This is a genomic window from Streptococcus oricebi (assembly GCF_017883985.1).
GTDB lineage: Bacteria > Bacillota > Bacilli > Lactobacillales > Streptococcaceae > Streptococcus > Streptococcus oricebi.
In genome coordinates, this window is the sequence record NZ_PRDG01000005.1 from 1 (window position 1) to 57,671 (window position 57,671).

Consider the following 57,671-nt stretch of genomic DNA (forward strand, 5'->3'; position numbering starts at 1 on the left):
GTCTTGGCTACAAAACAGCTTTAGAGGCACTTTTAGATGAGGTTGAATAAAAGTTGCACTTTTTCTTGCAATTTATCAATTAGAAAGTCCTAGTTTTTCTAACCAGTAAAAAAGTTGGGTTATTGATATAGAAAAGAGAAGCTTGCGGGCTTCTCTTTTTCTGTTGCTTTGGGGAATTAACAAGCTTGCTTCCCTTGCTTGTCGTCTCTTCACTTTTTTCTGCTTTGGGATTTAGAGTATATTTATATCTGTTTTTTAAAAACAAAAAAGTTTGGCCTTGGCCAAACTTGGTAAAGTATTTTTCAATCAATTTAACGGGGGCTGATGCCTAGGAAGATTCGGCCAAAGCGGCTGATGCGGGTGATTTTCCAGGCGGGTGACCAGGTTACCTTGACGGAGACGGATTCAATTCCCTCGATTTCCTTGAGTGATTGAACCACCTCAATTGGTAGGCTTTCAGCACAGTCGCAGGCTGTATCGGTAAAGGTCATGACGACCTGGCAGTGGCCGAGCTCATCTAGATTGATTTCATAAATCAAGCCGAGATTGTAAATGTCTAGCTCAACATCAGGATCACAGATTTTTTCTAACCTTTCGACCAACTGGTCAGACAGGGCAGCGGCGCGGTCATTGATTTTGATATCGTCTCTCATAAGCTTTCCTTTCCCTCCATTTGTTGACTTTATTTTCTCACAATGTGAAACTTTTTTCAAGTTTTTTTGGGCTCTGAAAACGCATTTTTAGGGGGAAAGCTGGGAAATACCGGCTAGCCCTCCTAAAATTCCTCGACTTATGGTAAAATAATACTAAACCAAGAAGCCGAGGATAGAAATATGAAGTTACAAAAACCTAAAGGAACCCAAGATATCCTACCTCAAGACTCTGCTAAATGGCAGTATGTGGAACAGCTGGCGCGTGATACGTTTAAGAAGTACCGCTACCAGGAAATTCGTACACCGATTTTTGAGCATTATGAGGTGATTAGCCGTTCGGTGGGAGATACGACAGATATTGTCAGCAAGGAAATGTACGATTTCTATGATAAGGGAGATCGGCACATTACCCTAAGACCAGAAGGGACAGCCCCAGTAGTGCGCTCCTATGTCGAAAATAAGTTTTTCGCCCCAGAGGTGCAAAAGCCAGTCAAGCTCTACTATATGGGCTCTATGTTTCGCTATGAGCGGCCTCAAGCAGGACGCTTGCGGGAATTTCACCAGCTGGGCGTAGAATGCTTTGGCTCAAGTAATCCAGCAGTGGATGTAGAAGTCATGGCCATGGCCCACCATCTCTTCAAGGAGCTGGGCATTCAAAATGTGACCCTGCACCTCAATAGTTTGGGCAATAGCTCCAGTCGGGCAGCCTATCGTCAGGCCCTGATTGATTATTTGACGCCCCTGCGGGACAGCCTGTCTAAGGACAGCCAACGTCGCCTGGAAGAAAATCCTCTACGGGTCCTAGATAGTAAGGAGCCCGAGGACAAGGTTGCGGTGGAGAATGCGCCGTCTATTTTGGACTATTTGGATGAGGAGAGCCAGGACCACTTTGACCAGGTGAAGGAGCTCCTGGAAAGTCTGGGGATTCCTTATATCATCAATACCAACATGGTCCGTGGGCTGGACTACTATAACCATACGATTTTTGAGTTTATCACAGATGTGGCGGGCAATGATTTAACCATTTGTGCGGGTGGTCGCTACGATAGCCTAGTTGAATATTTTGGTGGTCCTGATACTCCTAGCTTTGGTTTTGGGCTGGGTCTTGAACGCCTACTTCTAATCCTTGAAAAACAAGGAATCAGCCTGCCTCTTACAGAGGAACTGGATGTTTATCTAGCTGTTCTGGGTTCAGAGGCCAATGGCCGAGCTTTGGAGCTCATCCAAGCCCTACGTCATCAAGGTTTCACTGCCGAGCGAGACTATCTTAATCGTAAGATTAAGGCCCAATTTAAGGCCGCTGATAGCTTTAAGGCTAGGACCATTATTACCCTGGGGGAAAGTGAAATAAAGGCCGGACAAGTTCAGGTCAAAAACAACCAGAATCGCCAAGAAATCACAGTCAGTCTAGAGGAGATTGAAAAAGATTTTGCCCAAGTATTAAAAAATTTAGAAGCTTAAGTTTCTTTTAAGCTAAGGAGATTATACTAATAGTATCAGATGAGATATCTGATACTCCTAAATAACTTTTCTTTTTCATAATAATCTCCCTATAAAAGTCACCAAATCGGGTGGCTTTTTTTATGCTTGACAGGGGCCCACTTTCCTTTTATAATGAACTTGATTTAGAAAGAGGGATTCATGAAAAAAAATATTCTTTTGGCTGTCATCCAGGCCTTGCTTGTGTTTATCATTATCGGCAGTCTAACCTACTTTATCAAGGGGCATTTCTTTTATAAATACCTGTCACTGATTTTTGGTCTACTAGCCGGTGCTCTACGTTTCTTTACGGCTTCCCTGCTAGATAGCTTTCTGCCCAAAAATAAAAAATTTTAAACGGCCAAGATTTTTCTTGCGCCGTTTTTTTGTAATGAGAGAGGTGGTATAATGGAACATTTAGGACCAGTATTTAAAAAATTAAGAGAAGCACGACATATCTCGCTGGCAGAAGCGGTTGGTGACGAGTTTTCTCCGTCCATGCTTTCTAGATTTGAAAATGAGCAAAGTGAGCTTTCTGCCCAAAAACTGTTTGTTGCTTTGGAAAATACCCATACGGAAGTCAGTGAATATCTCTATCTCGTCAGAGGAGCTGAGCAGAGTAAGGCCGAAAAGTTGCAGGAAAAAATCCACGATTTAGAAGTAAAACAAGATTATGAAGGCTTGCAGAAATTATACTCTTTAGAATTAGCAGAATTCCATAAGCAGCACAAGAGTTTTCAGATGGTCAATGCCTTAACGATTAAAGCGCATTTGAAAGCTATCAGAGAAGAGACGAAGTTGACCGTAGAAGAGGAAGAATTTCTTTATAATTATCTCTTTGACACGGAAATATGGGGGAGGTATGAACTGACGCTCTTTTCCGTTTGCTCCACGCCTTTATCACCCGAACTTTTCACTAGATATACACGGGAAATGTTGCATAAAACGGATTTTCTCAATCTTTTGAGTCAAAATAAAACAATAGTCAAAACAATGCTCCTCAATGGTTTCTTGCTCTGTATAGAGGAAAGGGATTTTGTCAATGCCGCTTATTTGGATAAGCAAATTCAAGACAATTTTTATCAAGAAAATGAGACCTATCATCGGATTATCTACATGTGGGCCAAAGGTTTTCTGGCTTATAAGCAGGACCAAAAAGAAAAAGGTTTAAAACAAATGGAAAAAGCTGTTTCCATTTTGGAAGCCTTGGATTGCAAACAAGCTGTAAGTTATTATAGAGATAATATGAATCATTTGATAAAGGAGGACTCTTATTGAGACATCAATAAGAGTTTTTTGAATATATTCAACAAAATCTTGCTAGGAAGAAATGTCCTTTATAATATTTTTAATAAATATAAGGAGGCAAACATGAAACTAGCATTTAGAAATAGATTATATGGTTTTCTAACCCTATCGCGTTTACTAAATTCTATGGGCTCATCGCTCTACAATATTATCTTTGTTATTTACGCTGCCAATATGTTCCAGTCAAAATTACTGATTGGCATTGCTAATATCACCATGGTAGTTCCGACCGTATTTACAGTCTGGGTCGGCATGCGAGCGGACAAAAGCAAGCAGAAGAGCAAGTGGCTGATTGCCACAGGATTTATCCAAGCCTTGCTGTTTGCTGCTATGGCGTTCTTTATCAACCAAGCAAGTTTGCTGGTATTTTCTACGGTTTGTTTACTAAATATTATTAGCGATGTCTTGTCGGATTTTGCTAATGGACTTCGCCTACCAATTATTCAAAAAAATATTGCCCAGGCAGATTTGATGGAGGCCTACTCTTTTAGCCAATTTCTAACCTATATCTGTAACTTAGCTGGCCAAGCCCTCGGAGTCTGGTTACTCACCATTTCGGCCAATAATTTCGCTATGGTGGCTCTGATCAATGCCTTATCTTTCCTGCTCTCTTCGCTTGTCTTGCTCTTTATTAAAAAAGACCTGACTTATGAGAAGGTTGTTCATGAGAAGGAGGAAAAGCAAACCTTGCGAGCACGATTTAGTCTCATGTTTGACAATATCAGGAACATTTTTCACCAGTCAGGGACGCCCAATTTTATTCAGCTTCTACTTGCTATTCTCTTTTTGAATGCACTTGGTGGCTCTATTGCAGCGGTCTATAATATTTTCTTAATCGACCAAGCCTTGCTTGGATTGACTTATAGTCAGTCTCTGCTTTTAGTTGAGGTCATTTTGGTAGGCGGTATTTTACTGGGCAGTTTGACTCCGCATGATTATTTTTCTAAAAAATCTTTGAGCAGTCTGGTAAGGATGAACGCCCTGATTTTTAGCCTAGTTGGCCTCTTTAATCTTTTATCTTTTCCTCCTCTACTAGGTATTTTTATCCTTGCTTTTGCTAGCTATTTGACGGGCAAGGTCAATCCCAAAATCAATTCGATGCTCTTGGCTAATCTTCCTTCCCATGTGTTGGCACAGACTAGCAATTTTCTCTCCCTACTGTTCACCCTGTCTCTTCCTGTCGGGACAGCCTTTTTCAGCTTAGTTGCTAGCTGGAATATGTCGGTCACTTGGCTTATCTTTTTCTTACTTGCCACACTAAGCCTACTCTTAACAAGCCAGTCCAAGGACTAGCTTTCCCCTTCTGACAGATCCTTTTATTGGCTGGAATATTTAGTCAAATTTTCCCTCGGCTGGGCATTCTTTTGGGCTCTTTTATGGTAAAATAGTAGAAGAATTAAAAGTTTGGAGAAAAGAGATGAAACGTTCTATCTATGCTGGGCGTGTTCGGAGTGAACATGTCGGTCAAGAACTGACCTTGAAGGGCTGGATTGCCCGTAGGCGGGACTTGGGTGGTCTGATTTTCCTAGATTTACGGGATCGAGAAGGGATTATGCAGTTGGTCATCAATCCTGAAGTAGTCAGTTCTGAGTTGATGCAGGAAGCAGAAAGTCTAAGGACAGAGTATGTGGTAGAGGTGACTGGTCGAGTTGAGGCGCGTGAGCAAGCCAATCCCAAGCTAGCGACTGGTCAGGTGGAACTTCAAGTTAGGGAGCTGGTCATTTTAAACAAGGCCAAGACAACGCCTTTTGAGATTAAGGATGGGATTGAAATCAATGATGATACGCGTCTGCGCTATCGCTATCTAGATTTGCGGCGGCCAGAGATGCTAGAAAATCTGAGGTTGAGAGCCAAGGTGACCCACAGCATTCGTAACTATTTGGACGACTTGGAATTTCTGGATGTGGAAACGCCATTTTTGAGCAAGTCAACGCCTGAAGGGGCGCGTGACTACTTAGTTCCTAGTCGGATTAGTCAGGGTCATTTCTATGCCCTGCCTCAGAGTCCCCAGATTACCAAGCAGCTTTTGATGAATGCTGGTTTTGACCGCTACTATCAAATCGTTAAGTGCTTCCGCGATGAGGACTTGCGGGGGGATCGCCAGCCTGAATTTACCCAGGTGGATCTAGAGACTTCCTTTCTCGATGAGGAGGAAATTCAGACGATTACCGAAGGGCTATTAGCCAAGGTTATGAAAGAAGTCAAGGGACTAGATTTGAGCCTGCCCTTGCCTAGGATGTCCTATGACCAGGCCATGAATGTCTATGGTTCAGACAAGCCAGATACCCGCTTTGAGATGCTGCTCCAGGACTTGACAGACCTTGTCAAGGGCAGTGACTTCAAAGTATTCGCTCAAGCACCTGCGGTAAAAGCGATTGTGGTCAAAAATGCGGCAGATAAGTACTCCCGCAAGGATATTGATAAGTTGACAGAGCAAGCCAAGCAACATGGAGCCAAAGGTCTGGCCTGGCTTAAGTTTAATGAGGGGCAGTTGGCTGGACCTGTTGCCAAGTTCTTGACAGACCTGTCAAGTAAGTTGACAGAAGCTTTACAGCTAGAAAATAATGATTTAGTCCTCTTTGTGGCAGATAGCTTAGAGGTGGCAAACAATACTTTGGGAGCCCTAAGAAATCGTTTGGCCAAGGACTTGGATCTAATTGATAAGAATCAATTTAACTTCCTCTGGGTGGTGGACTGGCCGATGTTTGAATGGTCAGATGAGGAAGGTCGCTATATGAGTGCCCACCACCCCTTCACACTACCCCAAAAGAACTCAAGTCACGAGCTAGAGGGAGATTTGAGCAAGGTAAGGGCCTGTGCTTATGATATTGTTCTCAATGGCTATGAGCTGGGTGGTGGTAGTTTACGGATCAATGAGCGAAAGCTCCAGGAGCGAATGTTTGCGGCCCTTGGTTTTAGTCAAGCAGAGGCCGAGCAAGAGTTTGGTTTCCTGCTAGAGGCTATGGATTATGGTTTTCCACCCCATGGTGGCCTGGCCCTGGGCTTGGACCGTTTAGTGATGCTTCTGGCAGGCCAAGACAATATCCGAGAAGTCATTGCCTTTCCTAAGAATAACAAGGCCAGTGATCCCATGACCCAGGCTCCGAGCCCAGTGGCCGATAAACAGTTGGCCGAGCTCAGTCTACAAGTGGAAGAATATGAAAAAGACTAGATTATATCGACGATTCCGTTATTTTTTACACAAGTTTGCCCGCAATTTTAAATTGCTGGCGGTAGTTAAGAGCATTTCCAGGGAGAAGTATGATGAGAAGATTTCTGCCTCTATTGTCTATGGTTTCTTATCGGCAGTGGCAGTCAATTTCTTCTTCCAACCTGGTCATGTCTACTCGAGTGGGGCGACGGGTCTGGCCCAGATTTTGACGGCGCTAAGTCGCAGTATTATCGGTCTGGCCCTTCCGGTCTCAGTGACCTTTTACCTAATCAATGTACCCCTGATGATTTTGGCCTGGTATCAGATTGGCCATAAATTCACCATTTTCACCTTTATTACTGTCTCGATGAGCTCGCTCTTTATCCAGCTCTTGCCAGAGGTGACCCTGACCAAGGACCCGATTATCAATGCTCTCTTTGGTGGGGTCGTGATGGGAATGGGGATTGGCTATGCCCTGAAGAATAATATTTCCAGTGGTGGGACCGACATTGTCAGCCTGACCATTCGGAAAAAAACAGGCCGCAATGTGGGTAATATCTCCCTCTTAGTCAATGGGACGATTATGGTTATTGCTGGCCTGACCTTTGGTTGGACCTATGCCCTTTACTCGATGATTACTATCTTTGTCTCCAGTCGGGTGACCGATGCGGTCTTTACCAAGCAAAAGCGGATGCAGGCCATGATTATCACCAGTAAGCCCGATCAGGTTATCGACAAGATTCACCATAAGCTCCACCGGGGGGCAACCATGATTTCCAGTGTTGAGGGGACCTATAATCATGAAAGGAAAACGATTTTGATTACGGTCATCACTCGAGCGGAGTTTAATGATTTTAAATTCATCATGAAAAAAACAGATCCCCAGGCCTTTGTTTCGGTGGCTGAGGATGTGCATATTATCGGGCGCTTTGTCGAAGAGGACAGGTGATTCGCTTATCTCAAACAAGAACTCCGTCAAACCTTAGGGTCTGGCGGAGTTTTATCTTTATTTAGGAAGATGCTTTTGCCCAACTAAAATGCAGACGAGAAGCGGATGTCTAGCTAACTAGGTTTCTGGGGGCTAGTCTAGTCAGCCTTGAGGAGGATAAACTGTTGGGGCGGAACCTTATAGCTTGCAGCAGGTCTTTCCAAGGGTTGCTTGAGGCTGATGGCTGGGTAGCTGATGTAGAGGGCTTCGGCCTCCTCATTCTGATAAACCTGCTCTTGGTCGCCAAAATTGATTAGAATCCGAATCTTTTCAGTGCCCTGCTTAATTTGATAGTCGAGGACCTGATCATTTAGCCAGGTCAACTGGCAACTTTCAAGAATAGCCGAGCGACTTTCAAGGCTCAAGAGCGGATGGGCCTTTCTAAAGGCAATTAGTTGGCGGAAGAAGTCGATGTCTTTTTTATGCTCCAGGCTAGCCTGCCAGTCTAGTTGATTGATGGTATCGGGCAGGTTGTAACTATTGTCAATCAGATTTTTACTGCGGAAGAACTCCTGGCCACTGTGGATAAAGGGAACTCCCTGGGCCAGCAAGACCAAATGGAGGGCCAGGCGGGAGCCTGCCAAGCGCTGGCTGGGACTAATCTGGGGATTTTCCAGTTTCAGATAGTCAAAGACGGTTGCATTGTCATGGCATTCTGTATAATTGATGGCCTGCTGGGGCTCCAGGAAATGGCTGGCTCCTTTCAGGCCTAGATTGGCAGTCAAGACATTTTCTAAGAGTTGGAAATTATTGTCAGCCTGGATAGCCCGACCGCCTGCAATGGTTTCCTTGATACTATTGCGGAAATGATCGCTAAAGAAGCCATAGGCTGCTAGCTGATTGGCGTTGAATTGGTGGGCCAGCTCTTCTCTGGCTAGGCCTGTCGCCATATCCCAGCCCTCTCCATAGAGGTAGACATTGGGATAGAGGGCCTTTAGCTCGCTAGCCACTTCCAGCATGGTCTCCTTATCGAGAATGCCCATCAAATCAAAGCGAAAACCATCAAAGCCATAGAGGGTCAGCCACTGCTTGAGGGAATGCTTGATGTAGCGGCGGACCATGCGGCGTTCGCTAGCTACATCGTTGCCGCAGAAGGTCCCATTGGTCTTTTCCCCATTCTCCTGATAGCGATAGAAGTAGCCGGGGAGAATCTTTTCAAAGGCAAAAGAGTCCGCTTCGTAGACATGGTTATAGACGACATCCATAATCAGGCTGAGGTCGGCCTGGTGGTAGCGGGCCACCATTTCCTGCAATTCTAAAATGCGGCAGTAGGGGTCGTGGGGATTGCTGGCAAAGCTTCCGTCTGGGATATTGTACTGGACAGGGTCATATCCCCAATTATAGACCTCTTGGGGTTTGACTTCATCTACGCTGCCAAAGTCATAGAGGGGCATGATTTGGACGTGGCTAATGCCTAGGCTTTTCAGGTAGGCAAAGCCCAGTTTTTCGCCCTGGACTTGGGGAGACTCAGTCATGGCCAGAAACTTGCCTGGGTGTTGAAAGCCGGCCTCTTTTTGCATGGAAAAGTCCCGAATGCTTAGTTCATAGATAAAGGCCTTGCTTGGTGAGAGCTGACTTTGGGCCCGCCCGATTTGGTCAGGACTAAGGAGCTTTCTAGGGTCAATCACAAAGCTGGCGCCGGAATTAGCTGTTGAGGCGAGGGCGTAGGGGTCGTGGACCTCCTGCCAATCTCCGTTGACCTTGTGGAGGTAGGTGTAACGGTAGCCCTCCAAATCGCCAGCCACTTCCAGAGACCAGACTCCTCTTTGGGGTCCTTGCAGAGGGTAGACCATTTCTTTTTGGTCGGGGGCTTGGAGGCGCAAGAGGACCTGCTCGGAAATGGGAGCCCAGAGTTTAAAACGGGTGGCCTCAGGCTTGTATTGGTTGCCTAAATCATCGCCTGCATAGTCAAAATAAGCGTCAAAACTGGGCTGACGCACCAATTTTCCAAATAAGAGCCGGCACCTATTGCGGTCCTGGTCCAAGACCTGGTAAGACTGGGTCCAGTCAAACTTTTGCGGACAGGTCAAGGAATAGACGAGCTGCTGGTCCTTTTTTTCTATTTTTTTGATGGTCAGAGGCAGACTGACTTCTTGATTTTCTAAGACAAAATCAAGGTCTGAATCGGCCTCTTTCTGGTCTAGATAGAGATGAATAAGATTTTCATCATCGAGATAGGCTTGAAATCTGCGTAAAGCCATGGCAATCCTTTCTATTATCGCTCAATCAGGCGATGGGGAATAAGTTGTCGGTAGCAAATCTGGCGGTTTTCCTTGTAGTCATTGATGATTTGTAAAATGGTGGTAAAGGAGGTGCGCCCCAACTCCAGACTATTGATATCGACATAGGCTGCTAGTTTGAGCTTGGGGTTAATCGAGTCAAAGGACAGGGTCGGGATGGCTAGTTGCTTTTCTGCCAGATAGTCGCAGACTCCTTCGGCCAGTAGGCTATCTGTGGTGATGACTGCATCAATCTGGGGATTGTGCTTAAGGAGGCGCTTGATAAATTGGTAGCCCTTCTCTTCCAAAAATTCGCTGGCAAAGGCGGTATTTTGTGGGTCGTGGCTGAGTTGGTAGTCGCTCAGGGCCTTTTGGTAGCCCTTGTAGCGATCCTGGGTCACGTAAAGTTTCTTGCTTCCGCCGATAAAGGCGATGTGTTGGCAACCTTGTTTGATAAAATATTGGGTGGCATCAAAACCAGCCTGAATATTATCGTTATCCACTAAGGGAGTGAAGGGAGAGAGGGACTTGCCCAGGATTAAAAAGGGGAATTGTTCCTCTGTGACTAGCTGGATTAGGGGATCATTTTCTTGGGAATAAAGAAAGATGAGACCGTCTACTCTCTTACCCAAGACCATCTGAGAAATGGCTTCCAGCCGTTCTTTTTGGTCTTTGCCAGTTGCGATTTGAATAGCGTAGTGGTGTTCGGCAGCAATCTGGGCAATGCCACGAAAGACCGAAGGAAAGAAGGGGTTTTGATAGAAGGCATCGGAGTCATCGGGTAATACCAGGCCGATAACTTGGCTATAACTGCTGACCAGGCTACGGGCATTGAGATTGGGATGGTAGTTGAGCTCCTTCATGGCCTTGCGGACCCTCTTTTTGGTCTCCTCACTAATAGTCTTTTTATTTTGAATAACCCGAGTGACGGTAGAGGGAGAAACCTTGGCTAATTTGGCAACATCTTTAATAGTAACACGCATGCTAACCTCCTAGTTATCTGAATCCTGAAAATGGGTCTGATAAAAGACTAGGACCAGATACAGGACAAAGAGAATATTTTGAATGGTAATCATAGTGGGCAGGGCCTGACCAAAGAGTCCGCAGATGAGACTGATGATGCTTGCAAGGCCTAGGCAGTTGAGGGTGAAGTTGTAGCACTCCTTGATTGTCCTAAAGGCAAAGAGTCGAGATTTCTTGGTCAGATAGAGAAAGAAGCTGGCTCCGACCGTTAAGATAAGGAAGTTGAGGGTAAAGAGACCGGCAGAAATCAGAAGGATAAAGAGGTTGATAATAATCCGGTTTTCCTGAAACCAAGCCTGGGAAATGGCTTTGCTAAGACTGGCCTTATCCTTTAAATCAGCCTGCTTAATCTGACGGTAGTAAATCCTGGCCAGCTCTTTTTTTTGCTTGCTGATCAGGAGTTGGTTTGGTCCAAAAGTCAGGGTCAAGTCCTGACCTAGACTTTGAGAATCCTGGCCCAGAAGGACTTGTCCTGCCTGATTTTTGTGGATAGGATTTTGGCCGTTATAACTGAGCTGCCCTTCTTTTATTTGAATATTCTCCCTTATATCCTGCATGACCTGCCCATCTAAGGGCTCATAAACCTTATCGATAAAGGTTTCCAAGGGATAGCTGGTCCTGCTTGCGTTTTGCAGGGCTACTGGAATCAAGGAGAGGGAAATCAAGAACAGACTGGTAAAGATGATTTGAAACCAGGTCAGGACTTTCCGGTTTTTAAAGCTGGCCTTGAAAGGGAAAATGCTGGAGAAATAAGAAAAAGGATAGGGTAACATAGGTCTCTCTTTTCTATTTTGTAAACGTTTGCTTCTATTATACCTTATTTTTGAAAATTGTGCATACGTTTGCATGCCTAAATGGACTAGAAAATTAGTCTTTTATAACCTCCCATTTCAACCTGCCTTGCCCGCTTTTTTGCACACTTTATGGGGCTGGCTATCAGTTTGTTGTTTTTTTGCTCTGGTCTAGCCTTGCTAGCTTAAAGGTACCCGAAATCTGGCTTGCTTTCCTCTTTTAGCCTAGTTAGAGGGTAGCAAAAAGCGGGACCAGCTAGTCTTGTGAGAAAGACCTGCTAGCTCCGCTCTTTCAGATTTTATCCCTTGTCTCCACCACTGGTTAGACCAGATACAAAGTTCTTTTGCAGGAAGAAGAAAAGGATACAGATGGGGAGGGCAGTTAGGACCGCCCCTGCTGCAAAGTAGGCAATTTGTAGGTTTTTCAAGTCACTTACAAAGGTTCTAAGACCGACAGCAACGGTATAAACCTCTTTTTCCCTGAGCAGGAAACTAGAGAGGATATAGTCTCCGAAAGGTCCCATAAAGGCCCAGAGGGCTTGAACGGCCACCATGGGTCTTACTAAAGGAAGGACAATCTGCCAGAAACGTCTGAAGTGTCCCGCCCCGTCAAGCTTGGCCGACTCATCAAGTGACATGGGTACGGTATCAAAGTAACCCTTCATGAGCCAAGCATTCATTGGGATTCCTCCACCGACATATAGGAGGATGAGGAACCAATTTTGGTTGAGAGCGTTGAGCATGAGGGCCATAACGAAGAAGGCAGTAAGGGCAGCGATAGTCGGTACCATTTGAATAATAAGGAAGAAGACCAGACTTTGCTTACGAGCCAGGAAGTTATAGCGACTGTAGGCATAACCAGCCAGAACAACGATGCTGGTTTGGATAATCATGGTCAAGAAGGCCACAATCAAGGTGTTGACATACCAAGTCCCGTAGAGGGTTTCGGTAAAAAGTTTGACAAAGTTGTCCAGACTAAAGTTGACATTCATATCCAGCTTGAAGGCGACCACATTTCCCGATTTGAAGGCGGATAGGATGGTAATCATCAAGGGATAGAGGATGATGATAGATAGGACAACTAGATAGAGGTAGGTCAAAAAATGATTGAGTCGACGTTTGGTTTTTATAGAATGATTCATCTTAGACGTCCTCCATATCAAATGCGTGTAGTTTCTTAAAGGCAATCATCGAAATACCGATAACAATAATGGAAATAATCAGGGTGACAGCCGCTGCCATTGAATATTGAGGAGCCGTTCCTGTGGTTAGACGATAAATCCAGGAAATCAGGATATCGGTCGAGCCAGCTCCACCCCCAACAGTCCCCGGACCACCGCCATTAAAGAGGTAGATGATGGAGAAGTTGTTGAAGTTAAAGGTGTATTGGCTGATTAGGGTTGGGGCCGCCACTGCCAAAATCATCGGCAGGGTAATATTGCGGAACTTTTGCCAACTATTGGCTCCGTCGATATAGGCTGCCTCATAGAGATCATTAGGAATAGACTGGAGAATCCCCAGGGTCAAGACATAGATATAAGGGAAGCCCAGCCAGCCCTGAATCATAATCAGAGCAATCTTGGTCCAGGTTGGGTCTGTCTTCCAAGGGATGAGATGCCCATTGAGGAAGGGCAAGACCTTGCCCAAGAGAGGGAGGACCTGGGTGTTGATGGCTCCGACAGAGTCATTGAACATATTACTAAAGGTAAGGATAGTAATGAAGGCAGGCACTGCCCAAGGGAGCAGGAAGATAACACCAAAGATTCTTTTTCCCTTGATAAAGGGTTGGTTGGAAATGATGGCTGTAAAGATTCCAATTACGATTTGGAGGGTAGAAGCCGCCAGGGCCCAGATGATGGTCCAAGACAGAACCGAACCAAAGGCTGAGCGGAAGGTGCTCAATTTCCAAATGTTACTAAAGTTAGTCAGACCGACCCAGTCCAGCAACTTGCTTGGAGGTAGGTGCTGGAAGTCATAGTTGGTAAAGGCGATTAAGAGGGTGACCAAAACCGGGAAGATGATGGCAAAGGTCATAGCAATGTAAGAAGGAATAATGAGCAAGTAAGGGAAACCATTGGCATAGACCTCCTTGGTCATATCCTTGAAAGAAGTCGCGACAGGTAAATGATTGTTCCAGCGCTTGGCTGTACTGTAGGCGTCCTTGAGGTTGAGGGCATAGAAGATGAGATAAACAAAGACGATAATGAGATGAAAGGCGCCCTGAATCAGCATAAAGAGCGAATTATCTCGACCGCGTACCTCCCCTAGACTAATCAAATTGCTCAACTCACCGAGGGCGACTAGGAAAAAATAGGCCAGAAAGGCAATGGTGACAGCCAGAAAAATAAATCCCTTGGCTTTTTGTTTATTATAGATTTGACCAAGTCCCGGGACCAGGGAGAGCAGCAATGCTTTACTTGGATTTTGTTCTTTCGTCATTAGAGTCTCCTTTGAAATTCTTGATAGCAAGCGTCTCTCTGATACCCCTTCAATCAAGATTAGCCTTGGGGCAGGATTGAAAGGTGGCCTCTTAGCCTAGCCTGTGGGTCTCCTTCATTTTACTTTTCCTTGACTAGTATCAGAAAATAGAACTCGACTGGAGCTGCCAATCGAGTTCTATCGCCTCAATTTCTTTTATTTGTTACCAAATTTTTGGTCAATGGTCTCCTTGATCAATTTAACAGCTTCATCAGCAGCAGTTTTAGCGTCTTTCTTGCTACTTACAGCATCAAAGAGCATGTTCTTAGCTGGGTCCCAAACAGCACTCATTTCAGAGATGTTTGGCATTGGTTGAGCTGACTTGAATTGTTTGATAACAGCTGACGTTAACTCATCGTTCTTGCCTTCGGCATAAGCACGAGCTTCTGTGTTAGCAGGAACTTCATTGGTTGCATCGTAGAATTCTTTTTGTTGGTCGGTTGTGGTGAGGAAGTCGATGAATTTTTGGGCAGCATCTGGGTTTTTAGAACCAGCTGGGATGACCCAAGCCTTACCACCACCAAAGGCTTGATATTCTTTGCCATCTGCCAGAGTTGGAATGGTTGCAACTCCGTAGTTAACCTTGGCATCTTTGAGGGCAGACGCCTTCCAAGGACCATCAATCATAGCAGCAGTCTTACCTGAGGTAAATTGGGTTTGAATCAGGTTAGAAGCGCCTTCTGTATCTTGTAAACCTTTTGGCCATTTTTCATACCAAGATTTAGCGTATTCGATTCCCTTGATGGAGCCTTCGTTAGCCAGTCCGATGTCTTTTGGATCTTTACCGTCTTTACCAAAGACATAGCCACCGTTACCAGCTAGCAGTCCATAAGCATAGTAGAAGTTGGTCCAGTCAGCCAAAAAGGCAGTTGTTTTTCCAGCTTCGCCGTCAAAGTTGTACTTGCTATCTTTGGCCAATTCTTCTACTTCTGCAAAAGTAGTTGGAGCCTTGGAGATTAGGTCCTTGTTATAGTACATAACCAGGGTTTCAATAACAGCAGGGGCACCGTAAACCTTGTCGCTTGTAGTTACCAAGGCCTTGGTTGTGTCGTCTGTCTTACTATCTTTATTCAAGGTTACTTCTGATAATTGTCCATCTGTTCCCAGGCTACCTACGCGGTCGTACGGTGCCATCATGACATCTGGCGCCTTACCGGATTGGTTATCAAGAGAAAGGTTGTCCAAACCAGTCAACTGGTCACCAGTCTTAATCGTTACCTTAGAGCCGCTTTCTTTTTCAAACTTTTCAGCAGCTTTGGTCATGTAGGCCTTGTATTGCTCTTCGACATAAACAGTGACATTCTTGTCTGAAGCAGCGTCTTTTGATGACTTGTTATTACAAGCAGCTAAAAGCAAACCAGCTAGGGCAACAGTTCCTAATACCGCAGCACTTTTCAAGGCTTTGTTTTTCATAAGATTATTCCTCCTAAGAATAAAAAAAAGTAAAGATAAATTAAGTAGTTTACGCAAACGTTTTCTTAAACTACTCAAAGTATATCACAAATAGAAAACGCTTGCAAGAGTTTTGTAAAAATTTTTTTAGTCACTTTGACCGATAAAGTCCACTTTGCTTATTTTATAGTAGAAAAGGACAAGGGAGGAGCCTTTTCTGTTGGAAAAGCAAAAAAAATCAAAAAATGGTTGCATTTGAAAGAAAAAACAGCTATAATCAAATCAAAGCAAACGTTTTCACTGCGAGTGGACTTAAACTGGAGTAAAATAATTGAGGTGATGTGAGTGAAAGAACGTCAAAGTGGTGTATTGATGCACATTTCTTCCCTACCAAATAAGTATGGGATTGGCTCTTTTGGGAAAAGTGCCTATGAATTTGTGGATTTTTTAGTTAGGACCAAGCAACGCTACTGGCAAATCCTACCCCTAGGAACGACTAGTTACGGGGATTCCCCCTACCAATCTTTCTCAGCCTTTGCAGGGAATACAAACTTTATTGACTTTGACCTCCTGCTAGAAGAAGGTTTATTAAAGGAAGAGGACTTAGAGGGGCTAGACTTTGGCCAAGATGAGACCAGAGTAGACTATGCCAAGATTTTCAAGGCCCGCAGACCAGTTTTGGAAGCCGCCGTTGGGCGCTTTTTGGAGCGGGGAGATTTGGCAGACTATGAGCTCTTCCTAGCAGAAAATGCAGCCTGGCTAGAGCTCTTTGTCGACTATATGGCCATCAAGGAACATTTCGACCTCAAGGCCTGGACTGAATGGCCCGATCAGGCTGTTCGTTTACGGCAACCAGAAGCCCTGGAGCACTACCGCCAAAAATTGGCCAATCAGATGGATTTTCACCGAGTAAGCCAGTATTTCTTCTTTAAGCAGTGGTTAAGCCTCAAGGCCTATGCTAATCAAGAGCAGATTGAAATTGTTGGCGACATGCCAATCTATGTTGCAGCCGATAGCTGTGATGTTTGGGCCCAACCTCATTTCTTCAAGACCGACCAAGAGGGGCGTCCCTCATCAGTGGCCGGTGTTCCACCAGATGAATTTTCAGTGGATGGCCAACTCTGGGGCAACCCAATCTATGACTGGCAGGCCATGGACGAGGATGGTTACCAATGGTGGGTCGACCGTCTTAGAGAAAGTTTTAAAATCTATGATGTCGTGCGGATTGACCACTTCCGTGGTTTTGAGTCCTACTGGGAAATTCCAGCAGACGCCGAGACAGCAGCGACAGGTAAATGGGTCAAGGGACCAGACTATGCCCTCTTTAAGGCCGTCAAGGACCAGTTGGGCGATTTAAATATCATTGCCGAAGACCTGGGCTTTATGACCGATGAAGTGATTGAGCTACGTGAAAAGACGGGCTTCCCAGGTATGAAGGTCTGCCAATTTGCCTTTAATCCAGATGATGAAAGCATTGATAGTCCCCACCTGGCTAGCAACAACTCGGTCATGTACACCGGGACCCATGACAATAATACCGTCCTAGGCTGGTACAATCAGGAAATCAAGGACGAGGACAGGACCTACATGGCCCGCTACACCAACCGCAAGGAATATGAAACAGTTCCCCATGCTATGTTGCGGACCATCTTTGCCTCGGTCAGCTTTATGGCCATTGCGACCATGCAGGATTTGCTAGAACTAGATGGCTGGGCTCGAATGAACCTCCCTTCAACTATTGGAGGCAACTGGCAGTGGCGGATGACTGCTGACCAACTAAGTCCAAAAGTAGAGGCGAGTTTATTAGATTTGACAAGGATTTATCGACGCGAAAATAGTCGCTTGAAAAAGAAAGGATAACTATGGCAACCCTATCGTTAAAGGAAATTTATAAGAGATATGATAACGGTTTTGAGGCCGTACAAGATTTTAATTTGGAAGTGGCAGACAAGGAGTTTATTGCCCTGGTCGGCCCGTCTGGTTGTGGAAAGTCAACCACCCTGCGCATGATTGCGGGTCTAGAGGATATTACTGAAGGCGAATTTTATATCGGTCAGACCTTGGTTAACGATGTTGAACCCAAGGACCGAGACATCGCTATGGTCTTTCAGTCTTATGCCCTCTATCCTCACATGTCTGTCTATGACAATATGGCCTTCTCCCTCAAGCTCAATAAGGTCTCTAAGGAAGAGATTGACAAGAAGGTCAAGGAGGCCGCGGAAGTCTTAGGCCTGTCCAACCTCTTGGACAGAAAACCCAAGGCCTTATCCGGAGGACAAAGACAGCGGGTGGCCCTGGGTCGGGCTATCGTCCGCTCTCCTAAGGTCTTTCTCATGGATGAGCCCCTGTCTAATCTGGACGCTAAATTGCGGGGCAATATGCGGGCGGAGATTATCCGTATTCATAAGCAGCTCGGGGCAACGACTATCTATGTCACCCATGACCAGACAGAAGCCATGACCATGGCTGATCGGATTGTGGTTATGAATGCAGGGATTGTCCAGCAAATAGCTGCTCCTAAGGAGATTTACGAAAATCCCAAAAATCTCTTCGTGGCCGGCTTTATCGGTGCTCCAACCATGAACTTCCTCAAGGGAACGATTGGTATGGGCGACTTCATTGCCGACAATGGCTCCCACTTTGCCTTGTCAGAAGGCCAATATGCCCGCCTAAAAGAAAAGGGCTATGCTGGCAAGCGGGTCATTTTGGGAATCCGACCAGAAAACATCTCAAACGATCCGCTGGTTCTAGAAACCTATCCCAAAGCTCAAATCCAGGCTCCAGTCAAGGTGGCCGAGCTTTTGGGTGCTGAGTACATCATCCACACAGAGGTGGGGGATGAGGCGATTAAGGCCATTGTCCACAGCCGTCAAGATGTCAAGATGGGACAAGAGATGACTCTGGCCTTTGATATGAATCGAGCGCATTTCTTTGACTTAGAGACAGAAGAGAGTATACTATATTAAGACCAACTGATGGAGGGGAATTTTAAAACGACATGTTAAATTTACAAACAACCGTACAGGCAGCTTATAACAAGCCTATTTCAGAGTGTAGCAATGAGGAACTCTATGTAGCCCTCCTCAACTTCACCAAGGCTGTGTCTAGCATCAAGCCAATCAACAACAGCAAGAAAAAACTTTACTATATTTCAGCTGAATTTCTAATCGGAAAACTACTATCAAATAACCTGATCAACCTAGGCCTCTATGACTCAGTCAAGGAGGAACTGGCTGAAAATGGCAAGGACTTGATTGCGATTGAAGAGGTGGAATTAGAGCCTTCTCTGGGGAATGGGGGCTTGGGCCGTCTGGCAGCCTGCTTCTTGGACTCTATTGCAACCCTGGGTCTAAATGGGGACGGAATTGGTCTTAACTACCACTATGGTCTCTTCCAGCAGGTCCTGAAAAATAACCAGCAGGAAACCATTCCCAACCGTTGGCTCAAACGCCAAAGCTGGTTGACCACCTCCCACCATTCTTACGAGGTGCCTTTTGCCCACTTTACCCTGAAATCAATGCTTTATGATATTGATGTACCAGGTTATAAGACTGCCAAGAAAAACCGCCTCCGTCTCTTTGATTTGGCCTCTGTGGATGGCTCAATTATCCATGACGGTATTCAATTTGACAAGACAGATATTGCCAAGAACCTGACCCTCTTCCTTTATCCGGACGACTCTGACCGCCAAGGGGAGCTCCTGCGGATTTTCCAACAGTACTTTATGGTCTCCAATGGAGCCCAGTTAATTCTGGACGAGGCAGTTTCAAGAGGTTCCAACCTTTATGACTTGGCAGACTATGCAGTGATTCAGATTAACGATACCCACCCATCCTTGGTTATTCCTGAAATGATTCGTCTCCTGATGCTAGCAGGAATTGAGATGGATACAGCGATCAATATTGTTCGTTCAATGACAGCCTATACCAACCATACTATTCTGGCTGAAGCCCTGGAAAAATGGCCGCTGGACTTCTTGGAAGAAGTGGTCCCTCACTTGGTACCGATTATTCAAGAGTTGGATCGTCGCGTCAAGGAAAGCTATCAAGACCCAGCTGTGCAGATTATTGATGAGCATGGTCGGGTGCACATGGCCCACATGGATATCCACTATGGTTACAGTGTCAATGGGGTAGCAGCTCTGCATACCGAAATCCTTAAACATTCAGAGCTCAAGCCTTTCTATGACATCTATCCTGAAAAGTTCAACAACAAGACCAACGGAATCACCTTCCGCCGCTGGCTCATGCATGCTAATCCACGCTTGACCAGCCTCTTGGATGACTACCTAGGTCATGGCTGGCACCACGATGCTAGCCAACTTGAAGAGCTCTTACAGCTGGAGGATAGTAAGGCCCTCAAAGAAAGCCTGGAAAAAATCAAGGCCCACAACAAGCGCAAGCTCGTTCGCCACATGAAGGAACGCCAAGGATTTGAAGTGAATCCAAATGCTATCTTTGATATTCAAATCAAGCGTCTCCACGAATACAAACGCCAACAGATGAATGCCCTCTATGTCATTCATAAGTATTTGGACATCAAGGCAGGCCACATCCCTGCACGTCCTCTGACCGTATTTTTTGGAGGAAAGGCTGCTCCTGCCTATACCATCGCTCAAGACATCATCCACCTGATTATGTGTTTATCAGAAGTGATTGCAAATGACCCTCAAGTAGCTCCTCACCTGCAAGTGGTTATGGTAGAAAACTACAATGTCACAGCGGCTAGCTTCTTGATTCCGGCCGCCGACATTTCTGAGCAAATTTCCCTAGCTTCCAAGGAAGCTTCTGGAACAGGAAACATGAAGTTTATGCTAAATGGAGCCCTGACCCTGGGAACTTCAGACGGAGCTAATGTGGAAATTCATGAGCTAGTTGGCGATGATAATATCTACATCTTTGGTGAAAAGAGTGAAACAGTTATCGATCTCTATGCCCAAAGTGGCTATCTGGCGCGTGCCTACTATGAGCGCCCAAGTATCCAACCCCTAGTTGACTTTATTGTCAGCGAGCCTGTGCTCAAGGTTGGAAATCCTGAACGCCTAGAGCGCCTCTACCATGAATTGATTAACAAGGACTGGTTTATGACCCTGCTGGACTTGGAAGACTATATCGCAACCAAGGAAAAAATGCTGGCAGACTACGAAGATCGAGACAGTTGGCTGAACAAGGTCATTGTCAATATCGCCAAGGCTGGCTTCTTCTCATCTGACCGCACCATCGCTCAGTATAATGAAGAAGTATGGCATTTAGAAAAATAAAATAAAGGAAGTGGGACAAGGAAGATTCCTTTGCAGGAATGCCCCTGTCCTCTCCTTTTTGTTTTGCCCTATTTTTCGCAAGGATGTTTGATTTCTACCAGGATTAAAGAGGAAAAACATCCAAAAACAACCGTTTAGGAACAAAAAACGACTTTTTAGGGATTTGGCTTACAAAAAAGTTTTCCTGGTCTATAATAAGAGTATAGAAAAGAGGAAAGATAAGCTTTCTCCCAAGTTGCTTCCCGGCAATGTCCTTCTTACTTATCTTTCCTTGGTTTCTATTGAATGAAAAAGATTAGTCAGAGTAAAGTCCTAAGCACTCTGATTTTTTTATGTCTTTTCTAGCTTTTTAAGAAAAAGCAACCGTTTAGGAACAAAAAACGACTTTTTAGGGATTAAGCTTACAAAAAAGTTTCCTTGGTCTATAATAAGAGTATAGAAAAGAGGAAGGTGAGTTTTCTCCCAAATTGCCTCCCAGCAATGTCCTTCTTAGCTTATTTTTCTTAGTTTCTATTGAATGAAAAAGATTAGTCAGAGTAAAGTCCTAAGCACTCTGATTTTTTTATGTCCTTTTCTAGCTTGTTAAGAAAAAACAACCGTTTAGGAACAAAAAACGACTTTTTAGGGATTTGGCTTACAAAAAGGTTTTCTTGATCTATAATAAGAGTATAGAAAAGAGGAAGATAAGTTTTCTCCCAAATTGCTTTCCCGGCAATGTCCTTCTTAGCTTATCTTTCCCTGCTTTCTATTGATATTTGTAAGTTCATCAGAGTTATTCCCAAAACTCTGATTTTTTTATAGGCAAATTTCTTACTTGGTCAAAGTTGGGCCAGTTAGCAATTTTCCTAGTATTCATCCGGAGGTAAACAATGAAGAAAAAACCGATTTATTTATATGTCCTGGTCATTATTTCCTCGGTTCTCTCCCTGCTAGGTGTCTTTAGCTATTTTACGGCTAGTCCGAAAAAGCCAGAGGCCGACCAGCTTAAGATGATGGGGCTGGATAAGCAACAGGCTAGTCAATATCAGACCTTCTTGGACAAAAGTTTTACTCAATTTCATAATCCTCTGGCTCTCCTGCTTATTATTTGTTCGCTGGTGATTTTAGGGGCAAGCATCTATTTCCTTTTCTTTAAAAAGGATCTTCTCTGGGCCCACCTGGCTTATAGTGCTTATCTGATATTTGGTTTGCTTGAGCTTATCTATAATCGTATCTTATCTGGGCAAGTGCTGGCTTATCTGACTATTCCTCAACTTAAGGAGCTACAGATACAGGTGGAAAATGTCGCATATATCTTCTCTTTGGTCTTTCAATCTCTCTTTTTGGCCATTGTTCTTTTTAAGCTGTGGCGCCAGCAAAGAATCTTGGAGCAAGAAGAAGTTTCAGTTTAAATTTGACAAATAGCAGTTAGGAGCTTAAAATTTAAGAGAGCGACTAGCTGTTATTTTTTATTTTAGGAGTAAGGATATGAAAAAAATTTCCCTTGTTTATATTAGTTTGAGTGGTAATACTGAGAGTTTTATCAAGCGTTTGACGGCCTTTTTGCAGGAAAATCATGAGGGATTGGAAGTAGAGCAGGTCAATATCAAGGATTTGGTCAAGGAGGGCCAGGCCTTTTTCGCGGTCAACAATCCCTTTGTGGCCTTTCTCCCAACCTATCTGGAAGGTGGCAATGGTGTGGACACAGGTGATGTGGAAATTTTGACCAATGATTTGGGGAAATTTATCGCCTTTGCTGACAATGTCCAGAACTGTCTGGGAATCGTGGGAAGTGGTAACCGGAATTTTAACAATCAATACTGCCTGACTGCCAAGCAATATGCTGAGCGTTTTGGCTTTCCAGTCCTGGATACCTTTGAGTTGCGGGGCCTACAAAATGACATCCAACGTATCGGTCAAAAAATCGCAACTCTTTATCAATTATAAAAAAGAGATTGGAAAACCAATCTCTTTTTATCTTTACATTTTTTCAGGTGCATCTACTCCCAGCAAACGCAGAGCTTCTTTGAGTACCAGGGCAGTTGAGTAGCTGAGGGCCAGACGGCTGTCCCGCTCAGGACTTTCATCCAAAATCCTTGTGTGGGCATAGAAGCGGTTGAAGGCTTGGGCCAGGCTGATTGCATACTTGGCTACAACTGAAGGCTCAAAGTTATCTGAGGCCCGCTTGATGACGCGTGGGAAGTCTTGGAGTAGTTTGATAATTTCCCAACTTTCAGGGTCCTGTAGGCTGTAGTCTACTGCTGGGTCTGGCTGGAAGTTGGCCTTGCGCAGGATAGACTGAATCCGAGCGTAGGCGTATTGGATATAAGGACCAGTTTCTCCCTCAAAGGAAACCATAGCTTCTAGGTCGAAGTCATAACCGTTACGGCGGTCGGTTTTAAGGTCGTAGAACTTGATAGCACCGACCCCGACTGCATGGGCCACTTCTTCCTTATTTTCTAGGTCGGGATTTTTCTCTTCGATTTGGTTCTTGGCCCTAGTAATCGCCTCCTGGATAGTTGGCTCAAGCAGGATAATATTTCCCTTACGGGTAGAGAGCTTTTGCTTGTTCTTGGTAACCAGACCAAAGTCCACATGGATCATGTCATCGCTCCAGTCAAAGCCCATCTCCTTTAGGACCGCTTTTAGTTGGCGGAAGTGGTTGCTCTGCTCTTGACCAACGACATAGACATTTTTAACAAAGTTATAGGTCCGAGCCCGATACATGGCGGTTGCAATGTCGCGCGTGATATAAAGAGTGGCCCCATCTGATTTCTTAATCAAGGCTGGTGGCAAGTTGTAGTCGTCCAACTCAACCAGTTGTGCACCTTTAGATTCTTTGAGCAAGCCCTTGTCTTCAAGGATTTGCACGCCTTCGTCCATCTTGTCGTTGTAGAAGGCTTCTCCGTTTAGACTGTCAAATTGGACACCTAATTGGTCATAAATCCGATTAAATTCGACCAGGCTTTCATCGCGGAACCATTGCCAGAGTTCGGTTGCTTCAGGATCACCATCTTCCAGTTTTTTGAACCATTGACGGCCTTCTTCGTCTAATTCAGGGTCGTTCTTGATTTCTTCATTGATTCGGACATAGAGTTTGAGGAGCTCATCGATAGGATTGGCTTCAACTGCCTTTTGGTCACCCCATTTTTTATAGGCGACCATGAGGAGACCAAATTGTTTGCCCCAGTCGCCCAAGTGATTGATTTTGATGGTATTGTAGCCCATCTTGCGGAAGATATTTGAAAGGGCATCTCCGATAACGGTCGAGCGCAGGTGGCCGACTGAGAAGGGCTTGGCGATATTGGGACTGGAAAGGTCGATGGTGATATTTTCACCCTGTCCTTGGTCTTGCTGCCCATAGTTGCTGCCTTCTTTGATAACTTCCTGGATGACCTGGTTTGAAATCTTACTTTTATCCAGGAAGAAGTTGAGATAGGGTCCGGTTGCAACAACTTTTTCAAAGGCGCTACTGTCAATTTTTTGGGCGAGGTCGCTAGCAATTGCTTGTGGGGCCTTGCGCTCAATCTTGGCTAAAGAGAAGGCAGGAAAGGCGATGTCACCCAAGTCAGAGCTTTTGGGTTGTTCAAGCAAGTTTAAAATAGCTTCTTGGTCTAAACTGGTTAGGACCTTGGCTAATTCGCTTGCGATTAGTTGTTTATTGTCCATAAGGTCTCCTTTAATCTTTTATTATTATTTTATCACAATTTTCAGCGAATCTTCAATTTTTTTGGTATAATTTAGGGTATAAATATACAGTGTTGAGGGTGAAATGAAAAAAAGCAAACGTCATCAGATAATCAAGGATATGATCAAGGCAGAAAAGTTAGGAACGCAAAAAGAAATTCAGGATCGTTTAGAAAAAATCGGGATTTTTGTAACCCAGACAACCCTCTCGCGGGATTTGCGGGAGATTGGTCTCACCAAGGTGAAGAAGGATGAGAAGAGCTACTATGTCTTGGCCTTTGAAACGGAAGAAGTCAATCTGATTGAATTTCTATCCAAGCATATTCAAAGTGTTGCTAGGGCAGAGTTTAGCCTGGTCCTCCATACAGACCTGGGCGAGGCTTCTATCTTGGCCAATGTAGTAGATGGTCACCCAGAGGGGCGGATTTTAGGAACGGTAGCTGGGGCAGACACCCTCTTAGTGATTTGTCGCGACCAAGAGGCGGCAAGCGAGATTGAAGGAGAGTTGCTCTCAGCCATGGACTAAAGCCTTGGCCCAAAGAGCTAGTATAAACTTCAAGGATGATTAGATAAGTTCTAGGAGATCTCAAAACAGGATTTGGCTGAAGAGGCCAGCTTGCTGTTTCAGGTCTCCCTCTCTTTTGTTAGGGACAAAATAAGAAAGGATAACAATGGCAAAAGAAAAATTATCTCCCGGCATGCAGCAATATTTAGATATTAAGGCCAACTATCCGGATGCTTTTTTACTCTTTCGGATGGGAGATTTTTATGAATTGTTCTACGAGGACGCGGTTAAGGCGGCCCAGATTTTAGAGATTTCTCTTACCAGCCGCAATAAAAATGCGGAAAATCCCATTCCCATGGCAGGAGTTCCCTATCATTCGGCCCAGCAGTATATCGATAGTCTGATAGAGGCGGGCTATAAGGTGGCTGTTGCGGAGCAGATGGAGGATCCCAAGCAGGCAGTCGGGGTGGTCAAGCGCGAGGTGGTCCAGGTCATCACCCCAGGAACGGTGGTAGACTCTAGCAAACCAGCCAGTGAGAATAATTTCTTGGTGGCCCTAGATGTCCTAGAGAGGACTTATGGCTTGGCCTATATGGACTTGGTGACCGGAGAGTTTCGGGTCACCAGTCTGACTAGTTTTGCCCAGGCCTGTGGAGAAATCAAGAATTTACGGGCCAGGGAGTTGGTCCTGGGTTATGACTTAGAGGAGGAAGAAGAGCAGGTTTTGAGTAAGCAGATGAACCTCCTCCTGTCCCCTCAAGCAGAAATCTTGGACGACGTTCATTTGTTGGACTCGGACCTATCGCACTTAGAGCACCAGGTGGCAGGCAAGCTCCTAGCCTATGTCCATAGGACCCAGCTGAGGCAGCTCCAGCACTTGAAAAAGGTCCAGTCTTACCAGATCAGGGATTTCCTCAAGATGGACTATGCGACCAAGAGTAGTCTAGATTTGACCGAAAATGCTCGGACAGGGAAAAAGCATGGCAGTCTTTACTGGCTGATGGATGAGACCAAGACAGCCATGGGGACCAGGCTCTTGCGTTCCTGGATTCAGCAGCCCTTGATTGACCTTGAGCAAATCAAGCAACGCCAGGATATTGTAGAGCTTTTCTTGGCCAACTTTTTTGAACGCAATGACCTAGCCGAGAGCCTAAAAGGGGTCTATGACTTAGAAAGGCTAGCCAGTCGAGTCTCCTTTGGTAAGACCAATCCCAAGGACTTGCTCCAACTAGCCCGGACCCTGGGAAATGTACCCCAGATTAGGGGAATTTTGGAATCCCTAGACCAGCCGGCCTTGGCCAGTCTGATTTCTGAGTTGGATCCGATTTCCGAGCTGGCTGACTTGATTGATGGGGCCATCTCGCCCGATGCCCCCCTCCTTATTACCGAGGGCAATATTATCAAGACTGGTTTTAATCAGACCCTAGATAAATATCGGCTCATCCTGCGTGAGGGGACGAGCTGGATTGCCGAGCTTGAAGCCAAGGAACGAGAGAACTCGGCCATTAGTAACTTGAAGATTGATTATAATAAGAAGGATGGTTATTACTTCCATGTTACCAATTCCCAGCTAGCCCATGTGCCCAGTCATTTCTTCCGCAAGGCGACTTTGAAAAATTCGGAGCGTTTTGGGACAGAGGAGCTGGCTAAGATTGAGGGGGAAATCTTGGAGGCTAGAGAGCGCTCCGCCAATCTAGAATATGAGATTTTCATGGATATTCGTTCAGAGGTAGCCAACTACATCCAGCGTCTCCAAAATCTGGCCCAGGCCCTGGCCAGGGTAGATGTCTTGCAGGCCTTTGCCCTGGTTGCTGAAAAAGAGCACCTGGTTCGGCCGACCTTTACTAAAAAGTCGCTTATCCTTATTGAAAAGGGGCGGCATCCAGTTGTCGAAAAGGTGCTGGGAGCCCAAAGCTATATTCCCAATAGCATCAGTCTAGCTGAGGATTCTCATATTCAGCTGATTACAGGACCTAATATGAGTGGGAAATCAACCTATATGCGCCAACTGGCCATGATTGTTATTCTGGCTCAAATGGGCTCCTATGTTCCAGCAGAGGCTGTTCAAATTCCAATTTTTGATGCTATTTTTACCAGGATTGGGGCGGCTGATGATTTGGTGTCGGGTCAATCGACCTTTATGGTAGAGATGATGGAGGCCAATCGAGCCTTGGCCGAGGCTAGCTCAAACTCCCTTATTCTCTTTGATGAATTGGGCCGGGGAACAGCCACCTATGACGGCATGGCCCTAGCCCAGGCTATTATCGAGTACATCCACCATCATATCGGAGCCAAGACCCTCTTTGCCACCCACTATCATGAACTGACTGATTTGGAAGAGACCCTGCCCCAGCTGGAAAATGTGCATGTGGCCACGCTGGAAAAGGACGGTCAGGTCACCTTCCTCCATAAGATTGAATCGGGACCGGCCGATAAGTCTTACGGAATTCATGTAGCCAAAATTGCAGGCCTGCCAGAAGATTTGCTGGTAAGGGCGGATAAGATTTTGACCGAGTTGGAAAATCGAGAGCAGACCTTGTCCAAAGAAAAAACGGTCGAAGGCCAGCAACTGTCACTATTTGAGGAAAAGTCCAATCCTGTTCTTGAGGACTTGGCTGCTCTAGACCTGAACAATATGACCCCGCTAGAAGCCATGACTGCCCTAGCGGATTTGAAAAAGAAACTATAAACAAGGGGCTAGGAAATAAGCTCCAGCTAAAGCAAAAGGCATGGAATCTTACGTAGAACCGTTGATTTCACGCCTTTTCTTATGATTGCGAACTAGGAAAAGGGTCTAAATTTACCTTTTTCTAGTACCCTTCTTTATTGTCCTAAAATATGGTTAATTTCTTTAATTTTTTTTCTAGTAACCATATAGAAAATAATCCAAAGAATGAGGTAAATCGCACTAAATTGGAGAGTTATAGATAGGATAAAAGAAAGGGGAGATACGGGGTCAATCCAGCCGGCAAGAAAGGCCAGCGGTAGAAAGCCAAAGAGACTGGTCAAATAATGAGCCAAGGTGGCTTTGAGGGGGCTCCAATTCCTTTCAAAGAATTGGGAACTGATCCCAAAAAGTAGGCCAAGAAGAAACCAGATAAGTAGGGCATAAAGCATGATGAAGGCGCCAGGGACCCCTTGATCACTAAGCCATTGCCCAACTGGAGAATGAGCATTGAGGGGGGTATAAGATTGGGAGCTAGAGAGGGCTGAAAAGACGATAGAGATAAGCAGGCCGGTAATGATGCCGATAGCACCAGCTTCTAAGAATTTTTTGAGTTTCATGATTGTACTCCTTTCATTTATTTTTATAAAGTTCTAATCTTTTTTTGATAGATTTCAAGTAACGGCGGGACGAAAATGTTCTGTCTCCATTTTTAAGCGTCATCTCAATCAGACCATTGGGCAGTAAAGCTAGGTGGTCAATCATGCTAACTTGTACAATTTCTGATTGAGAAATTTGTAAAAACCTTTGGTCGAGCAGCTCTTTTACTTGGTAGAGCCGCAAGGGAACGCTATAGCTGTCCTTGGCTGTCCAAGCTAGTAGCTTGCGATTTTCAATGTTGAAACGTAAAACATCGTCCAAAGGTAAGCGATATAGTTCTTCCCCTTTTTTAACAGTCAGCCTATCAGGCTTGCCTAGGCCCTTAGCCCGGTTAATGATGTCCCTGAGGGCGGGCGTCAATTCATGGGCCTCGATGCTGATTTTTTCTTCTTTTAGCTCTTTGGAAATGGTTAGGACCAGCTTCATGGCTCATCGCCTCCTTTCACTATTATTAAACCGCATTTGCAGGGAGAAAACAAGGCCTTTTGCCTATTCGGTCGAAATAAGAGCCTATTTGGTTGGGAGTTTACCTCCTTTGTCTATCTGCTGGAAAAAACAAGACCGGAAGGCTTTGTGTTATAATAGGGAAAGAAGAATTACGGAGATAAGCATGAGTAAAATTATCGAATTACCAGAAATTTTGGCCAATCAGATTGCGGCAGGTGAAGTGATTGAACGCCCTGCTAGCGTGGTCAAGGAGCTACTAGAAAATGCCATTGACGCAGCTAGTAGCCAGATTAGTATAGAGATTGAAGAGGCTGGTCTGAAAAGTATTCAGATTACAGACAATGGGGAAGGAATTGTGAGCGAGGATGTCCCCTTGGCCCTCCTGCGCCATGCTACTAGCAAGATTAAGAAGCAGGCAGACCTCTTTCGCATTCGCACCCTAGGTTTTCGGGGGGAGGCCCTGCCTTCGATTGCTTCTGTCTCCAATTTTCGCTTAGAGACGGCAAGTGAGCAGGAAAAGCATGGTAGTCTCCTAGAGGCTAGGGGCGGTCAGATTGAGCGTTTGGAGCCGATTAGTCGCCCTGTCGGGACCAAGATTCGGGTAGAGGATTTGTTCTTCAATACCCCAGCCCGACTCAAGTATATGAAGAGCCAGCAGGCCGAACTATCCCATATTATTGATGTTGTCAACCGCTTGAGCCTGGCCCATCCAGAAATTTCCTTTAGCTTGACCAATGATGGGCGGGAGCTGATTCGGACAGCCGGTCGAGGGGACCTCCGCCAAGCCCTTGCGGGCATTTACGGTCTGGCCAGTGCCAAAAAGATGATTGAGATTCAGGCCGAGGACTTGGATTTTTCGGTTTCAGGCTACATCAGCTTACCCGAGTTGACCCGGGCCAATCGCAACTATATTACCATTCTCATCAATGGTCGCTACATCAAGAATTTCCTGCTCAATCGGGCCATTTTAGATGGTTACGGTAGCAAGCTCATGGTTGGGCGCTTTCCGCTAGCCGTTATCAATGTTCAGATTGACCCCTACCTAGCTGATGTCAATGTTCACCCGACCAAGCAGGAGGTACGGATTTCTAAGGAGAAAGAGCTGATGGCTTTGATTTCACAGGCTATCGCTGCAAGTCTCAAGGAGCAAGACCTAATTCCAGATGCTCTGGAAAACTTGGCCAAATCGACCATTAAGCGTGCTCAAAAACCAGAGCAAACCAGTCTACCTTTACAGGAAAGTCGGCTTTATTATGAACGGGAAAATAGCCGGATTGAGCCTAGGGCAGAGGTTTCTGATAGCCAAGTCCAGTTGGAGCAGGTTGACAAGTCTGTAAAGGAAGTTGACAGCCCTCCAGTCAGCAAGGTGCGTTTTGCTGAGCGCAATGATCATTCCTATAATCAGCTAGACCATCCAGAGCTTGATCCAGCTAGTCTGGATAGAGCCCTGTACAAGCTGGAAAGGGAAGAAAAATCGTCTTTCCCAGAGTTAGAATTTTTCGGCCAGATGCATGGGACCTACCTTTTCGCCCAAGGGCAGGGCGGTCTTTATATTATTGACCAGCACGCTGCTCAGGAGCGGGTCAAGTACGAATACTACCGGGAAAAAATTGGGGATGTGGACAATAGCCAGCAACAGCTCTTGGTGCCTTATATTTTTGAGTTCCCGGCTGATGACATGCTGCGCATCAAACAACGCATGAATTTGCTGGAGGAAGTCGGCATTTTCTTGGAGGAATATGGAGCCAACCAGTTCATCCTGCGCGAACATCCGATTTGGTTTAAGGAAGAGGAAATCGAGACAGGTATCTATGAAATCTGTGATATGCTGCTCTTGACCAAGGAAGTTTCTATAAAAAAATATCGGGCTGAACTGGCCATTATGATGAGCTGCAAGCGCTCAATTAAGGCCAATCATAGCCTGGATGATTATTCGGCGCGTGATTTAATCTATCAACTATCCCAGTGTGACAACCCCTATAATTGCCCCCATGGGCGTCCGGTCTTGGTCAACTTCTCCAAGTCGGATATGGAAAAGATGTTCCGCCGTATTCAGGAAAATCATACCAGCCTTAGAGAGCTGGGTAAATATTAGAGGAGTTTGCCATGGAAATAGTTAGCATGAAAGAAGGGGACTATCAAGAAGTCTATGATTTGTGGCTGGCTTGTGCGGGTATGGGCTTGAACGACCTAGATGACTCTCCGCAAGGGATTAGCTGCTTCTTAGCCAGAAATCCTCAGACCTGCTTTGTAGCTAAAAAATCGGGAAAAATTGTTGGCGTTATTTTGGTAGGTTCTGATGGGCGCAGGGCCTATATCTACCATACGGCAGTTCATCCAGACCACCGCAGGCAAGGGATTGCTGGGAAATTGGTGGAGAAGTCTGTGGCTGCTCTGAAAGAAATGGGCATTCACAAGGTTGCCCTGGTCGTTTTTGAAAAAAACCAAAAAGGAAATGACTTCTGGGAAAAGCTAGGCTTTACGGTGCGCGAAGACCTAGTTTATCGGAATAAGACCATAACTCAAATGACGCGGATTGATACCTGATAAAAACGGGAGTGGGACAGAACTTATTCCTAGAAAAGAATAAGTTCTGTCCCACTCCCGCGATGCCTATTAGGGTTATGCGGAGCCTGGAAAGGCGAACGTAGAATCCAAAAGGCTCCCGTAGCTTGAACTTTGTACTGATATGTTCTACAAATTTGATACTTCACCTAGTCCGGTTTAATTGCTGATTTTAGCTATTTATGATGGGAGGCCGTCAAAATTTTTCAAAAGGTAGAGACCGAGTAGGAGCAGAGCCCCTAGAGCTAGTGAAACAGCAAGAACTCCAAGGCTAGTTGCGACAGAGACTAGAAAAATGGCAAGGAGGCTGGGAAGAACAATGGTAATCGTGCCGACAGCGGATTGGACAACTCCCATATCCTCTTCGGGAATCAGGCCAAAGACAGCTGCTTGGAGTCTAGGTGAGGTAATGCCCGTCACCAGTGCATCGCCAAAGACAGCAAAGGTGATGAGGGGAAAGTTGTTGGAGAAAAAGCCAATCAATAGCAAACCTTCCATCAGTTGGCCGGCATAGAGACTAGCTTTGCTAGAGATATTTTTGAAAAGATTTCCGCTGAAGAGATTTCCTGCAATAAGGCCCAGTAGTTCAAGCGTGGTCATAAGGGCTAGGGCCTGACCTGTTTTTAAGCCGAGAAAGGGCTGTTTAATCAATAGAAGGGTGACGATTGGAGTGGTCACACTCAGAACAGCTTGGCTGATAGACAAGATAACAAAGAGTTTCATGACCCTGTGGAATTGCAAGAGTTTTTTGGAAGAATCTATCAAATGTTTCCAGAAATTTTTAATGGTGGCAGGTTTGGCCTGGATTGTTATCCTGTCCTCGTAAGAGACCAGATTTTTCCTAATCAGTAAAATTCCTAGAAAGGATAGCAGAAAGGTCAGGGCATTGATAAGGGCAAGAAGCTCAATGCTAATAAAACCCAAGGCCAGGCCACCAGCTAGGTTGCTGAGTGTTCGGACTAGGTTCAGTGTTGCCTGTCGAAAGCCCATGGCTGAGGCCATATCTGCTCGGATAATTTTGATGTAAATAGGTGTCAGCATGGCACCTGAAAAAAAGCCAAGGGTATCTGATACCAGATTGATAAGGCAGATAATAAGCACCGAGCTGATAGAAAAATCAGTACCGGCTAATAAAAGAGCAACCAAGAAATACAAGAGAAACTTGACCAGGGTAAGTAAACTGTATTTAAAGATGCGTCGGCTCTGAAAATCGGCAATGACTCCAGTAAAAATCTGCAAGATTTGCGGCGCTGTTTCTGATAGAGAAATCAAAAAGATAGCAAGAGGGGCGAAAGGAGCGGAAGAGACATGATTGATAAAAGCCAGATAAAAAATCGTATCTCCGACCGTTGAAATCCATTGATTGATTGTCAGTTGTCTGAAATCCTTATTTGTAAAAAATATATTCATGGCAAGCCCTCTTCTAGCTCAAATGGGAATTGTTTAAAAATTCATTTTCATTTTAAACTTCATCGTATAGTCGCTTTTAATGATTATAATTATACAAAAAATAGAATTTTATATCAAGTTCTTTCATTTTAGATCTGCTTTTCCTGCACTTGGCTTCCTGCTAGAAGGTCGCCTAGGTGCCGTTTGTCCTTGGTAAAAATGGTCATGGAAATCAGAAGGAGCATGAAAAGAAGCGATAGAGTCGTCAGAACAATGGCCCAGCTATCTCCTTTATAAATGGCGCGAATGGTTCCCATATGCCCCAGCTGCCAAGGAAGGAATTTGACAGTAGACCTGACTAAACTGCGCAGCACCGTTTTCTTGCGGTAGACCAGCTCTAACCCCGCCCACCTTTTACCAAAACTGCCTTTTCCGTAGTCCAGATAGGTAAATAGCAGGATAATGGGGAGGACAGAAGTCAAAGAGGCTGTTAGTTGCGATTGGCTTTCTGTCAAACGCGGAATTTTGCCTAAAATAATCGTGTAAAAACCCATTGTCAAAAGAAAAAGTAGCAAAAGATAGAGCCAGATAAAGCCCAAATCAATCAAAACTTCCTTGCTTCTCTTTTTGATAGCTAGCTTATTGATTTTCTGGATCTTCAACCTCGTCATCTTCTTTCTTTTCTTCAAAGCCGATGACTTGGTCCAGGTACTTTTCTTTGATATTCATGCTTTTCTTAATCGCTATTGCGCTAGCAATCAGAAGAAAAAAGCTCAACCAAGCGATAAGCGTGTATTGCTTAGAGAAATAAAAACTTCCCATCCAAACAAAGTAAATCAAGGCGATGACAAAAATGTAAACCACTTGCCAAAAGCTGAAAGACTTGACTTCTTTATAGTAGCGCTCCTTTTCATGGTCGGAGATTGTGATAGCTGTCCGCTCGGGCTCGTTTTTATCTTCCAAAAGGAGATAATCCGTCGTCACTTGGAAAATCTTACTTAGCTCGACAATTTTCTCGACTTCAGGAAGCGCTTGGCCAGATTCCCATTTGGAAATACTCTGGCGAGAGACGTTAACTTTTTCGGCTAACTGCTCTTGAGAAAACTGTTTTTCTTTTCGTAGGGTAAAAATTTTTTCAGCGAGATTCATATAGCTCCCTCCATTTCTATCTGTATTTTATCATTTTCCCCATGAATTGAGAAGATAGTTCCCTTTCCATTTTGGCAACCAGCGGTTGCACTTGCCTTAGCAGTGGAAAAAAGGGCTCATTATGATATACTAGAGAGGAAAAAAGTTGAGGAAAGAAAATGTACGAATATTTTAAAGGAATTTTAACCAAAATTACGGCCAAGTATATTGTAGTAGAGGTCGGAGGTTTGGGTTATATTTTACATGTAGCTAACCCTTATGCCTACTCTGACCAGCTCAGTCAAGAATTACAGATTTATGTCCATCAGGTGGTGCGTGAGGATGCGGAGTTGCTCTATGCTTTTGCGACCGAGGAGGAGAAGAGGCTCTTTTTAAACCTTATCTCGGTTTCCGGTATCGGTCCAGTATCGGCCCTGGCTATTATCGCTGCCGATGATAATGCCGGCTTGGTTCAGGCCATTGAGCAGAAAAACATCAGCTACCTGACCAAATTTCCCAAGATTGGTAAAAAAACAGCCCAGCAAATGCTACTGGACTTAGAAGGCAAGGTGGGAACTATTGAGAATGCTAGCCCTCGTCAAGAGGCCCAATCGACAAATGAAAACCAGGCCTTGGAAGAAGCCATGGAAGCCATGCTGGCCTTGGGCTATAAGGCGGCAGAGCTCAAGAAGATTAAGAAATTCTTTGAAGGAACCAGTGATACGGCTGAAAATTATATCAAATCAGCCCTCAAAATGCTGATGAAATAGGAGGAACAAGAATGGTACAAAAAGAAGTGAAACGCTGCGGCTGGGTCAAAATGAATAACCCACTCTACATCGCCTATCATGATGAGGAGTGGGGCAAGCCCCTCTACGATGAGCAGGCCCTCTTTGAGCTCCTTTGTCTAGAAAGCTACCAGTCGGGCCTCTCCTGGGAGACGGTCCTCAATAAGCGTCAAGCCTTTCGTCAGGCCTTTCATAACTATGATTTGGACAAGGTGGCGACCATGAGCGACCAAGATTTGGATACGCTCTTAGACAATCCAGCCATTATCCGCAACAAAAGCAAGATTTATGCTACGCGCGCCAATGCCCAAGCCTTTCAAAAAGTGCAGGCGGAATTTGGTAGCTTCAACGACTATCTCTGGGCTTTTGTGAATTTTAGCCCCATTGACAATCAGGTGACAGATTACACCTTGGCACCAGCCAAGACAGCTCTATCTGAGCAGATTTCCAAGGATATGAAAAAACGTGGCTTCAAGTTTGTCGGTCCCGTCTGCATTTACTCCTTTTTACAGGCAGCAGGACTTGTCAACGACCATGAAGTGGATTGTGACTTTAAATAAGAGCCTTAGTTTGTCGAACTGGGACTAGCAGGACTTGTGTGTATATTTGGAGCTTGAAAGAGTCCATCTAGAGTCTAAAGACTAGTTGCTCTGCTAGCCCCCAGATAAGAGGTTGGAGACCCTGTCTCAGCCTCTTTTAGTCTGTCTTTGCCAGCCAAATTCTCCTCCTTTGATGAAGCAAAGTCGCTCATCATAAGGTTTTTGAGAGGAAAAGGCCTTATTTTCTTTTGAAACTAAGTTTTTTCCCTTTTTTATGATAAAATAAAGCCAAATTACGAATTTAAAAATAGGAGTTCTCATGAAAGCAGAAATCATTGCAGTAGGAACAGAAATTTTGACTGGGCAGATTGTCAATACCAATGCCCAGTTTTTATCAGAAAAGTTAGCTGGGCTGGGTATTGATGTTTATTTTCAAACGGCAGTTGGGGACAACCAAGAGCGGCTCTTGTCGGTCTTACAAATTGCCAAAGATCGTAGCGACTTGGTGATTTTAACAGGAGGTCTGGGGCCGACCGAGGACGACTTGACCAAGCAGACCCTGGCTCAATTTTTGGGGCGGGAGCTAGTCATAGACCCTAAGGCCCTGGCCAAGTTAGATGGCTTCTTTGCCAGCCGGCCCGACAGGAGTCGCACACCAAATAATGAGCGGCAGGCCCAAATACTAAAAGGCGCCCTTGCCCTGCAAAATGCAACCGGACTTGCAGTGGGCGGACTTATCCAAGTTGACCAGGTGACCTATGTCCTCTTGCCTGGGCCTCCGAGCGAGCTCAAGCCCATGGTCAATCAAGAATTGCTTCCGCTCCTCGTAACTGGTGAGCAGCTCTACTCTAGGGTCTTGCGCTTCTTTGGTATCGGTGAGAGCCAGCTTGTGACCGTCTTGGCTGATTTGATTGAAGACCAGACCGATCCAACCCTAGCCCCTTATGCCAAGACAGGCGAAGTGACCCTGCGCCTATCGACCAAGGCTAGCAGTTTGGCTGAGGCCCAGAAAAAACTGGACCAGCTAGAGGAGGCTATCCTAGCCAAGGCCAACCTGGCAGAGCTTTTCTATGGCTACGGCGATAACTATTCCCTGGCCCAGGCCAGCTTTGACTTATTGAAAAGCCAAGGCTTGACCCTCACAGCGGCAGAAAGCCTGACGGCAGGCCTCTTTCAAGCGACCTTGGCGGACTTTTCAGGAGCTTCTAGTGTCTTTAAGGGTGGTTTTGTCACTTACAGCATGGAAGAAAAAAGCAGAATGTTAGCGATCCCTTTGGCTGATTTAGAAAAACATGGGGTGGTTTCTGCTTTTACGGCTGAAAGAATGGCAGAGCAGGCTCGCAGGTTGACCGAGAGTGACTTGGCGGTGAGCTTGACCGGAGTGGCTGGTCCAGACAGCCTAGAAGGTCAGCCACCAGGGACGGTCTTTATTGGCCTAGCCAGCCATCAGGGGGTTAGTTCAATCAAGGTCAATATCGCTGGAAGAAGCCGTTCAGATGTGCGTGAAATTGCTGTTTTACATGCCTTTAATCTGGTGCGAAAAACTTTATTAAAGGCAGGAATTTTGCTATAATAGTGAAAGTGTCAATCGGCAATCTTTTTATAACAATAGGAGAAAGAAATGGCTAAAAAACAAAAGAAATTAGACGAAATTAGCAAAAAATTTGGGGATGAGCGCCAAAAAGCTCTGGATAATGCCCTAAAAACAATCGAAAAAGACTTTGGTAAGGGAGCCATCATGCGCCTTGGCGAGCGAGCTGAACAGAAGGTTCAGGTCATGAGTTCAGGTAGTTTGGCCCTTGATATCGCCTTGGGAGCTGGAGGCTATCCTAAGGGACGGATTATTGAAATCTACGGACCAGAAAGTTCAGGTAAGACGACAGTAGCCCTGCATGCGGTAGCCCAGGCCCAAAAAGAAGGGGGTATTGCAGCCTTTATCGATGCAGAGCATGCCCTGGATCCTGCCTATGCGGCAGCTCTGGGAGTTAATATTGATGAATTACTCCTGTCTCAGCCAGACTCTGGTGAGCAGGGTCTTGAAATCGCTGGAAAATTGATTGACTCAGGGGCAGTGGACCTGGTAGTTGTGGACTCAGTGGCAGCACTTGTTCCGCGTGCTGAAATTGATGGTGATATCGGAGATAGTCATGTTGGTCTGCAAGCCCGTATGATGAGCCAGGCCATGCGTAAATTGTCAGCCTCTATCAATAAAACCAAGACCATCGCTATCTTTATCAACCAACTACGGGAAAAGGTTGGTGTTATGTTTGGAAACCCAGAAACCACACCAGGTGGACGGGCGCTCAAGTTCTATGCCTCTGTCCGCTTAGATGTTCGGGGCAATACCCAAATCAAGGGAACAGGTGAGGCCAAGGATACCAATGTTGGTAAGGAAACCAAGATTAAGGTCGTCAAAAATAAGGTGGCGCCACCCTTTAAGGAAGCCTTTGTTGAGATTATGTACGGTGAAGGAATTTCTAAGACTGGGGAATTGATTAAGATTGCGACTGACCTAGACATCATTCAAAAGGCCGGTGCCTGGTATTCTTATCAGAATGAAAAGATTGGTCAAGGGTCAGAGAATGCTAAGAAATACCTGGCAGACCATCCAGAGGTCTTTGAAGAAATCGACCAGCAAGTGCGGATTAAGTACGGCTTGATTGAAGCCGACCAAGCCGAGCTACCGGCTGAGGAAGCCAAGGAAGAAATCGAAGCAGTGACACTGGACTTGGATGCCATTGAAATCGAAGATTAGTCAAGATAGGCTGGATCTGCCTCCGTATTACTAGGTGGCTCGCTAGCTAGTGGCTAGGCCTGGGTCAGCTGACCCAGGCCTTTTTTGGAGCTTGTGAATAAAGTAAGCAAAGCTTATCACAAAAAAACTTAAAAGGAATAGTTCGTCAGCTTTCTTGTCTCTAGGCTGACGTTTAAACAGTTCACTGGACTGTGTAAGGTTGCGGATGAAACAAGCAAAGCTTGTTTCAAAATCCGAAGCCGGTAAAGGCGAACGAAGTCTCAAGGCATTCGATGAATGACTGGAAAGAAGGAAAAGACCGGAAGCTGTTAGCTTGCAGGAAAGCAAGCGTAAAGCGAAAGGATCTTTGACGCGGCTAGCGCGTCTAGTGCATAAACCGAATGTGTTTCAGAAGCCAAAGACTTTTGTCTCGACCTCTTTTTAGATTTTAGACAGATGACAGATAAGTATCTAAAAATGTCATTTTATCCAGAAAAATTGGGCATCTTGGGACCATTGGAACAGAAATTTTGTAAAATAGGTCGCAAGACCGATGGTTTTTGTGGTATAATATACTACGATATTAGTATCGTATCGTGTGGCGAAAGGAGTACTTACATGATTACAATTTATACAGTCTCAAGTTGCACTAGCTGTAAAAAAGCAAAAACTTGGCTTAACGCCCATCAATTAACCTATAGAGAACAAAACCTTGGTAAAGAAGGAATCACAAAGGAAGAAATTTTAGATATTTTAACAAAGACAGAAAACGGTGTTGCCAGCATTGTTTCCTCAAAAAATCGCTATGCCAAAGGACTTGGTGTGGATATTGAGGATCTCAGTGTCAATGAGGTCATCGATATTATTATGGAAACACCTCGGATTTTGAAGAGTCCGATTTTGGTAGATGATAAGCGTCTCCAGGTCGGCTACAAGGAGGACGATATTCGGGCCTTCTTACCTCGTTCTGTCCGCAATGTTGAAAATGCAGAGGCTCGCCTACGTGCAGCCCTATAAGAGAGAGCTTGACTCTCTCTTTTTTTGTTTTTGTATTAAATTCTGTCCTTTTCAAGCCTGAAGGTGAGTGTTTAAGGTCTGGACCTAGGCCCGAAAAGTCAGGTAGTTTGGAGCTTCTTTTGGTCTTTCTTCCTAGGGAATTTCTGTTGCCCCTAGTCCTTCTACTCCCACTCGCAGATCTAGGTCTCTAGGCTCTGACTAGGGGCTTAGGGGCATTGTTTGCGGAAGTTGAGGATTGACAAGTTGGGTGAGTGTGGTACAATAGCGGTATAGATACCTTGGAGACATCAGGCCCAAAGCCAGTAGCTGACAACTTCTGGCTAGCTCTGATTTTTCCGAGCTTAAGGAGGCCAGCATGAAAAAAATATTACCACTAGCCTTGGCTCTGGTCTTACTGGGAGCTTGTGGTCCAAAAAAAGAGACCAAGACAGACGATAATAAGGAAACCCTGCCTAGCTCTTTACCCATCCTGTCTCAGTCTGACTCGTCTAAGGAGAGCAAGAGGGTAAAACTGGCCTTTCCCAAGGGAGAGGGAACTAGCCAGCAGAGCCAGATTATCGACTATCAAGGGGACCAGTTTTTAGCCCTAACCATGGAAGATCTCAGTCCTCTGACTGCCGAATTGCAGGAGGCAGTCCAGCAATTTGGGGCAGAAGAAACGCAGAAGATGCTCAATGAATCCTTTGCTCAAGACGAGGCTAATAAGGCCCTGCGGGATTTGGCTGGTTTTAGTCTGACCTATGAAATTGTGGACAATCAGCTCAAGAGAAGTAGCCACTATGATTTTAAAAAGCTCAATTTGGAGCAGGCAGAGGCCATTCCAGTCCTCAAATCGGCTGGTTTGAAGGAGTTGGTCAAGCTAAAACCGACCGACTATATCGAGCGGCAAAAGCAAAATGGGGCTATTGAGGTGGCTGACTAGACTAATAGTTACTGCTAGAAAGCTTCTTGGACAAGAGGGAGAAGAAAGCTAAAAATTAGCTGCTTTTCAGCCTTATTTAATTGAGAAAAGGGCTGAAATATGCTATAATAATAAGTATTCTAAATGAAAGAGGGTGTAGTTGTGGGATTTACAGATGAAACCGTACGCTTTAATCTTGATGATTCAAATAAGAAAGAAATTAGCGAGACCTTGACAGATGTTTATAAGTCACTCAATGAAAAAGGCTATAATCCAATCAATCAAATCGTAGGATACGTACTCAGTGGAGATCCTGCGTATGTGCCTCGTTATAATAATGCTCGCAATCAAATTCGTAAATATGAACGTGATGAGATTGTCGAAGAATTGGTTCGTTATTATCTGAAAGGGCAAGGCATCGATCTCTAATGAGAATTATGGGACTAGATGTCGGCTCCAAGACAGTGGGTGTGGCCCTTAGTGATCCTTTGGGCTTCACAGCCCAGGGGCTAGAAATTATTCCGATTGATGAGGAAAAAGGGGAATTTGGATTTGAGCGCTTGAAGGAGCTGGTTAAGGACTATCAGGTAGACCGCTTTGTGGTGGGCTTGCCTAAGAATATGAATAATACCAGCGGACCTCGGGTAGAGGCTAGTCAGGCCTATGGTCAGCGGCTCCAGGAAATCTTTCAGTTGCCGGTGGACTATCAGGATGAGCGCTTGACGACAGTAGCTGCTGAGCGCATGCTGATTGAGCAGGCTGATGTTAGCCGGAGCAAGCGTAAAAAAGTGATTGACAAGTTAGCAGCCCAGCTGATTTTACAAAACTATTTGGATCGTAACTTTTAAAGATAAAGGAGAAAAAATGGCAGAGCAACATAAGCATGATCATCAGGAAGAGAGGGAATTGATTACCTTGGTAGATGACCAAGGCAATGAAACCCTATTTGAGATTCTTTTGACGATTGATGCCAAGGAAGAATTTGGGAAGAACTATGTCCTTCTCATTCCGGCTAATGTAGAGGAAGATGAAAACGGTGAGGTCGAAATTCAGGCCTACTCCTTTACTGAAAATGAGGACGGAACCGAGGGAGACCTTCAACCAATTCCAGAAGATGCCAATGCAGAATGGGATATGATTGAAGAAGTCTTTAATAGCTTTATGGAAGAAGCTGAATAAAAGGTCTTTAAGGAGGCTAGGACTTAGAGTCCTGGCCTCCTTTTAGGTTTCATTCTTGGTCCAAGGCAAAGTGGCTTCTTTTGCTGGGGCCCTTTTGATTGTAGTTAAGAAGTAAGGATATAAAGGAAAGTAGATGACAAGGACAGTAGAGTGGTTGGATTCACGAATCGGTTTAAATTTTCGGCCAGGTTTGGAGCGGATGGAACGGGCAGTGGCCTTTTTCAAGCAGCCCCAGGAGCAGTATCCCATTATCCATGTTACAGGGACCAATGGCAAGGGCTCGACCATTGCTTTTTTAAGCAGTCTCTTTCAGGCTCATGGAAAAAAGGTAGGAACCTTCACCTCGCCCCATATTGTCAAGATTCAGGATCGGATTGCGATTAACGGCCAACCGATTTCCGACCAGGACTTTGAGCGCCTGGCTAGTCGCTTGGCCGACCTAGAAGAAAGTATCTTGGGAGAAGATAAATTTTCCTACTTTGAGATTTTGTGCTTGCTTGCCTTTTTATATTTTGCCCAAGAAGGGGTGGAACTAGCCCTGATTGAGGTCGGAATTGGTGGGCTTTTAGACACAACCAATGTGGTGACAGGCGAGCTCGCCCTAATCAGCTCTGTTGGTCTGGACCATCAGGAGACCTTGGGCTCTAGTCTGGCTGCCATAGCCGAGCAGAAGGCTGGAATTTTCAAGCCTGGTAAAAAGGCCCTGATAGGGCCCCTGGCTGAAGAGGCAGAACTGGTTTGCCAGAAAAGGGCAGAAGACTTGGGTATTCCTCTCTATCAGTATGGGGAAGATTTTAGCCTGATAGAGGGGGCTTTTGTCAGTCGAGATTATATGTTTGACCATTTGAGTCTGGGCCTTGTGGGTGCTCATCAAGAGGAGAATGCCGCCCTGGCTCTGGCCGCCTTTTGCCTCTTTATGGAGGAGCGGGAGTGGCCGATTTCGGCTTCGGCACTTAGGACAGCCTTGGAGCAAACTCGCTGGGCTGGTCGCTTGGAGGAGGTCAAACCTCGGATTTACTTGGACGGGGCCCATAATCTGGCTGCCCTAAAGCGCTTGGTGGACTTTATCCAGGAGCAAAAGGTCGATCAGGTGGAAATCTTGTTTGGAGCCTTGAAAAGAAAGGACTATCAGGCTATGCTGACCTATCTCAAGCAGGAATTGCCAGCAGCCAGGCTGACAGTGACTAGTTTTGCCTATGGGGAGGCCTTAGAGGAGGCAGATGTGGCGGGGCTTGCCTATAGGCCTGATTATCTAGCCTATATTCAAGATTTTCAAGAAAAAAAAGAGCAAACCTCACTGCTCTTTGTGACCGGCTCGCTCTACTTTATTTCCGAGGTTCGCCAAGCCCTGCTGGCGGATGGCCATAGCTAATTTGTTTACGGTTTCAAGTTTCTCTGGTATAATATACTTAGAAAAGGAAAGGAGCTAAAACCATGAAAAAAATAGAAAAACTATCTCTAATAGTAGCCTCGCTGGGGGTCTGCCTACTCTTGATAGCCTGTGGAAATTCCAAGCAAGACTCTTCCAGTTCCTCCCAAGCGAGCAGCAGTCAAGCTAGCTCTGCTAGTTCTAGTAGCGCCAGCTCCAGCAGCTCCCAAACTAGCTCTGCTAATACGAGCAGTTCTTCTTCGGTGGCAGCTCCCTCAGATTTGGACGGGACCTATAAGGCTAGCCATGAAGGGGATGACTTAACCCTGACGCTTTCTGGCAACAAGGGAAGTTTGACCAAGATTGAAAGGGACGGGGAGCAGGAAATTGAGCAGGTGGAAGTTGATCCTAATAACCAGACCATGATTATTGGAGATGACGTCAAGCGCTATTATGTTAATGGCAACCAACTGACCATTGAGGACCGCGATCAGGAATTGGACGACGACGATACAGTGGTTTATACCAAGCAATAAAAAGGAAGGGGGGATAGCCTCCCTTTTTTAATAGTAAAAAACTTTAGTTAGGGAGCCTGCCTCTTAAAAGAGGTCCAGTCCTTTCAGCCAATCCTAGGGGGCTAAAGGGGAGGCTGGCTAGTTCCTTAGGTCCCGCTTTTCTCTAGGGGCTTGATTTATTAGGGAAGGGTCGCTATACTAGAAGTAATAAAAATAAGGAGGAGTCCTGTGAGAAAATTCCAGCTCTTGATGTCAAAATATGGTTTCAGTCTCATTATCATGATTTTAGAATTGGGCTTTGTTTTTGGGCTTTTCTTTTATCTGGGGCAGGTTAACCAGGACTTGTGGATTGTCTTTGTCTTTATCCTGACGGTGGCTACGATTTTCTCCATTGTCAATCGCTCCATGACTCCTGAAAGCAAGGTAACCTGGCTTTTGATTGCCTTTGTACCGGTGGTCGGCTCTCTGATTTATCTGATGTTTGGGGAGCGGCGCCTGTCCAAGAAGGAGATGAAGCAGCTGGAAAAGATGGACTCCATGAAGTTTCGGGAGGACAATAGTTATGAACTGAGACTAAGGCTCAAGGAGCAAGATAAGTCGGTCTATGGAATTATCAAGTCGCTCTTGAGCATGGACCATAATGCAGATATTTATGATGGGACGTCCTCGCGCTACTTTGCCCTGGGAGAGGACATGTATGAGGCCCTGCTCGCGGACTTAAAGACGGCCCAAAAATTTATCTTTCTAGAATACTATATCATTGAAGAGGGCAAGATGTGGAATAGTATTTTAGCTATTCTGAAAGAAAAGGTGGCCCAGGGGGTCGAGGTCAAGCTCCTCTATGATGATATCGGCTGTATGGCTACCCTGCCAGGCAACTATACTCGTAAGCTCCAGGCTCTGGGCATTGATGCCCATAAGTTTAACAAGGTGATTCCTCGAATGACGGTGGCCTATAATAATCGAGACCACCGGAAAATCTTGGTTATCGACGGGCAGATTGCCTATACGGGGGGAATCAATCTGGCTGATGAATACATCAACCACATCCAACGTTTCGGCCACTGGAAAGACGGGGGAGTCCGGCTGAATGGACGGGCGGTCAAGGCCTTTACTCGTTTGTTTCTGATGAACTGGTACATCAATCAGGGAGAAATTAGTGATTTTGACCAGTACCATCTGGACAATATGGCGGTTGAGGGGGCTGGTGGCCTCTATGTTCCCTATGGGAGTGGGCCCAAGCCCATGTATAAGGCCCAGGTCGGCAAAAATGTCTATCAAAATATCATCAGTCAGGCTACTGACTATGTCTATATCACCACTCCCTATCTAATTATCGGTTATGATTTGACCGAAGATATCAAAAATGCGGCCATGCGGGGAGTAGATGTGCGAATCTTGACCCCCTTTATCCCAGATAAGCGCCTCATCCAGCTAGTTACTCGGGGGGCCTATCGGGATTTGATGGAGGCTGGAGTCAAGATTTATGAGTACCAGCCGGGCTTTGTCCATAGTAAAAATCTAATCGCTGATGATGAATTGGCTGTGGTTGGGACCATAAATTTTGACTACCGCAGCCTGGTCCATCACTATGAAAATGCTGTTTTAATGTATCAGACGCCATCATTAAAGGAAATTAAAGAGGATTTTGAAGCCATGTTTAGGGTCTCTCAGGAAATTCATGAGGGGGCCATAAAAAACACCTGGTACCAACGCCTCCTAAAAGAGATAGTCCAGTTGTTTGCACCCATGTTATAGGGAGACCAAGATATAAAGGTCCGCTGGCTGGACCAAGAGCCCTCGGGCTCTTTTTTTAGTCAGAAAATCGTTTTTTTGACAGTGATTTTAGCTCTTAGATAGTTTATAGGTTTTTCTGATAATGTTTGGGGAGGGCAAGACCTTTCTGCTGGAAGTTTCAATGGTGGAGAAAATTTTCTCATAGAACTATCCCACCTTTTGCTCCACCCAGGCTCTACTAGTTGCTGGTTCTTGAGGCTAGTTTTGGCTGGTTTTACGAATAATTAAGGTAGAGGAGGTGGCTATGGCTAAATTAACTAGTGAGGAGCAGGTTTTTTTGGACCGCTACCAGGCCCAGACCTACCACCGTTTTCGAGACTTGGAGCGCTATGTGGCCCTCATAAAAAAACAGGCTAAGGAAGCAAGCTGACAGAAAAGTGACTTTTTGATATACTAGTAAGGACTTATATCAAGGAGAATCATTATGTCTGATTTGCAACAAAAGCCAGAACAGGAAAAAACACTCAGCCCCCAGGAAGCTCCCAAGAGGGCAGAGGACCTAGGGCTACCCTTATTTATGATGGTTTTATGGAGTGGTTTGCTTAGTATTCTAAGTGTGGCCAATCCTTTTTTGACTTCTCTGGCCAACAATCTTCAAAGCCAAAATTTATATGCTGGCTGGGCCATGAGCCAGGGCCAGGTCGCCTACGGTCATTTCTATGGGAATAGTGGTCTTTTATATTACCTAATCGACTGGCTGGGGAGCCTCTTTATGGGGCAAATTTTATTTGCTGCCTTAGAGTTTTTTGCCCTGCTCTTTGCTGGGGTCTATCTCTTTCGCTTGACCTACCTATTGACTGGCAAGGAAAAGCTGGCTCAAAAAATCCTGCCCCTGCTTTACCTCCTGGTCTTGACCCTGGGCTTTGGCGGACTTTACGCAAGTATCTTTGTCCTGCCCTTTATCCTCTGGGGGGCCTACTTTGTCGCCCGTTATAGTCATAACCAGACTCGGGACAAGACCTTTATCTTGTTTGGGGCTGTGGGAGCCCTGGCCTTTATGATTGAGCCGGTCACCAGTGTTCTTTTTTATGTCTTAAGTTTCATCGTTTTAACTATCTTTAATATTGCCCGCAAGAGAAAGGCTCGGGGTCTTTACCAGCTCTTGGCCGACCTTTTTGGTTTTTCCCTGGTCTTTTATCCCTTGGGTTATCTGACTGTCTGGAATGGTAGTTTTGGTTTTGCTATCAGCCAGGTCACCTATCCCTGGGATAGTCTCAGTTTTAGTCATGGGGGGCTTTTGGGGAACCTCCTACTTTATCTGGGCTTGGCTCTAGCTCTGGGCTTTTTCAGCGCTATCTTCATGGCCCTGGGTCCTTCGGATAATAAGAATGATTGGCCTGTTCGCCTCCTAGCTATTTTGGGGCTCTTGGCCAGTCTAATTATCAATATTTTGCGGCCAGATCAAGGGGCCTACCAGCTTCTAGTCAGCCTGCCCTTTGCTATGATTTTGCTGATTTTCTGGCTTAATCGGGGCTTTCAAGAGGCTGCAGGCCGGCATAGTCGCTCCCGCAGGAGACCCTCTGTCTTTCGCTCCTACTTTGCCGCTAGCTTCTTCCTTCCCCTCCTTGCCATGATTTATCTAGTGGTTGCTCCCTTGGTGCAGACCTATATCTTGGAAGGGCAGGAGACGAACGAGCGCTCCAAGGTAGCTCTCTACATTAAGGATAAGGCCAAGAAGAGCGATAAAATTTATGCCTGGGACAAGACAGCCAGTCTCTATCAGGCCAGCGGTCACCTATCGGCAGCCTCTATCCTAAGTCCCAGCCTTTACCTGGGAACGTCCGAAAACAAGATTGCCCTAAGCAACCAGCTAGGAGACAATGGAGCCAAGTATATCCTAGTCAATAAGGATGTGGAGCTTCTGGACGATGTCAAGAAGCAATTAGGGAGCAATTATGAGGAGGTAGACCTCCAATTAAGCCAGTTCCAACTCTACCAACTTAAATAAAACAAATCAATATATTGTGGTTAAAATAAAATTTTAAGAAATTTTCCACAATATATTGATTTTTTATTGGGAAGTGATATAATATGTCTTATGAACGGAGGAACTGCCATGATTACTTTAAGAGAAGAAAAACAACTAACCAACCCCCAGATTTATGTGATTAAGCGTGATGGCCGGAAGGTTAATTTTGATTTGGACAAGATATATAAGGCCCTGGTCAAGGCTGCCTCTTCCATCAGTCAGATGTCCCCTCTAGTTGAGGCCAAGTTGGAAATGGTTTTAGAGGCTATTTTGACCGAGATTGCCAGCCGCTTTGCCGAGGATATTAAAATCTATGAAATCCAAAATATTGTGGAGCATGAACTTTTAAGAGCTAATGAATATGCCATCGCCCAAGCCTACATTGCCTATCGGACCCAGAAGGACTTTGAGCGCTCCCAGGCAACGGACATCAACTTTACTATTGACAAGCTCTTAAATAAGGACCAGACAGTGGTCAACGAAAATGCCAACAAGGACAGCAATGTCTTTAACACCCAGCGGGATTTGACGGCGGGGATTGTCGGCAAGTCTATCGGCTTGAAGTTATTGCCTAGCCATGTAGCCAATGCCCATCAAAAGGGGGACATCCACTACCATGATTTGGACTATAGTCCCTATACTCCCATGACCAACTGCTGCTTGATTGACTTTGAAGGAATGTTGGCCAAGGGCTTTAAGATTGGAAATGCTGAGGTGGAGAGCCCCAAGTCTATCCAGACGGCTACTGCCCAAATCTCACAAATTATCGCCAATGTCGCTTCTAGCCAATACGGGGGTTGCTCAGCCGATCGGATCGATGAGGTCCTGGCTCCCTATGCGGAAAAGAATTATCAAAAGCACTTAGCCGATGCCCAAAATTGGGTCCTGGCTGACAAGCAAGAGGACTATGCCTGGTCCAAGACCCAAAAGGACATCTATGATGCCATGCAGTCCTTGGAATATGAGATTAACACCCTCTTTACCTCCAATGGTCAGACTCCCTTCACCTCGCTAGGTTTTGGTCTAGGAACCAATCGTTTTGAACGGGAGATTCAAAAAGCTATTTTGCAGATTCGGATTGCAGGTCTTGGGGCTGAACATCGGACAGCTATTTTTCCCAAGCTTATCTTCACCCTTAAAAGGGGACTTAATCTAGAAGCAACTAGTCCCAACTATGACATCAAAGAGCTGGCCCTGGAGTGTGCAACCAAGCGTATGTACCCTGATGTCCTCTCCTATGATAAGATTATTGATTTGACGGGTTCTTTCAAGGTGCCCATGGGCTGCCGCTCCTTCCTCCAAGGTTGGAAGGATGAGCAAGGGCAGGAGGTTAACTCTGGCCGGATGAATCTAGGGGTCGTAACGGTCAATTTACCGCGGATTGCCCTAGAGTCAGAAGGGGACTTGACTAAGTTCTGGGCCCTCTTTAATGAGCGGATGAATATCGCAGAGGACGCTCTGGTTTATCGGGTTGAGCGGACCAAGGAAGCCAGCCCTAGCAATGCCCCTATCCTCTATCAATATGGGGCCTTTGGTAAGAGACTAGGCAAGCAAGACCAGGTGGACCAGCTCTTTAATCGCCGGCGGGCAACGGTTTCCCTAGGCTATATCGGTCTCTATGAGGTGGCTGCTGTCTTTTATGGTAGGGACTGGGAGACCAACCCTGAGGCCAAGGACTTTACAGTCCAGATTGTCAAAGAGATGAAAAAGTTGGTGGGGGAATGGTCTGACCAGTATGACTATCATTTTTCAGTCTATTCGACTCCTTCAGAGAGTTTGACGGACCGTTTCTGCCGCTTAGATAGGGAAAAATTTGGCCTGGTGCCTGATATTACCGATAAGGAATACTATACCAATTCCTTCCACTATGATGTTCGGAAAAATCCTACCCCCTTTGAAAAGTTGGACTTTGAAAAGGTCTATCCAGAAGCGGGGGCAACAGGAGGATTTATCCACTACTGTGAATATCCTGTTTTGCAACAAAACCCCAAGGCCCTAGAGGCTGTGTGGGACTATGCCTATGACCGTGTGGGCTATCTAGGCACTAATACTCCGATTGACCGCTGTTACAAGTGTGATTTTGAGGGAGACTTTACTCCGACTGAGCGTGGTTTTACCTGTCCTAACTGTGGCAATAGCGATCCTAAAACGGTCGATGTGGTCAAGCGGACCTGTGGTTATTTAGGTAATCCTCAGGCGCGGCCTATGGTTAATGGCCGCCATAAGGAAATTTCTGCTCGAGTTAAGCACATGAACGGCTCAACGATTAAGTATTCTGGCAAAAAGGAGGCCTAATTGAAATGGGAAAATATCAATTAGATGACAAGGGCAAGGCCCTGGTTCAACGTTTTCATGAAAGGTATTCCAAGGGTGGCGGTGGCAAAAAAGAGCGTTTAGCCAGCCTGCGCCAGCAGTTCTTGGAGAAAAAAGGAGAACTAGGTGGAGCTAAGAAGACCGACTGAAGCAGACAAGATAACCATTATGGATATGGTGGCAGAGTTTCGGGCGGCCAAGAGTCCAGATGACGGCTTTTTCGGAGCTCAAGACTTTGTCTATGAGGATTGGCTAGCTGAAATTCAAGCAGCAGAAGTGGGACTGGGCCTGAGAGACGGTTTTGTCCCCTACATCCAGTTTGTCGCCTTTGATCAAAAAGGGAAAGCATTGGGCTTTCTCAATCTGCGCTTGCGCTTAAATAAGGCTCTCTTGGAGCGGGGTGGCCATATTGGCTACTCAATTCGGCCGAGTGAGCGGGGCAAGGGCTATGCCAAGGAAGCCTTGCGCCAAGGTTTGCGACAAGCTAGCCAAAAAAATATCAAGTCGGTCCTGGTGACTTGTTCGCCAGACAATGAAGCCAGCCGGCGGACGATTTTAGCCAATGGTGGCATTTATGAGGATACCAGAGCTGGGGGAGAACGTTACTGGATTGATTTAGACTAGGAGTAACTATGGAATTAAGACGACCAAGCCTAGCCGATAAGGCGGCTATTATTGATATGATTGATGAGTTTATTGCCGCGCGCAGCTATATGCATGGAGGTCTAGGCTCGACCTGGCAATTAGTCGAGACTTATGAGGACTGGCTGGAACTCATTGCCCAGCATGAGCAGGGAGAGAATTTACCCGAGGACTGGCTACCCGCAGCACAATTTGTTACCTTCGATGATCAAGGGCGGGCATTGGGCTTTCTCTCTATACGTCTGGCCCTCAATGAGCGGACCTTTGTCGAGGGTGGTCATGTCGGTTATTCCATTCGTCCGAGCGAGCGCGGCCAGGGGCTGGGCAAAGAACAGCTCCGTTTGGGCCTGCTAGAAGCCAAAAAGCTGGGCCTTGAGCACCTTTTAATCACCTGTGATGAGGACAATCTGGCCAGTAAGCAGGTGATTTTGGCCAATGGCGGTCAATATGACAATAAGATTGAAGGAGTAGAGCGTTACTGGCTAGATTTGGAGGAGCTATGAACAATCCCAAACCCCAGGAATGGAAGAGTGAGGAGCTGAGCAAGGGCCGTATTATTGACTATAAAGCCTTTAATTTTGTGGACGGAGAAGGGGTCAGAAATTCCCTCTACGTCAGTGGCTGTATGTTTCATTGCGAGGGTTGCTATAATGCAGCCACCTGGTCCTTTAATGCCGGCATCCCCTATACAGAAGAATTAGAAGAACAAATCATGGAGGATTTGGCCCAGCCCTATGTGCAGGGCCTGACCCTGCTGGGTGGAGAGCCCTTTTTAAATACGGGGATTTTAATTCCCCTCATCAAGCGGATTCGTCGGGAACTACCAGACAAGGATATTTGGTCCTGGACGGGCTATACTTGGGAAGAGATGATGTTAGAGACAGAGGACAAACTGGAAATGCTCGGTCTGATTGACATTCTGGTAGACGGCCGCTTTGATCTTAGTAAGAAAAACCTGATGTTGCAGTTTCGTGGTTCTTCCAACCAGCGAATTATCGATGTTCAGGAGTCGCTCAAGGAGGAGCGGGTGGTCATCTGGAAGAAACTCAATGATGGAACAGCAGCCTATGAGCAGGTGAAACGAAATGAAGTAATCTAGGAGGTTGAAATGGTTGAAAATATAGAAGATCCAATCGGGACCCTTATCTTTTTTGGAGGCCTCTTTCTACTGGTCCTCCTCTATGGCTTTCTGAAAGCCCTCTTGCTGCATCGGCGGGCTAGGCGCAAGGCCCGACAAAGAAGGGAAGATGACCTAGTTTTAGCCTATCTGGCCTGGGTCCAAGAGCAGGAGCAAGAGGCCCGCAGGGCCAGGATAGCCCAGGCGCGCAAGCAGGCGACGCCCAGCTTTCAGGATTTTGATTTAAGCCATTTACATAGTTGAGGTTGAGATAAACATCTTTAACCTTTCACAGCCCACGGGGCTGTTTTTTTGTGCTCGGCTTTATCCGCAAGGTTACACCGTCTAGGGGGCGTTTCTTGTCCCGTCTTGGCTAGCCTTATCCGCAACCTTCATCAGTTTACCGGACTGCTTTTTGAGACAAGTCTGGCTTGTTTTATCTGCAAGTTTCCCCGGCTTAGGGTCTGTGGATAGGGCCTCTCCAAGGGAGGGAATTTTCTTCCCTGGACAAAATTGTCCTGCTTTGGAGGAGAAACTGCTATAATAGATGACATGCTAAGTCTTCTAAGAGGAGACCTTTCTTGACCATTTCTTGCTTGATTTCTAGCAAATCGAGCACTTTGAACCTATTTATTTGAGGTTGTTGCCCCTTCAAGTAGGGGTGGAAGTAGTTGATTGCTACTTGCAGTGTCACTCATACTAGACTTAGGCCCGAGCTTGGGACTTTTTAGAAAAATCTTGGCTACTAACCTAGTGCTTGATCTTGGAAAAGTCTTTAAGTTAGCCTTTGGAGCTGGATATAGTTACTATTTAAAGGAGAAGATATGATTCACAAAAAAGTCGAGTTGACCGAATTGTTCTATGATTTGGTTTTTGTTTATGCGATTTCACAGATGACGGCCCTGATTCATCATTTACATCATGGGCTCGTTCCCCTGGCGGCCTTTGTTTCCTACTTGGTCGCCCTCATTGTCCTCATCAATACCTGGATGATTCAGACCGTTTTTACCAATCGTTATGGGAAAAATTCCTTTAGAAATATGGCCTTTATGCTCTTGAGCATGGCCCTGGTCCTGGCCCTGTCCAATAGTTTTTCCAGTGACTGGACTAATATTACTAATTTTTTCCACTTTAGCTTTTTAGTCATTGCCCTCAATGCCCTGCTGGCCTTGCAGTACATCTGGGAATATTTCCAGGCCAAGGACCAAAATAACCGTCGAGTGATTGGATTTTTCTCCTATCTCCTAGTAGCTAGGACTGGCTTGCTGGCTCTTTGCCTGCTTTTGCCCTATCCTTTTTCGGCCTTTCTCTCCTTTGTGGTCATTGTCTTAACCACCCTCATGCCCATGCTTTATACGGGCCTGATGGGCCTGGTTCCCACCAACTTTCCCCATCTACTGGAACGGCTCTCGCTCTTGGTGATTATTACCTTTGGGGAGATGTTGATTGGGATTGCTCCTTACTTTTAGCCGGCGGCCTTTTCTGTCCTGTCTGTCCTAGTCTTTTTGATTGTAGCTGGTCTTTTTCTCTTCTACATCATCGAGATTGACCACCTGATTGATGAAAGCGGTCAGGGAGCGACGGGAAATGCCCTTATCTACACCCATTATCTCATCTTTATCGGCCTCGGCATGGTTACTGTTTCCCTTGGCTTTCTCAAGGAAAAAGAAGTTCATCCCCTCTTTTTACTGGCCTTTCTCTTTATCGGTCTAGCCCTCTTTTACCTGGGGAGCTTGTTTCTAGCCATTCATAATCAGCCCGATCGGCGCTTGACCAAGAGGCTCTTGGGCTCCATGGGACTGGTAGCTTTCGTTAGCTTTTTACTGGCCTCTTTCTTGGCCTCAAATAGCCTATTCTTGGCTCTGTTGGTCTGCTTGATGACCTGGTCCTTGACCCTGCTATTTTTAAATTTTAACCGTCAGACAGCTAAAAAAAGACAGGAGAAGGTGGACTAGTTGGCCGCCTTCTTCCTTTTCTTCTCCCTTTTTTGTAAAAAATTTGGACATTTCTTAAAAAATTCTTAAAAAATGTTACCTTTTGTGCTATAATGGTATGGAGTAATTATGAAAAAGGATTTAGGGATGTCTAAGAAAAAAAAATCTCGTTTTTTAACTAAAAAACGGCTCAAATTGGTGAATTCTGCCCTGCTCAGCTTGTTTGTCTTGCTGGCAGCCTTGCTAATCTTTACAATTTTCCGCTATAATATTTTGGCCTTTCGTGCTCTAAATATTGTGGTTACTGGTTTATTGATAGGGATTGCTGCTCTAGCAACATATTTGATTGTTGCTGGAAGGGCTAGTCGATTTACTAGTTTGTTGCTGTTTTTTTCCTTGTTGCTTGGTTCAGGAGCCATGTATGCTCTGAAGGAAGTCGTGGACCTTTCAAGCGGTCTAAATTCCACAGCCAGCTATTCCGAGTATGAAATGAGCATTCTAGTTCCGGCCGATAGCGAGATTAAGGATGTCAGCCAGCTGAGTCAGGTCCTGGCTCCTCTGGGCAATGACGCTGAAAACATCAAGGCCTTGACCGACCATTTGAGCCAGACAAAAAAGCTCAATCTAGCTGTTGATAGCTCTCCCTCTTATCTAGCGGCCTACCAGTCCCTCATCAATGGGGAGGCTCCGGCCATGATTTTAAATTCAGTTTTTGAAAATGTTCTCCAGACCGAGCACCCTGACTATGCCGGCAAGGTTAAGAAGATTTACAGCTTTAAGCTTACCAAGCAGGTCGAGACGGCCAAGGAAAAGCAGGCAGCCAATGCGGATGTCTTTAATATCTACATTAGCGGTATTGATACCTATGGGGCTATCACTTCAGTTTCCCGTTCAGATGTCAATATCATTATGACCGTCAACCGTAAGACCAAGAAGGTCCTGCTGACAACAACTCCGCGGGATACTTACCTTCCGATTGCGGACGGTGGAGCCAACCAGGGGGACAAGCTAACCCATGCAGGCATCTATGGGGTAGATGCTTCTGTCCATACCCTGGAGAATTTTTATGGTATTGATATCAACTACTATGTCCGCCTCAACTTTAGCTCCTTCTTGAAACTGATTGACCTCCTGGGAGGGATTGACCTACAAAATGACCAGGAATTTACAGCTGGTGGTCAAAACTTCCCATTGGGACAGATCCATTTGAACTCAGAACAGGCCCTTATCTTTGTCCGAGAGCGTTACTCGCTCAGTGGTGGAGACAATGACCGGGGTAAAAATCAGGAAAAAGTAATCGCTGCGGTTATTAAAAAATTAACCTCGACAGATGCCCTGAAAAATTACCGGGCCATTATCTCAGGCCTCCAGGACTCTGTCCAGACCAATATGGCCTTGGAAACCATGATGAATCTGATTAACGGCCAGCTAGAGTCAGGTGGTAGTTACAAGGTTGAATCTCAAGCCTTGATTGGTACAGGAAGCAATGACCTGCCCTCTTACGCTATGCCGGGCTCTAACCTTTATATGTTGCAGCCAGATCAAGCCAGTCTAGCTAGCCTGAAAGAGGCTATCCAGGCTGTAATGGAAGGAAAATAAGATGATTGATATTCATTCCCACATCATTTTTGATGTGGATGATGGCCCCCGAGAGGCAAAGGAAACCCGGGCCTTGCTGCGTGAAAGTTACAGTCAGGGAGTCAGGACCATTGTTGCCACCTCCCACCGTCGCAAGGGCCTCTTTGAAACAGCTGAGGACAAGATTGCCAGCAACTTTAAACTGGTCCAAGACCTGGCCCGGGAAGTGGCTGAGGACTTGGAAATTTTATACGGGGCTGAAATCTATTATAGTAGCCAGGCCTTAAGCCAGCTAGAAAGAGGAGAAATCCCCCATCTAGCAGGGACTAGCTATGTCCTCATCGAGTTTAGTATGAACACCCCCTATCGGGAAATCCACCAGGGCCTAAGCAATATTTTGCGCCTGGGTCTGACTCCGGTTGTTGCCCATATCGAGCGCTACCATGCCTTAGAAAAAAATGCCAAGCGGGTCCGAGAGTTGATTAACATGGGCTGCTATACCCAAATCAATAGCTCCAGTGTCCTCAAGGCCAAGCTCTGGGGTGACAAGTATAAGTTTATGAAAAAACGGGCCCAGTTCTTTTTGGAAGAAGATCTGGTCCACTTTGTCGCTAGCGATATGCACAACCTCAAAGTTCGGCCCCCTTATATGCAGGAGGCCTACCAGTTGATTAGCCACAAATACGGCCAGTCAGCAGCAGACAGCCTCTTTAGAAAAAATCAAGAAATCCTTTTAAAAGATGAACTAATATAGGAGAAGAAATGAAAAACCAAGAAAATCAGGTGGTAGAGGTCGATCTACTATCCCTCTTGAAGACCTTGTGGAGAAGAAAGTTTCTCCTTCTTTTATCGGCCCTGGTCTTTGCTATCTTATCGCTAGGTTATAGCCTCTTTTTGGCCAAGCCTGTCTATGAAAGTACCACTCGAATCTATGTAGTTAACCGCCAGCAGGCAGATACTAATGCCTTGACCAACCAGGACTTGCAGGCCGGGACCTATCTGGTAAAGGACTATAAGGAGATTATCCTATCTCAAGATGTCTTAGCCCATGTGATTGCTGACCTCAAGCTTTCCCTCACAAACACAGAATTGGCCTCTAAGGTTTTGGTGTCCGTCCCTACGGATACGCGGATTGTTTCCATTACCGTTAAGGGTTCAGATGGGGAAGAGGCTAGCCGGGTGGCTAATTCCCTGCGCCAGGCCGCAGCAGCCAAGATTATCGAGGTGACCAAGGTTTCAGATGTCACCACTCTCGAAGAGGCTCCAGTCCCTAAAAATCCTTCTTCACCCAATATCCGCAGAAATGTCCTAGTCGGCTTTTTAGCAGGAGCAGTCCTGATGGTGGTCGTGATTTTTGTGATTGAAGTCCTAGATGATCGAATCAAGAAACCAGAAGATGTGGAAGAAGTGATGGGGATTACCCTACTAGGAATTGTACCAGATACCAGTAAGTTAAAATAGGGGAAAACATGCCAATATTAGAATTATCAAGAAATAAGCGAGCATCAATCATTCAAACGGAAGAATACTATAATGCTCTAAGGACCAACATCCAGCTTAGTGGCGACAACATCAAGGTAGTGGCCCTAACCTCGGTCCAGCCCAATGAAGGAAAGTCGACGACCTCGACCAATCTAGCCATTGCCTTTGCGCGTGGAGGATATAAGACCCTACTGGTCGATGCCGATATCCGTAATTCCGTCATGTCAGGAGTCTTTAAGGCTAAGGGGAAAATTACCGGCTTGACCGACTACCTATCAGGCAATGCTGACCTATCTCAAGGCCTATGCGAGACCGATGTGGACAATCTCTCGGTCATCGAGTCTGGCCAGGTTTCGCCTAATCCAACAGCCCTCCTTCAGAGCAAGAACTTTAATAGTATGTTGGATATCCTGCGCAAGTACTATGACTACATCATTGTAGACACACCACCTCTGGGTCTGGTTATCGATGCGGCCATTGTGGCCCAGCAATGTGATGCTAGTATCCTAGTAGCAGAAGCAGGAGGGGTCAAACGCAAGTCCGTTCAGAAGGCCAAGAGCCAGTTGGAACAGACCGGGACACCGTTTTTGGGAGTGATTTTAAATAAGTATAATATCGAACTAGACCGCTATGGCTCCTATGGGAACTATGGCAACTACGGTAATTATGGGAAGAAGATGTAAGAAAGAAAAGAAGTAGGATTATTATGGAATTGACAAGGGGACAAAAAAGGATAATACTGATGATAGTGGACACTGTCCTCATCTATCTGAGTGGTTATGTGGCTTATTTTTTCCTGGCCAACTATATCCAAATCTCCAACCTAGCTCTCTTTCAAATATTGACCTATGTAGGTCTCCTTTATTTGGCAGTTGGCTCGTGTACAAAAATATTTTCGATTATCAATCGCTATACAGACTATAAGAGCTTAAGCAAGATTTCCTTAATCTTTATCGCTATCTATCTAACCTTATTTGCATCCGAATATCTTTTTGCTTTAAATCTGAGCGATCGTTTCTTGCTCTTGAGCTGTGTCTTTTCTATCTTGTTTGCAGTAGCCGTTCGTCTATCCTGGCGCATGTTTTATGAGTTGGAGAGCGGCCGCCGCAAGGGAGAATTAGCTGCTTCTTCCAGCCTTAGAACCTTGATTGTCGGGGCAGGAGACGGGGCAGACCTCTTCATTAAGACGGCCCTTAAGGGTTCCAAGGACTTGAAGATTGTTGCAATTGTGGACAAGAATAAGGAAAAACAAGGCACCTTCCTACATGGGATTAAGGTAGTCGGGACAGAGGAGAAAATTCCGGAAATTGTCACCAACTATGAAATCCAGCAGATTGTCATAGCCATTCCCTCTTTGAAGCCCAAGGAGTATGAAAAAATCTTGAACCTCTGTCAAGAGACTGGGGTCAAGGTCCAGGCCATGCCCAAGTATGAGGAGGTCCTCAAGGGCCAGCTCAGTGTGAGTAAGCTAAGAGAGATTGATATTGTGGACCTTTTGGGGCGCCAGGAAGTAGACCTAGACCAGTCCAGCCTCCTTAATAATATCAAGGACAAGACAATCCTAGTGACTGGGGCAGGTGGATCTATCGGCTCTGAACTTTGTCGCCAGGTGGCCAAGTTTGGCCCAGCACGTTTGATTTTACTGGGACATGGAGAAAACTCCATTTATCTGATTCATAAGGAACTCTCAAGCCAGTACAGGGGAGAAATTGAGCTGATTCCGATTATTGCAGATATTCAGGATCGGGAGCGCATCTTCTCAATCATGGAAAGCTATCGACCAGACCGGGTCTATCATGCAGCCGCCCATAAGCATGTTCCCCTGATGGAGTACAATCCTTTTGAAGCGGTAAAAAATAACATCTATGGAACGCTGAATGTAGCCGAGGCGGCCAAGGCAGCTGCGGTCAAAAAGTTTGTCATGATTTCGACAGATAAGGCGGTCAATCCTCCTAATGTCATGGGAGCAACCAAGCGGGTGGCAGAGATGATTGTCACCAGCCTCAATGAGGAGGGCCACACCCTCTTTG

General features: G+C 45.6%; 53 protein-coding genes and 1 pseudogene (1 of these 54 running past the window's edge). 41 read left to right on the forward strand and 13 right to left on the reverse strand.

The annotated features are described in order from the left end of the window. Window positions 1–311 precede the first annotated feature (311 nt). Window positions 312–653, reverse strand: coding sequence for a metal-sulfur cluster assembly factor (locus tag C4K46_RS08150; protein WP_209628409.1), 342 nt, complete (start codon window positions 651–653; stop codon window positions 312–314). A 180-nt stretch (window positions 654–833) separates the two neighbouring features. Between C4K46_RS08150 and hisS the strand changes: the two genes are divergently transcribed. The 6 genes from hisS (at window position 834) to C4K46_RS08180 (ending at window position 7,540) form a co-directional block, all read left to right on the forward strand. Further along, complete coding sequence (hisS, locus tag C4K46_RS08155; protein ID WP_209628410.1) at window positions 834–2,114, forward strand: histidine--tRNA ligase; 1,281 nt, start codon at window positions 834–836, stop codon at window positions 2,112–2,114. Window positions 2,115–2,294: 180 nt separating this feature from the next. Next, window positions 2,295–2,489, forward strand: a complete 195-nt coding sequence (locus tag C4K46_RS08160) for a hypothetical protein (protein ID WP_209628411.1) — start codon at window positions 2,295–2,297, stop codon at window positions 2,487–2,489. Between the two features lie 51 nt (window positions 2,490–2,540). Next, the gene (locus C4K46_RS08165) at window positions 2,541–3,410 is read left to right on the forward strand and encodes a helix-turn-helix domain-containing protein (protein ID WP_209628412.1); all 870 of its coding nucleotides are present in this window, start codon (window positions 2,541–2,543) and stop codon (window positions 3,408–3,410) included. A 93-nt stretch (window positions 3,411–3,503) separates the two neighbouring features. Further along, the gene (locus C4K46_RS08170) at window positions 3,504–4,733 is read left to right on the forward strand and encodes an MFS transporter (RefSeq protein ID WP_209628413.1); all 1,230 of its coding nucleotides are present in this window, start codon (window positions 3,504–3,506) and stop codon (window positions 4,731–4,733) included. 124 nt (window positions 4,734–4,857) lie between these two features. After that, the gene (aspS, locus tag C4K46_RS08175) at window positions 4,858–6,612 is read left to right on the forward strand and encodes an aspartate--tRNA ligase (RefSeq protein ID WP_209628414.1); all 1,755 of its coding nucleotides are present in this window, start codon (window positions 4,858–4,860) and stop codon (window positions 6,610–6,612) included. Next, window positions 6,599–7,540 (forward strand): YitT family protein, encoded by a 942-nt coding sequence (locus C4K46_RS08180; protein WP_209628415.1) that lies wholly within the window; start codon window positions 6,599–6,601, stop codon window positions 7,538–7,540. The genes aspS and C4K46_RS08180 overlap by 14 nt, the downstream gene beginning before the upstream one ends. A 137-nt stretch (window positions 7,541–7,677) precedes the next feature. On the opposite strand, the gene pulA is transcribed toward C4K46_RS08180, so the two are convergent. The 6 genes from pulA to C4K46_RS08210 form a co-directional block, all read right to left on the reverse strand. Next, complete coding sequence (gene pulA / locus C4K46_RS08185; RefSeq protein ID WP_209628416.1) at window positions 7,678–9,780, reverse strand: type I pullulanase; 2,103 nt, start codon at window positions 9,778–9,780, stop codon at window positions 7,678–7,680. Window positions 9,781–9,794: 14 nt separating this feature from the next. Then, window positions 9,795–10,781, reverse strand: a complete 987-nt coding sequence (locus tag C4K46_RS08190; protein ID WP_209628417.1) for a LacI family DNA-binding transcriptional regulator — start codon at window positions 10,779–10,781, stop codon at window positions 9,795–9,797. 9 nt (window positions 10,782–10,790) lie between these two features. Further along, window positions 10,791–11,594 (reverse strand): DUF1189 family protein, encoded by an 804-nt coding sequence (locus C4K46_RS08195; protein ID WP_209628418.1) that lies wholly within the window; start codon window positions 11,592–11,594, stop codon window positions 10,791–10,793. Between the two features lie 317 nt (window positions 11,595–11,911). Continuing rightward, window positions 11,912–12,754 carry a sugar ABC transporter permease gene (locus tag C4K46_RS08200; protein ID WP_209628419.1) on the reverse strand — a complete coding sequence of 281 codons (843 nt, stop codon included), beginning with the start codon at window positions 12,752–12,754 and terminating at the stop codon, window positions 11,912–11,914. Between the two features lies 1 nt (window position 12,755). Beyond that, the gene (locus tag C4K46_RS08205) at window positions 12,756–14,051 is read right to left on the reverse strand and encodes a sugar ABC transporter permease (protein ID WP_209628420.1); all 1,296 of its coding nucleotides are present in this window, start codon (window positions 14,049–14,051) and stop codon (window positions 12,756–12,758) included. Between the two features lie 195 nt (window positions 14,052–14,246). After that, window positions 14,247–15,503 carry an extracellular solute-binding protein gene (locus tag C4K46_RS08210; RefSeq protein ID WP_209628421.1) on the reverse strand — a complete coding sequence of 419 codons (1,257 nt, stop codon included), beginning with the start codon at window positions 15,501–15,503 and terminating at the stop codon, window positions 14,247–14,249. A 324-nt stretch (window positions 15,504–15,827) separates the two neighbouring features. Between C4K46_RS08210 and malQ the strand changes: the two genes are divergently transcribed. From malQ to nrdI, 5 genes are all read left to right on the forward strand, one after another. Continuing rightward, complete coding sequence (malQ, locus tag C4K46_RS08215) at window positions 15,828–17,342, forward strand: 4-alpha-glucanotransferase (RefSeq protein ID WP_209628422.1); 1,515 nt, start codon at window positions 15,828–15,830, stop codon at window positions 17,340–17,342. A 2-nt stretch (window positions 17,343–17,344) separates the two neighbouring features. Then, window positions 17,345–18,448 carry an ABC transporter ATP-binding protein gene (locus C4K46_RS08220; RefSeq protein ID WP_209628423.1) on the forward strand — a complete coding sequence of 368 codons (1,104 nt, stop codon included), beginning with the start codon at window positions 17,345–17,347 and terminating at the stop codon, window positions 18,446–18,448. 32 nt (window positions 18,449–18,480) lie between these two features. Next, on the forward strand, window positions 18,481–20,742 hold the full coding sequence (locus C4K46_RS08225; RefSeq protein WP_209628424.1) for a glycogen/starch/alpha-glucan phosphorylase: 2,262 nt from the start codon (window positions 18,481–18,483) through the stop codon (window positions 20,740–20,742). A gap of 869 nt (window positions 20,743–21,611) precedes the next feature. Beyond that, window positions 21,612–22,133 (forward strand): ABC transporter permease, encoded by a 522-nt coding sequence (locus C4K46_RS08230; RefSeq protein WP_209628425.1) that lies wholly within the window; start codon window positions 21,612–21,614, stop codon window positions 22,131–22,133. 76 nt (window positions 22,134–22,209) lie between these two features. Next, window positions 22,210–22,668, forward strand: a complete 459-nt coding sequence (nrdI, locus tag C4K46_RS08235) for a class Ib ribonucleoside-diphosphate reductase assembly flavoprotein NrdI (RefSeq protein WP_209628426.1) — start codon at window positions 22,210–22,212, stop codon at window positions 22,666–22,668. Window positions 22,669–22,701: 33 nt separating this feature from the next. Here nrdI and argS read toward each other — a convergent pair whose 3' ends face one another. Beyond that, window positions 22,702–24,390 carry an arginine--tRNA ligase gene (gene argS / locus C4K46_RS08240; protein WP_209628427.1) on the reverse strand — a complete coding sequence of 563 codons (1,689 nt, stop codon included), beginning with the start codon at window positions 24,388–24,390 and terminating at the stop codon, window positions 22,702–22,704. 103 nt (window positions 24,391–24,493) lie between these two features. Between argS and argR the strand changes: the two genes are divergently transcribed. Both argR and mutS read left to right on the forward strand, forming a co-directional pair. Further along, window positions 24,494–24,934, forward strand: a complete 441-nt coding sequence (argR, locus tag C4K46_RS08245; RefSeq protein WP_209628428.1) for an arginine repressor — start codon at window positions 24,494–24,496, stop codon at window positions 24,932–24,934. A gap of 145 nt (window positions 24,935–25,079) precedes the next feature. Continuing rightward, window positions 25,080–27,602 (forward strand): DNA mismatch repair protein MutS, encoded by a 2,523-nt coding sequence (mutS, locus tag C4K46_RS08250; protein ID WP_209628429.1) that lies wholly within the window; start codon window positions 25,080–25,082, stop codon window positions 27,600–27,602. 134 nt (window positions 27,603–27,736) lie between these two features. On the opposite strand, the gene C4K46_RS08255 is transcribed toward mutS, so the two are convergent. Together C4K46_RS08255 and C4K46_RS08260 are read right to left on the reverse strand one after the other, a co-directional pair. Then, window positions 27,737–28,198: a DUF3021 domain-containing protein gene (locus C4K46_RS08255; RefSeq protein WP_209628430.1), complete on the reverse strand. Its 462-nt coding sequence runs from the start codon at window positions 28,196–28,198 to the stop codon at window positions 27,737–27,739. Window positions 28,199–28,211: 13 nt separating this feature from the next. After that, entirely contained in the window at window positions 28,212–28,664 is a 453-nt protein-coding gene (locus C4K46_RS08260) for a LytTR family DNA-binding domain-containing protein (protein WP_209628431.1), read from the reverse strand. A 184-nt stretch (window positions 28,665–28,848) separates the two neighbouring features. On the opposite strand from C4K46_RS08260, the gene mutL reads away from it, so the two are divergent. After that, a complete protein-coding gene (gene mutL / locus C4K46_RS08265) occupies window positions 28,849–30,780 on the forward strand; it encodes a DNA mismatch repair endonuclease MutL (protein ID WP_209628432.1) in 1,932 nt (643 codons plus the stop codon). Window positions 30,781–30,791: 11 nt separating this feature from the next. Continuing rightward, on the forward strand, window positions 30,792–31,232 hold the full coding sequence (locus C4K46_RS08270) for a GNAT family N-acetyltransferase (protein ID WP_209628433.1): 441 nt from the start codon (window positions 30,792–30,794) through the stop codon (window positions 31,230–31,232). Between the two features lie 198 nt (window positions 31,233–31,430). On the opposite strand, the gene C4K46_RS08275 is transcribed toward C4K46_RS08270, so the two are convergent. The 3 genes from C4K46_RS08275 to C4K46_RS08285 all read right to left on the reverse strand — a co-directional run bounded on the left by C4K46_RS08275 (window position 31,431) and on the right by C4K46_RS08285 (window position 33,788). After that, complete coding sequence (locus C4K46_RS08275; protein ID WP_209628434.1) at window positions 31,431–32,660, reverse strand: MFS transporter; 1,230 nt, start codon at window positions 32,658–32,660, stop codon at window positions 31,431–31,433. A 128-nt stretch (window positions 32,661–32,788) separates the two neighbouring features. Beyond that, window positions 32,789–33,301 carry an RDD family protein gene (locus C4K46_RS08280; protein WP_209628752.1) on the reverse strand — a complete coding sequence of 171 codons (513 nt, stop codon included), beginning with the start codon at window positions 33,299–33,301 and terminating at the stop codon, window positions 32,789–32,791. Next, the gene (locus tag C4K46_RS08285; RefSeq protein ID WP_209628435.1) at window positions 33,279–33,788 is read right to left on the reverse strand and encodes a helix-turn-helix domain-containing protein; all 510 of its coding nucleotides are present in this window, start codon (window positions 33,786–33,788) and stop codon (window positions 33,279–33,281) included. Before C4K46_RS08285 ends, C4K46_RS08280 begins: the two co-directional genes overlap by 23 nt. A 158-nt stretch (window positions 33,789–33,946) precedes the next feature. Here C4K46_RS08285 and ruvA point away from each other — a divergent pair, with 158 nt between their 5' ends. From ruvA to C4K46_RS08415, 26 genes and pseudogenes are all read left to right on the forward strand, one after another. Beyond that, complete coding sequence (gene ruvA, locus C4K46_RS08290) at window positions 33,947–34,537, forward strand: Holliday junction branch migration protein RuvA (protein WP_209628436.1); 591 nt, start codon at window positions 33,947–33,949, stop codon at window positions 34,535–34,537. 11 nt (window positions 34,538–34,548) lie between these two features. Continuing rightward, complete coding sequence (locus C4K46_RS08295; RefSeq protein WP_209628437.1) at window positions 34,549–35,115, forward strand: DNA-3-methyladenine glycosylase I; 567 nt, start codon at window positions 34,549–34,551, stop codon at window positions 35,113–35,115. A gap of 298 nt (window positions 35,116–35,413) precedes the next feature. Next, window positions 35,414–36,667, forward strand: coding sequence for a competence/damage-inducible protein A (locus C4K46_RS08300; RefSeq protein WP_209628439.1), 1,254 nt, complete (start codon window positions 35,414–35,416; stop codon window positions 36,665–36,667). 48 nt (window positions 36,668–36,715) lie between these two features. Beyond that, window positions 36,716–37,849 (forward strand): recombinase RecA, encoded by a 1,134-nt coding sequence (gene recA, locus C4K46_RS08305; protein ID WP_209628441.1) that lies wholly within the window; start codon window positions 36,716–36,718, stop codon window positions 37,847–37,849. A 597-nt stretch (window positions 37,850–38,446) separates the two neighbouring features. Beyond that, entirely contained in the window at window positions 38,447–38,845 is a 399-nt protein-coding gene (gene spx, locus C4K46_RS08310; protein ID WP_209628443.1) for a transcriptional regulator Spx, read from the forward strand. A gap of 355 nt (window positions 38,846–39,200) precedes the next feature. Then, window positions 39,201–39,767, forward strand: coding sequence for an SP0191 family lipoprotein (locus C4K46_RS08315; RefSeq protein WP_209628446.1), 567 nt, complete (start codon window positions 39,201–39,203; stop codon window positions 39,765–39,767). Between the two features lie 141 nt (window positions 39,768–39,908). Next, the gene (locus C4K46_RS08320; RefSeq protein WP_209628448.1) at window positions 39,909–40,175 is read left to right on the forward strand and encodes an IreB family regulatory phosphoprotein; all 267 of its coding nucleotides are present in this window, start codon (window positions 39,909–39,911) and stop codon (window positions 40,173–40,175) included. Beyond that, entirely contained in the window at window positions 40,175–40,594 is a 420-nt protein-coding gene (gene ruvX, locus C4K46_RS08325; protein WP_209628450.1) for a Holliday junction resolvase RuvX, read from the forward strand. The genes C4K46_RS08320 and ruvX overlap by 1 nt, the downstream gene beginning before the upstream one ends. A gap of 16 nt (window positions 40,595–40,610) precedes the next feature. Beyond that, on the forward strand, window positions 40,611–40,925 hold the full coding sequence (locus tag C4K46_RS08330) for a DUF1292 domain-containing protein (RefSeq protein ID WP_209628452.1): 315 nt from the start codon (window positions 40,611–40,613) through the stop codon (window positions 40,923–40,925). Between the two features lie 133 nt (window positions 40,926–41,058). Next, window positions 41,059–42,297 carry a bifunctional folylpolyglutamate synthase/dihydrofolate synthase gene (locus tag C4K46_RS08335; RefSeq protein WP_209628454.1) on the forward strand — a complete coding sequence of 413 codons (1,239 nt, stop codon included), beginning with the start codon at window positions 41,059–41,061 and terminating at the stop codon, window positions 42,295–42,297. Window positions 42,298–42,359: 62 nt separating this feature from the next. Next, window positions 42,360–42,830 (forward strand): SP_0198 family lipoprotein, encoded by a 471-nt coding sequence (locus C4K46_RS08340; protein WP_209628456.1) that lies wholly within the window; start codon window positions 42,360–42,362, stop codon window positions 42,828–42,830. Window positions 42,831–43,058: 228 nt separating this feature from the next. Next, entirely contained in the window at window positions 43,059–44,567 is a 1,509-nt protein-coding gene (gene cls, locus C4K46_RS08345; protein WP_209628753.1) for a cardiolipin synthase, read from the forward strand. Between the two features lie 283 nt (window positions 44,568–44,850). Continuing rightward, on the forward strand, window positions 44,851–44,976 hold the full coding sequence (locus C4K46_RS10620; RefSeq protein ID WP_275946379.1) for a hypothetical protein: 126 nt from the start codon (window positions 44,851–44,853) through the stop codon (window positions 44,974–44,976). A gap of 54 nt (window positions 44,977–45,030) precedes the next feature. After that, entirely contained in the window at window positions 45,031–46,554 is a 1,524-nt protein-coding gene (locus tag C4K46_RS08350) for a heme transporter CcmD (protein WP_209628458.1), read from the forward strand. Window positions 46,555–46,662: 108 nt separating this feature from the next. Beyond that, window positions 46,663–48,870 (forward strand): anaerobic ribonucleoside-triphosphate reductase, encoded by a 2,208-nt coding sequence (gene nrdD, locus C4K46_RS08355; RefSeq protein WP_245335176.1) that lies wholly within the window; start codon window positions 46,663–46,665, stop codon window positions 48,868–48,870. Window positions 48,871–48,875: 5 nt separating this feature from the next. Next, window positions 48,876–49,037, forward strand: a complete 162-nt coding sequence (locus C4K46_RS08360; RefSeq protein WP_209628460.1) for a hypothetical protein — start codon at window positions 48,876–48,878, stop codon at window positions 49,035–49,037. Further along, window positions 49,015–49,512: a GNAT family N-acetyltransferase gene (locus C4K46_RS08365; RefSeq protein ID WP_209628461.1), complete on the forward strand. Its 498-nt coding sequence runs from the start codon at window positions 49,015–49,017 to the stop codon at window positions 49,510–49,512. The genes C4K46_RS08360 and C4K46_RS08365 overlap by 23 nt, the downstream gene beginning before the upstream one ends. A gap of 8 nt (window positions 49,513–49,520) precedes the next feature. Next, the gene (locus C4K46_RS08370) at window positions 49,521–50,033 is read left to right on the forward strand and encodes a GNAT family N-acetyltransferase (protein WP_209628464.1); all 513 of its coding nucleotides are present in this window, start codon (window positions 49,521–49,523) and stop codon (window positions 50,031–50,033) included. Continuing rightward, entirely contained in the window at window positions 50,030–50,629 is a 600-nt protein-coding gene (gene nrdG, locus C4K46_RS08375) for an anaerobic ribonucleoside-triphosphate reductase activating protein (RefSeq protein WP_209628466.1), read from the forward strand. Before C4K46_RS08370 ends, nrdG begins: the two co-directional genes overlap by 4 nt. Before the next feature lie 9 nt (window positions 50,630–50,638). Continuing rightward, complete coding sequence (locus C4K46_RS08380) at window positions 50,639–50,911, forward strand: hypothetical protein (protein WP_209628468.1); 273 nt, start codon at window positions 50,639–50,641, stop codon at window positions 50,909–50,911. 560 nt (window positions 50,912–51,471) lie between these two features. Beyond that, window positions 51,472–52,602, forward strand: a pseudogene (locus C4K46_RS10580) (low temperature requirement protein A). 126 nt (window positions 52,603–52,728) lie between these two features. Continuing rightward, a complete protein-coding gene (gene cpsA / locus C4K46_RS08395; protein ID WP_209628756.1) occupies window positions 52,729–54,180 on the forward strand; it encodes an LCP family glycopolymer transferase CpsA in 1,452 nt (483 codons plus the stop codon). Between the two features lies 1 nt (window position 54,181). Beyond that, entirely contained in the window at window positions 54,182–54,913 is a 732-nt protein-coding gene (gene cps4B / locus C4K46_RS08400) for a capsular polysaccharide biosynthesis protein Cps4B (protein WP_209628473.1), read from the forward strand. A gap of 8 nt (window positions 54,914–54,921) precedes the next feature. Continuing rightward, window positions 54,922–55,620: a Wzz/FepE/Etk N-terminal domain-containing protein gene (locus C4K46_RS08405; RefSeq protein ID WP_209628475.1), complete on the forward strand. Its 699-nt coding sequence runs from the start codon at window positions 54,922–54,924 to the stop codon at window positions 55,618–55,620. Window positions 55,621–55,628: 8 nt separating this feature from the next. Continuing rightward, window positions 55,629–56,324 carry a tyrosine-protein kinase gene (locus C4K46_RS08410; protein WP_209628477.1) on the forward strand — a complete coding sequence of 232 codons (696 nt, stop codon included), beginning with the start codon at window positions 55,629–55,631 and terminating at the stop codon, window positions 56,322–56,324. Window positions 56,325–56,353: 29 nt separating this feature from the next. Beyond that, a protein-coding gene (locus tag C4K46_RS08415) for a polysaccharide biosynthesis protein (RefSeq protein ID WP_209628758.1) crosses the window boundary here: on the forward strand, window positions 56,354–57,671 show its 5' portion. Its footprint extends 485 nt past the window's final position; the window shows 1,318 of its 1,803 coding nt (coding positions 1–1,318); the start codon lies at window positions 56,354–56,356; its stop codon lies off the right edge, out of view.

What these genes read in the sequence shown, in the direction of transcription:
- C4K46_RS08150 (WP_209628409.1), bottom strand. Translation starts at nt 653, where the DNA reads ATGAGAGACGATATCAAAATCAATGACCGCGCCGCTGCCCTGTCTGAC.
- hisS (WP_209628410.1), top strand. Translation starts at nt 834, where the DNA reads ATGAAGTTACAAAAACCTAAAGGAACCCAAGATATCCTACCTCAAGAC.
- C4K46_RS08160 (WP_209628411.1), top strand. Translation starts at nt 2,295, where the DNA reads ATGAAAAAAAATATTCTTTTGGCTGTCATCCAGGCCTTGCTTGTGTTT.
- C4K46_RS08165 (WP_209628412.1), top strand. Translation starts at nt 2,541, where the DNA reads ATGGAACATTTAGGACCAGTATTTAAAAAATTAAGAGAAGCACGACAT.
- C4K46_RS08170 (WP_209628413.1), top strand. Translation starts at nt 3,504, where the DNA reads ATGAAACTAGCATTTAGAAATAGATTATATGGTTTTCTAACCCTATCG.
- aspS (WP_209628414.1), top strand. Translation starts at nt 4,858, where the DNA reads ATGAAACGTTCTATCTATGCTGGGCGTGTTCGGAGTGAACATGTCGGT.
- C4K46_RS08180 (WP_209628415.1), top strand. Translation starts at nt 6,599, where the DNA reads ATGAAAAAGACTAGATTATATCGACGATTCCGTTATTTTTTACACAAG.
- pulA (WP_209628416.1), bottom strand. Translation starts at nt 9,780, where the DNA reads ATGGCTTTACGCAGATTTCAAGCCTATCTCGATGATGAAAATCTTATT.
- C4K46_RS08190 (WP_209628417.1), bottom strand. Translation starts at nt 10,781, where the DNA reads ATGCGTGTTACTATTAAAGATGTTGCCAAATTAGCCAAGGTTTCTCCC.
- C4K46_RS08195 (WP_209628418.1), bottom strand. Translation starts at nt 11,594, where the DNA reads ATGTTACCCTATCCTTTTTCTTATTTCTCCAGCATTTTCCCTTTCAAG.
- C4K46_RS08200 (WP_209628419.1), bottom strand. Translation starts at nt 12,754, where the DNA reads ATGAATCATTCTATAAAAACCAAACGTCGACTCAATCATTTTTTGACC.
- C4K46_RS08205 (WP_209628420.1), bottom strand. Translation starts at nt 14,051, where the DNA reads ATGACGAAAGAACAAAATCCAAGTAAAGCATTGCTGCTCTCCCTGGTC.
- C4K46_RS08210 (WP_209628421.1), bottom strand. Translation starts at nt 15,503, where the DNA reads ATGAAAAACAAAGCCTTGAAAAGTGCTGCGGTATTAGGAACTGTTGCC.
- C4K46_RS08220 (WP_209628423.1), top strand. Translation starts at nt 17,345, where the DNA reads ATGGCAACCCTATCGTTAAAGGAAATTTATAAGAGATATGATAACGGT.
- C4K46_RS08225 (WP_209628424.1), top strand. Translation starts at nt 18,481, where the DNA reads ATGTTAAATTTACAAACAACCGTACAGGCAGCTTATAACAAGCCTATT.
- C4K46_RS08230 (WP_209628425.1), top strand. Translation starts at nt 21,612, where the DNA reads ATGAAGAAAAAACCGATTTATTTATATGTCCTGGTCATTATTTCCTCG.
- nrdI (WP_209628426.1), top strand. Translation starts at nt 22,210, where the DNA reads ATGAAAAAAATTTCCCTTGTTTATATTAGTTTGAGTGGTAATACTGAG.
- argS (WP_209628427.1), bottom strand. Translation starts at nt 24,390, where the DNA reads ATGGACAATAAACAACTAATCGCAAGCGAATTAGCCAAGGTCCTAACC.
- argR (WP_209628428.1), top strand. Translation starts at nt 24,494, where the DNA reads ATGAAAAAAAGCAAACGTCATCAGATAATCAAGGATATGATCAAGGCA.
- mutS (WP_209628429.1), top strand. Translation starts at nt 25,080, where the DNA reads ATGGCAAAAGAAAAATTATCTCCCGGCATGCAGCAATATTTAGATATT.
- C4K46_RS08255 (WP_209628430.1), bottom strand. Translation starts at nt 28,198, where the DNA reads ATGAAACTCAAAAAATTCTTAGAAGCTGGTGCTATCGGCATCATTACC.
- C4K46_RS08260 (WP_209628431.1), bottom strand. Translation starts at nt 28,664, where the DNA reads ATGAAGCTGGTCCTAACCATTTCCAAAGAGCTAAAAGAAGAAAAAATC.
- mutL (WP_209628432.1), top strand. Translation starts at nt 28,849, where the DNA reads ATGAGTAAAATTATCGAATTACCAGAAATTTTGGCCAATCAGATTGCG.
- C4K46_RS08270 (WP_209628433.1), top strand. Translation starts at nt 30,792, where the DNA reads ATGGAAATAGTTAGCATGAAAGAAGGGGACTATCAAGAAGTCTATGAT.
- C4K46_RS08275 (WP_209628434.1), bottom strand. Translation starts at nt 32,660, where the DNA reads ATGAATATATTTTTTACAAATAAGGATTTCAGACAACTGACAATCAAT.
- C4K46_RS08285 (WP_209628435.1), bottom strand. Translation starts at nt 33,788, where the DNA reads ATGAATCTCGCTGAAAAAATTTTTACCCTACGAAAAGAAAAACAGTTT.
- ruvA (WP_209628436.1), top strand. Translation starts at nt 33,947, where the DNA reads ATGTACGAATATTTTAAAGGAATTTTAACCAAAATTACGGCCAAGTAT.
- C4K46_RS08295 (WP_209628437.1), top strand. Translation starts at nt 34,549, where the DNA reads ATGGTACAAAAAGAAGTGAAACGCTGCGGCTGGGTCAAAATGAATAAC.
- C4K46_RS08300 (WP_209628439.1), top strand. Translation starts at nt 35,414, where the DNA reads ATGAAAGCAGAAATCATTGCAGTAGGAACAGAAATTTTGACTGGGCAG.
- recA (WP_209628441.1), top strand. Translation starts at nt 36,716, where the DNA reads ATGGCTAAAAAACAAAAGAAATTAGACGAAATTAGCAAAAAATTTGGG.
- spx (WP_209628443.1), top strand. Translation starts at nt 38,447, where the DNA reads ATGATTACAATTTATACAGTCTCAAGTTGCACTAGCTGTAAAAAAGCA.
- C4K46_RS08315 (WP_209628446.1), top strand. Translation starts at nt 39,201, where the DNA reads ATGAAAAAAATATTACCACTAGCCTTGGCTCTGGTCTTACTGGGAGCT.
- ruvX (WP_209628450.1), top strand. Translation starts at nt 40,175, where the DNA reads ATGAGAATTATGGGACTAGATGTCGGCTCCAAGACAGTGGGTGTGGCC.
- C4K46_RS08330 (WP_209628452.1), top strand. Translation starts at nt 40,611, where the DNA reads ATGGCAGAGCAACATAAGCATGATCATCAGGAAGAGAGGGAATTGATT.
- C4K46_RS08335 (WP_209628454.1), top strand. Translation starts at nt 41,059, where the DNA reads ATGACAAGGACAGTAGAGTGGTTGGATTCACGAATCGGTTTAAATTTT.
- C4K46_RS08340 (WP_209628456.1), top strand. Translation starts at nt 42,360, where the DNA reads ATGAAAAAAATAGAAAAACTATCTCTAATAGTAGCCTCGCTGGGGGTC.
- cls (WP_209628753.1), top strand. Translation starts at nt 43,059, where the DNA reads ATGTCAAAATATGGTTTCAGTCTCATTATCATGATTTTAGAATTGGGC.
- C4K46_RS10620 (WP_275946379.1), top strand. Translation starts at nt 44,851, where the DNA reads ATGGCTAAATTAACTAGTGAGGAGCAGGTTTTTTTGGACCGCTACCAG.
- C4K46_RS08350 (WP_209628458.1), top strand. Translation starts at nt 45,031, where the DNA reads ATGTCTGATTTGCAACAAAAGCCAGAACAGGAAAAAACACTCAGCCCC.
- nrdD (WP_245335176.1), top strand. Translation starts at nt 46,663, where the DNA reads ATGATTACTTTAAGAGAAGAAAAACAACTAACCAACCCCCAGATTTAT.
- C4K46_RS08360 (WP_209628460.1), top strand. Translation starts at nt 48,876, where the DNA reads ATGGGAAAATATCAATTAGATGACAAGGGCAAGGCCCTGGTTCAACGT.
- C4K46_RS08370 (WP_209628464.1), top strand. Translation starts at nt 49,521, where the DNA reads ATGGAATTAAGACGACCAAGCCTAGCCGATAAGGCGGCTATTATTGAT.
- nrdG (WP_209628466.1), top strand. Translation starts at nt 50,030, where the DNA reads ATGAACAATCCCAAACCCCAGGAATGGAAGAGTGAGGAGCTGAGCAAG.
- C4K46_RS08380 (WP_209628468.1), top strand. Translation starts at nt 50,639, where the DNA reads ATGGTTGAAAATATAGAAGATCCAATCGGGACCCTTATCTTTTTTGGA.
- cpsA (WP_209628756.1), top strand. Translation starts at nt 52,729, where the DNA reads ATGTCTAAGAAAAAAAAATCTCGTTTTTTAACTAAAAAACGGCTCAAA.
- cps4B (WP_209628473.1), top strand. Translation starts at nt 54,182, where the DNA reads ATGATTGATATTCATTCCCACATCATTTTTGATGTGGATGATGGCCCC.
- C4K46_RS08405 (WP_209628475.1), top strand. Translation starts at nt 54,922, where the DNA reads ATGAAAAACCAAGAAAATCAGGTGGTAGAGGTCGATCTACTATCCCTC.
- C4K46_RS08410 (WP_209628477.1), top strand. Translation starts at nt 55,629, where the DNA reads ATGCCAATATTAGAATTATCAAGAAATAAGCGAGCATCAATCATTCAA.